The 52,840-nt window shown below is 58.2% G+C and carries 46 protein-coding genes and 5 pseudogenes; 20 read left to right on the top strand and 31 right to left on the bottom strand.

Annotated features, from left to right (window positions below):
- The 4 genes from B9N93_RS24065 to B9N93_RS24050 all read right to left on the bottom strand — a co-directional run.
- On the bottom strand, positions 1–320 hold a 320-nt coding region (locus B9N93_RS24065; RefSeq protein WP_176225433.1), incomplete at its 3' end, for an AAA family ATPase.
- 236 nt (positions 321–556) lie between these two features.
- A complete protein-coding gene (locus tag B9N93_RS27035) occupies positions 557–811 on the bottom strand; it encodes a hypothetical protein (RefSeq protein WP_085216892.1) in 255 nt (84 codons plus the stop codon).
- The gene (locus tag B9N93_RS24055; RefSeq protein WP_176225432.1) at positions 811–1,500 is read right to left on the bottom strand and encodes a DNA-primase RepB domain-containing protein; all 690 of its coding nucleotides are present in this window, start codon (positions 1,498–1,500) and stop codon (positions 811–813) included. Before B9N93_RS24055 ends, B9N93_RS27035 begins: the two co-directional genes overlap by 1 nt.
- Before the next feature lie 40 nt (positions 1,501–1,540).
- On the bottom strand, positions 1,541–2,203 hold the full coding sequence (locus B9N93_RS24050) for a DNA-binding protein (RefSeq protein WP_085216867.1): 663 nt from the start codon (positions 2,201–2,203) through the stop codon (positions 1,541–1,543).
- A 559-nt stretch (positions 2,204–2,762) separates the two neighbouring features.
- Between B9N93_RS24050 and B9N93_RS24045 the strand changes: the two genes are divergently transcribed.
- Positions 2,763–3,020: a hypothetical protein gene (locus B9N93_RS24045; RefSeq protein WP_125469212.1), complete on the top strand. Its 258-nt coding sequence runs from the start codon at positions 2,763–2,765 to the stop codon at positions 3,018–3,020.
- An 88-nt stretch (positions 3,021–3,108) separates the two neighbouring features.
- Here B9N93_RS24045 and B9N93_RS24040 read toward each other — a convergent pair whose 3' ends face one another.
- Together B9N93_RS24040 and B9N93_RS24035 are read right to left on the bottom strand one after the other, a co-directional pair.
- The gene (locus B9N93_RS24040) at positions 3,109–3,423 is read right to left on the bottom strand and encodes a hypothetical protein (protein ID WP_085216865.1); all 315 of its coding nucleotides are present in this window, start codon (positions 3,421–3,423) and stop codon (positions 3,109–3,111) included.
- 241 nt (positions 3,424–3,664) lie between these two features.
- Positions 3,665–3,865 (bottom strand): hypothetical protein, encoded by a 201-nt coding sequence (locus B9N93_RS24035; RefSeq protein ID WP_085216864.1) that lies wholly within the window; start codon positions 3,863–3,865, stop codon positions 3,665–3,667.
- Positions 3,866–4,300: 435 nt separating this feature from the next.
- Between B9N93_RS24035 and B9N93_RS24030 the strand changes: the two genes are divergently transcribed.
- Both B9N93_RS24030 and B9N93_RS24025 read left to right on the top strand, forming a co-directional pair.
- Entirely contained in the window at positions 4,301–4,957 is a 657-nt protein-coding gene (locus tag B9N93_RS24030; RefSeq protein ID WP_085216863.1) for an AAA family ATPase, read from the top strand.
- 14 nt (positions 4,958–4,971) lie between these two features.
- Entirely contained in the window at positions 4,972–5,211 is a 240-nt protein-coding gene (locus B9N93_RS24025) for a hypothetical protein (protein WP_085216862.1), read from the top strand.
- Here the strand turns inward: B9N93_RS24025 and B9N93_RS24020 are convergent, their stop codons facing one another.
- Positions 5,212–6,093: a site-specific integrase gene (locus B9N93_RS24020; protein WP_125469211.1), complete on the bottom strand. Its 882-nt coding sequence runs from the start codon at positions 6,091–6,093 to the stop codon at positions 5,212–5,214.
- Between the two features lie 814 nt (positions 6,094–6,907).
- Here B9N93_RS24020 and B9N93_RS24015 point away from each other — a divergent pair.
- Positions 6,908–7,726, top strand: coding sequence for an ankyrin repeat domain-containing protein (locus B9N93_RS24015; RefSeq protein WP_085216888.1), 819 nt, complete (start codon positions 6,908–6,910; stop codon positions 7,724–7,726).
- Positions 7,727–7,899: 173 nt separating this feature from the next.
- On the opposite strand, the gene B9N93_RS26120 is transcribed toward B9N93_RS24015, so the two are convergent.
- From B9N93_RS26120 to B9N93_RS23995, 5 genes are all read right to left on the bottom strand, one after another.
- The gene (locus B9N93_RS26120; protein WP_217807404.1) at positions 7,900–8,043 is read right to left on the bottom strand and encodes a hypothetical protein; all 144 of its coding nucleotides are present in this window, start codon (positions 8,041–8,043) and stop codon (positions 7,900–7,902) included.
- Positions 8,040–9,608: a DUF2326 domain-containing protein gene (locus tag B9N93_RS24010; RefSeq protein WP_217807403.1), complete on the bottom strand. Its 1,569-nt coding sequence runs from the start codon at positions 9,606–9,608 to the stop codon at positions 8,040–8,042. Before B9N93_RS24010 ends, B9N93_RS26120 begins: the two co-directional genes overlap by 4 nt.
- Positions 9,595–9,864 carry an ABC-three component system middle component 6 gene (locus B9N93_RS24005; protein WP_085216859.1) on the bottom strand — a complete coding sequence of 90 codons (270 nt, stop codon included), beginning with the start codon at positions 9,862–9,864 and terminating at the stop codon, positions 9,595–9,597. The genes B9N93_RS24010 and B9N93_RS24005 overlap by 14 nt, the downstream gene beginning before the upstream one ends.
- The gene (locus B9N93_RS24000) at positions 9,833–10,789 is read right to left on the bottom strand and encodes an ABC-three component system protein (protein ID WP_085216887.1); all 957 of its coding nucleotides are present in this window, start codon (positions 10,787–10,789) and stop codon (positions 9,833–9,835) included. The genes B9N93_RS24005 and B9N93_RS24000 overlap by 32 nt, the downstream gene beginning before the upstream one ends.
- A 141-nt stretch (positions 10,790–10,930) precedes the next feature.
- Complete coding sequence (locus B9N93_RS23995) at positions 10,931–11,563, bottom strand: tyrosine-type recombinase/integrase (protein WP_303246070.1); 633 nt, start codon at positions 11,561–11,563, stop codon at positions 10,931–10,933.
- 239 nt (positions 11,564–11,802) lie between these two features.
- Here B9N93_RS23995 and B9N93_RS26765 point away from each other — a divergent pair, with 239 nt between their 5' ends.
- From B9N93_RS26765 to B9N93_RS23970, 5 genes and pseudogenes are all read left to right on the top strand, one after another.
- Positions 11,803–13,953: a helix-turn-helix domain-containing protein gene (locus tag B9N93_RS26765; RefSeq protein WP_085216893.1), complete on the top strand. Its 2,151-nt coding sequence runs from the start codon at positions 11,803–11,805 to the stop codon at positions 13,951–13,953.
- Positions 13,954–14,355: 402 nt separating this feature from the next.
- Positions 14,356–14,856, top strand: a pseudogene (locus B9N93_RS23985) (transposase); the annotation flags it as partial.
- A 218-nt stretch (positions 14,857–15,074) separates the two neighbouring features.
- Positions 15,075–17,843: a hypothetical protein gene (locus B9N93_RS23980; protein ID WP_125469210.1), complete on the top strand. Its 2,769-nt coding sequence runs from the start codon at positions 15,075–15,077 to the stop codon at positions 17,841–17,843.
- A gap of 73 nt (positions 17,844–17,916) precedes the next feature.
- A complete protein-coding gene (locus B9N93_RS23975; protein ID WP_085216885.1) occupies positions 17,917–19,821 on the top strand; it encodes a P-loop NTPase family protein in 1,905 nt (634 codons plus the stop codon).
- Complete coding sequence (locus B9N93_RS23970; RefSeq protein WP_085216884.1) at positions 19,809–23,390, top strand: DEAD/DEAH box helicase family protein; 3,582 nt, start codon at positions 19,809–19,811, stop codon at positions 23,388–23,390. The genes B9N93_RS23975 and B9N93_RS23970 overlap by 13 nt, the downstream gene beginning before the upstream one ends.
- A gap of 87 nt (positions 23,391–23,477) precedes the next feature.
- Here the strand turns inward: B9N93_RS23970 and B9N93_RS23965 are convergent.
- Positions 23,478–24,433: pseudogene (locus tag B9N93_RS23965) on the bottom strand (IS1595 family transposase).
- Positions 24,434–24,464: 31 nt separating this feature from the next.
- On the opposite strand from B9N93_RS23965, the gene B9N93_RS23960 reads away from it, so the two are divergent.
- Together B9N93_RS23960 and B9N93_RS23955 are read left to right on the top strand one after the other, a co-directional pair.
- Positions 24,465–24,740, top strand: coding sequence for a hypothetical protein (locus B9N93_RS23960; RefSeq protein ID WP_125469209.1), 276 nt, complete (start codon positions 24,465–24,467; stop codon positions 24,738–24,740).
- 13 nt (positions 24,741–24,753) lie between these two features.
- The gene (locus B9N93_RS23955) at positions 24,754–25,248 is read left to right on the top strand and encodes an NAD-binding protein (protein WP_254899542.1); all 495 of its coding nucleotides are present in this window, start codon (positions 24,754–24,756) and stop codon (positions 25,246–25,248) included.
- 762 nt (positions 25,249–26,010) lie between these two features.
- On the opposite strand, the gene B9N93_RS23950 is transcribed toward B9N93_RS23955, so the two are convergent.
- Positions 26,011–26,952: a DNA-binding protein gene (locus tag B9N93_RS23950; RefSeq protein ID WP_176225431.1), complete on the bottom strand. Its 942-nt coding sequence runs from the start codon at positions 26,950–26,952 to the stop codon at positions 26,011–26,013.
- Positions 26,953–27,586: 634 nt separating this feature from the next.
- Here B9N93_RS23950 and B9N93_RS23945 point away from each other — a divergent pair.
- Positions 27,587–28,234: a recombinase family protein gene (locus B9N93_RS23945; protein WP_439897123.1), complete on the top strand. Its 648-nt coding sequence runs from the start codon at positions 27,587–27,589 to the stop codon at positions 28,232–28,234.
- Between the two features lie 47 nt (positions 28,235–28,281).
- On the opposite strand, the gene B9N93_RS23940 is transcribed toward B9N93_RS23945, so the two are convergent.
- Genes B9N93_RS23940 through B9N93_RS23920 form a run of 5 tightly spaced genes read right to left on the bottom strand, consistent with a single transcriptional unit; the run spans position 28,282 to position 36,985 of the window.
- Positions 28,282–29,367, bottom strand: a complete 1,086-nt coding sequence (locus B9N93_RS23940) for a transposase (RefSeq protein WP_085216879.1) — start codon at positions 29,365–29,367, stop codon at positions 28,282–28,284.
- Entirely contained in the window at positions 29,360–32,596 is a 3,237-nt protein-coding gene (locus B9N93_RS23935; protein ID WP_085216878.1) for a type I restriction endonuclease subunit R, read from the bottom strand. The genes B9N93_RS23940 and B9N93_RS23935 overlap by 8 nt, the downstream gene beginning before the upstream one ends.
- Entirely contained in the window at positions 32,593–33,921 is a 1,329-nt protein-coding gene (locus tag B9N93_RS23930) for a restriction endonuclease subunit S (RefSeq protein ID WP_085216877.1), read from the bottom strand. Before B9N93_RS23930 ends, B9N93_RS23935 begins: the two co-directional genes overlap by 4 nt.
- On the bottom strand, positions 33,918–34,970 hold the full coding sequence (locus tag B9N93_RS23925; protein ID WP_085216876.1) for a PDDEXK nuclease domain-containing protein: 1,053 nt from the start codon (positions 34,968–34,970) through the stop codon (positions 33,918–33,920). Before B9N93_RS23925 ends, B9N93_RS23930 begins: the two co-directional genes overlap by 4 nt.
- Entirely contained in the window at positions 34,967–36,985 is a 2,019-nt protein-coding gene (locus B9N93_RS23920) for a type I restriction-modification system subunit M (protein ID WP_085216875.1), read from the bottom strand. Before B9N93_RS23920 ends, B9N93_RS23925 begins: the two co-directional genes overlap by 4 nt.
- A gap of 290 nt (positions 36,986–37,275) precedes the next feature.
- Here B9N93_RS23920 and B9N93_RS23915 point away from each other — a divergent pair, with 290 nt between their 5' ends.
- From B9N93_RS23915 to B9N93_RS27030, 3 genes and pseudogenes are all read left to right on the top strand, one after another.
- Positions 37,276–37,827: a recombinase family protein gene (locus B9N93_RS23915; protein ID WP_085216874.1), complete on the top strand. Its 552-nt coding sequence runs from the start codon at positions 37,276–37,278 to the stop codon at positions 37,825–37,827.
- A pseudogene (locus B9N93_RS26650) lies at positions 37,827–38,330 on the top strand (DUF4158 domain-containing protein); the annotation flags it as partial. The gene B9N93_RS23915 and the pseudogene B9N93_RS26650, both read left to right, overlap by 1 nt.
- A gap of 903 nt (positions 38,331–39,233) precedes the next feature.
- Positions 39,234–39,412, top strand: a pseudogene (locus B9N93_RS27030) (Tn3 family transposase); the annotation flags it as partial.
- Positions 39,413–40,513: 1,101 nt separating this feature from the next.
- Here the strand turns inward: B9N93_RS27030 and tnpC are convergent.
- The 5 genes and pseudogenes from tnpC to B9N93_RS23880 all read right to left on the bottom strand — a co-directional run.
- A pseudogene (tnpC, locus tag B9N93_RS26640) lies at positions 40,514–41,338 on the bottom strand (IS66 family transposase); the annotation flags it as partial.
- An 87-nt stretch (positions 41,339–41,425) separates the two neighbouring features.
- A complete protein-coding gene (gene repC, locus B9N93_RS23895) occupies positions 41,426–42,274 on the bottom strand; it encodes a replication protein C, IncQ-type (RefSeq protein ID WP_085216870.1) in 849 nt (282 codons plus the stop codon).
- Positions 42,267–43,136, bottom strand: coding sequence for a helicase RepA family protein (locus B9N93_RS23890; protein WP_085216869.1), 870 nt, complete (start codon positions 43,134–43,136; stop codon positions 42,267–42,269). Before B9N93_RS23890 ends, repC begins: the two co-directional genes overlap by 8 nt.
- Before the next feature lie 72 nt (positions 43,137–43,208).
- Complete coding sequence (locus tag B9N93_RS23885) at positions 43,209–44,156, bottom strand: DNA-primase RepB domain-containing protein (protein ID WP_176225430.1); 948 nt, start codon at positions 44,154–44,156, stop codon at positions 43,209–43,211.
- 40 nt (positions 44,157–44,196) lie between these two features.
- Positions 44,197–44,859 (bottom strand): DNA-binding protein, encoded by a 663-nt coding sequence (locus B9N93_RS23880; RefSeq protein WP_085216867.1) that lies wholly within the window; start codon positions 44,857–44,859, stop codon positions 44,197–44,199.
- A 602-nt stretch (positions 44,860–45,461) separates the two neighbouring features.
- Here B9N93_RS23880 and B9N93_RS23875 point away from each other — a divergent pair.
- A complete protein-coding gene (locus tag B9N93_RS23875; protein WP_085216866.1) occupies positions 45,462–45,689 on the top strand; it encodes a hypothetical protein in 228 nt (75 codons plus the stop codon).
- 74 nt (positions 45,690–45,763) lie between these two features.
- Here the strand turns inward: B9N93_RS23875 and B9N93_RS23870 are convergent, their stop codons facing one another.
- Positions 45,764–46,078: a hypothetical protein gene (locus B9N93_RS23870; RefSeq protein ID WP_085216865.1), complete on the bottom strand. Its 315-nt coding sequence runs from the start codon at positions 46,076–46,078 to the stop codon at positions 45,764–45,766.
- Positions 46,079–46,321: 243 nt separating this feature from the next.
- Positions 46,322–46,522 (bottom strand): hypothetical protein, encoded by a 201-nt coding sequence (locus B9N93_RS23865; RefSeq protein ID WP_085216864.1) that lies wholly within the window; start codon positions 46,520–46,522, stop codon positions 46,322–46,324.
- Between the two features lie 436 nt (positions 46,523–46,958).
- Here B9N93_RS23865 and B9N93_RS23860 point away from each other — a divergent pair, with 436 nt between their 5' ends.
- Both B9N93_RS23860 and B9N93_RS23855 read left to right on the top strand, forming a co-directional pair.
- Positions 46,959–47,615 (top strand): AAA family ATPase, encoded by a 657-nt coding sequence (locus B9N93_RS23860; RefSeq protein WP_085216863.1) that lies wholly within the window; start codon positions 46,959–46,961, stop codon positions 47,613–47,615.
- A 14-nt stretch (positions 47,616–47,629) separates the two neighbouring features.
- Entirely contained in the window at positions 47,630–47,869 is a 240-nt protein-coding gene (locus B9N93_RS23855) for a hypothetical protein (RefSeq protein WP_085216862.1), read from the top strand.
- Here B9N93_RS23855 and B9N93_RS23850 read toward each other — a convergent pair whose 3' ends face one another.
- Positions 47,870–48,874 (bottom strand): site-specific integrase, encoded by a 1,005-nt coding sequence (locus B9N93_RS23850; protein WP_085216861.1) that lies wholly within the window; start codon positions 48,872–48,874, stop codon positions 47,870–47,872.
- 692 nt (positions 48,875–49,566) lie between these two features.
- On the opposite strand from B9N93_RS23850, the gene B9N93_RS25110 reads away from it, so the two are divergent.
- Complete coding sequence (locus B9N93_RS25110; RefSeq protein WP_125469208.1) at positions 49,567–49,863, top strand: ankyrin repeat domain-containing protein; 297 nt, start codon at positions 49,567–49,569, stop codon at positions 49,861–49,863.
- A gap of 50 nt (positions 49,864–49,913) precedes the next feature.
- Positions 49,914–50,360 (top strand): ankyrin repeat domain-containing protein, encoded by a 447-nt coding sequence (locus B9N93_RS23845; protein WP_254899541.1) that lies wholly within the window; start codon positions 49,914–49,916, stop codon positions 50,358–50,360.
- 198 nt (positions 50,361–50,558) lie between these two features.
- Here the strand turns inward: B9N93_RS23845 and B9N93_RS23840 are convergent, their stop codons facing one another.
- From B9N93_RS23840 to B9N93_RS25880, 4 genes are all read right to left on the bottom strand, one after another.
- Positions 50,559–51,980 (bottom strand): DUF2326 domain-containing protein, encoded by a 1,422-nt coding sequence (locus B9N93_RS23840; protein ID WP_217807402.1) that lies wholly within the window; start codon positions 51,978–51,980, stop codon positions 50,559–50,561.
- A gap of 95 nt (positions 51,981–52,075) precedes the next feature.
- Positions 52,076–52,267 carry a hypothetical protein gene (locus tag B9N93_RS26115; RefSeq protein ID WP_217807401.1) on the bottom strand — a complete coding sequence of 64 codons (192 nt, stop codon included), beginning with the start codon at positions 52,265–52,267 and terminating at the stop codon, positions 52,076–52,078.
- A complete protein-coding gene (locus B9N93_RS23835) occupies positions 52,254–52,523 on the bottom strand; it encodes an ABC-three component system middle component 6 (protein WP_085216859.1) in 270 nt (89 codons plus the stop codon). Before B9N93_RS23835 ends, B9N93_RS26115 begins: the two co-directional genes overlap by 14 nt.
- On the bottom strand, positions 52,492–52,840 hold a 349-nt coding region (locus B9N93_RS25880; RefSeq protein ID WP_217807400.1), incomplete at its 5' end, for an ABC-three component system protein. The genes B9N93_RS23835 and B9N93_RS25880, both read right to left, overlap by 32 nt.

Raw genomic sequence — 52,840 nt, 5'->3', positions numbered from 1 at the left:
ATGTGCCCAATTAGCACAGACATTAAGGATGCATCGTTTTCATCTCCCGCATGAAAGCTGCGAAGGGTATCCAGAAATAAAAGCCGCGAACCGGTCGCAAGGTTCTCAATGGATTCCCGCCACGCTCGACCATTGCCTCCCAACATATCCGGCATGTGCGATGTGAGATCCTCGACCAGGAGATTGCGCACACAACGGCCACGCTGCTCTTCGGTCAGCAACCTACCTATCGCGTGCAGCCTCGAATGCAGGATTTCCGCGTCGTCCTCTGCGGACAAGTACACAACCCGCCCCGTCTGGCATCGCTCAAGACCAAGCAAGTCGGCACCCCGGCGACAACATGCGAGAGCATGAGCGACAAGATGGATTTGCCAAGACCACCAGGACTCACCATGGCCCCCACTTTGCCGGGCAGCAAGCCCGGCAAAACGTATTCACGAATTTTCGGTTTTTCTTCGTAACAGTGTAAAATATCAATTGCCATACTCGGATCCAATCACATCAATGATTATGGCGCGGTCTCGTGCGATGCCCGTCCCACGAGACCACCCCCCAGTTATTCCGCAGTTAATTGCCGTCTGTTTCCTTCCCGCTCCCTTTCTCGTGCACGCTCTTGGGCAAGCCTAAGAAGCTTATGCTTGACCTTTTCGTATTCCACGAAAACCCCGCTCGCCAACATTTCAACCCATATCTCCGCCTTTCCAACCGTCCGTGCCAGATAATCCTCCACATGCCCTTTTTTCCTGTCCTGCAATCCAGTCGAATGCTCCATAATCAATTGCCGGACAATATCGATTCCATACCCATTCATCAAAGCGATAACGGATAACTTCCAATCCGCTTCCGAAGGACTCCTCGCATTTGACGAAAACGCTTTGTACCACTTAGCAAACGATCCATACCCCCCGATGGTAGAGGAATGGATGCCCTGGCTTGCACCATCCGTTCGTTGCTCGCCCTTTCCTTGTCCTCATGCGCCATAACCGCTTCGCCTAAAAGCTTTTCAGCAGACGACGCGACGAAATTGGGTTTCAAGTCGGTGGCGTAAGCAAGCAGCGCCCATGGCTGCCCCCTTGCCGTCGTGTGCTCCGATTTCCGGTTCGTGAAACCCGCCAGCCGACCGAAATGGAGAGCGTGCGCGGAATTGCGGTCGCCGCCGTATTCCTCCGCCAACAGGATGGCCGCTTCAGTCCTTACCCCTTCCTGGACCGATTTCCCCGAATCGAATCCTTGATAATTTTTGGGAGAGGTCTCGACAACAACGATTGGCTCGTAGCCATCCATTTTCATTTGCTCGACGGTGTCATAATCAATATCGTCGATCAAAATAATGCCGGTCTCCGACCCGGGAGCCGGTTTTATGAAAATGTCGTTGCACATCAAGTTCATCCGCTTCAGCCAAGGAACGGATTCGATGACCTTGCTCGGACTCCAAGCGCGTATCATCATCTTCTTTTCGACATAATCCCGGATCCCGATTTCGTATGCATCGCACGACATGGCCGAAACCTGTCGACATACCGCCCTTCTCGTCCGGTCTTCAGCCATTACCTTCAACCCGTTTTTGCATCTCGTGAAGCTGCGCAGCCAGGGTTTCCCGCATTGATTCGGATACCGCCGCCTTCGAACTTTCCTCAAGAATCCGCTTTTCAAGCAAAGTGATTTTCTCTTTTTCTTCGGAACGGGCTTCTCTCTCGACTTCGAGGCGGACGGTAAGCGCCGCTACTTCCCTTTCGGCGGAGGTCCGGAGCTTGCGCTCACCATCAAGGTCGTCTTGTAACCGCTGGACCTCGCGCTCACGCGAATCGGCAACGGCAACGGCTTGATCGCGCTCCCTTTGTAGGTGCGCGACCTGGTCCTGCAATACGGCGACCTTATCCTCCAGCACTTCGGTTTCCGAAGCCATTCGGTCTAGCTCCGACCTTTCTTCAGCCAACTGCTGCTCAAGCTCCGCGCGCGCATTCGTACCGGCCCGCTCCAGCGCCCTGCTCAACTCGAGCAGCAAGGTGTCCGGTATGCGCGTCGATGCAGAAAGGGGCGCGGGATTCGCTTCGCGCCATTTCTTAAGCGCCGAGTGAATCGTCGAATTGGAACCACTTCCAAGAATCGACCTGACCGATTCGAGCGTCGGCTTCCTGCCCGACGCGACAACAGAGTTAGCTGCATCCGCGATTTGATCGTAAGTAAGTCCGGGGCGGGCCATTCTTGATTTCCTCAATGTGCTATTGGCATATATTACATCATACTTTTATTGTATTACGTAAAAATACGATTTGAAAATTGAGACCTATTCCACATTTTTGGAAATTTTGTGGTGCCAGAGTGGGCGTCGGGATGGTATCGGAAAGGCAGCCATGACGACCGAGGTCGGTTGGGAGTGGTAGCTACCGGGGATGACCGGCGGTGGGCGATGGGATGGTTCCAGCGCCGCCGGGCTGGAGCGTCATGCAGGACGGGACAAGTTCCAATCCATGCCGCTGACAAGGTTCGACGGCAATTAAAGATACTATGTTGATGCCTTTAAAGTATCAATATGATATCTATTTGATTCGCCTCCACTGGGATGTGCTCTTAGAGGGTTGTTGAGCGGGGGTACGGCAATTGGCACCTGCTGGTCCGCCGCGAAGTCGGTGCCCGCGAAATCTCCCATTACTGCCTCTCCAACGCCCCCGCCCATACGTCCTGGATCGAACTGGCGGGGGTCCAGGCCCAGGCGTTTCTTCATCGAGCACAGCCTCCGCGAGGCCAAGGGCGAGTGCGGCATGGGCCGATTACCAAGTCCGCCGCTGGATGCCTGGCACCATCACATGGCCTTGGTCATGCTGGGAACCCTGTTCCTCGAGAAGCAGAAGGTCGCGGGCCGCCAGTCGTGGCCGATGCTCTCGTTCAGCGACCTGGTCACGGCGCTCGCCCATCTGCTGCCCGCCCGCCCACTCACCGCCGAAGACCTGGCGACATCATCGCCAAGCGGCATCGGTTGCGGCGGCAAGCCAGCGATTCCCACGCTAGGCGGTCAATGAAAGCCTTGGAATGAATCTGACAAAGTAGAATTAATAGCGCCATCACAAGCTCCACCCACTAGGCCACAAGGATCCTTGCAGCCTGGGTTCAAAGGAAATCCTCAGTGACATCGGTGAAATCCGTGTCGCCCCACATGCGCCGGAAAACCCGCCAACCAGCCTCGGACCATCCCGGGTCCCCAGTCAACACGTATTTCCTACCGGAACGCGTTGTCGCGGTCTTGGTTGCCGAGTCGAACTCCTTGACCGAGGTACTCACCCTGCCTTCGCACACTTCAGGATCGTAGCCGATCAACCTGACTTTACCGGTGGGTAGCCGAACCGCCGACCAGTCTATGAGTTCCACCACGGGTGCCTGGGATATCGGTGGCGCTGTCCAAATCGCTGTTTCGATGCGTTCCATAGGTAAGCTTCCTGGAATCCTGTAATTCAAACCCTGTCTTATTACCAGCGACGCCTGTCCAGGGTTGCAACCGCTGAGCCCCTTGCGCCCAAGATCGGTCAATCCGCGCCTCGCGGACCGCCAGGCACCCATAGGAGGCCGAAAGCTAGCGCCGTTCCTGCACGCAATATAGGGTCAGAGCCACCGCTTCGCGCCACGGGTCATGAGCGTCTTACCCCAAAGGGCCAGGTCCAACGTCTTTTCAGGAATCCGGGCGGCGGTCCAGCCAGCGGTCGATATCCTCGTCCAGCCATACCGGTGAAGTCAAAATCCCCCACAATTGCGAGAAGACATACCATTCGTCATCCGAGATGCCTGGCTCGCCGATCAGCAAATACTTCCGGCCCGACCGCGTCGTGGCGATCCGCGCCGACCGGTCGAAATCGACCTCCGTGGAACTCACTCTGCCTTCCCGCTGGGTGAGGTTGTAGCCGATCAGCTTGGTCTTGCATCACCGGAATCCTCCTCAATGGCGCGACACATGGGGATATTGCAGCCTGTACGACATCAGCCACTCAACCGCCTTCCGGGTCCGCCGCTGACTGGTGAAATACTGTTCCAGCCATGGGTCGCCACATCTCCCGTTATTGGAACTCCTCCTGCCCGATCGAACATATCGCCGGGTGGGTTGGGTGTTTCTGTGACCCGCGCAGCGCTGGCAATGGTCGGTCGGTCTTGGATCTAGGATATGGAACCTCTACGTTCGCCTCTAAAGCCTGGGCCAAACCGAACATCATCACGACAAGTCGGGGAGAACCCGATTTTTTACAATTTGCTTGTTGAAATGAAGGAAAAATGATATTTTTTAATGCTATAAAGATATCAGAGAAATATCAAAATGATTTTAGTCTCCGGCGGAATTAAGGGCGGCTCCGGAAAAACCACGATTGCGACGAACTTGGCAGTGATGCGCGCGGCGCAAGGCCGCGATGTGCTGCTGATCGACGCGGACGACCAGGAAACAGCTACCGATTTCACCGCGCTACGTAGCGAGCGCCTGCCAAGTGGTGCTGGCTATACCAGCATCAAGTTGACGGGCTCTGCGGTGCGCACCGAAACCCTCAAGCTCGCGAGCAAGTACGACGACATCGTCATCGACACTGGTGGACGCGATACCACAAGCCAGCGCGCCGCCCTCGCCGTCGCCGACGTCCTCCTGGTGCCCTTCGTGCCTCGCTCCTTCGATGTGTGGACATTGGAGAAGGTCTCCAGCCTAGTGGGCGAGATGCGGGCCGCGAATCCGAACCTAAAGGCGTACGCCTTTATCAACCGTGCCGACCCCAACGGCAGGGACAATGCCGAGGCGGCGGAAGTAATCCGAGAAACCGAAGTCCTGGCGTTCATCGACACCCCCCTTGGGACGCGGAAGGCGTTCAGCAATGCCGCCGCCCAAGGCCTAGCAGTGATAGAACTCAAACCTCAAGATACAAAAGCCGCCGAGGAAATCTGGGCGCTGTTCAGATATGTATTCGATACCGTAGCAGTATCCGAATAAACCATAGGAGCGATATGGCAATCACCCGGAAACCTAAAGTAAAACCCGAAGCCGTTGATGTCGATGCATTGATTCACAAAGGCGGCAGCGTCGCTGGCGAAACCGGACGCAAGAAGGAAATCACGCCGATCATCCTCCGTGTCCCTTCGGATATCATCGAGCGCGTGGATCTGGCAGTCAAAAACCGACGGGTCAAAACCCCACGGCATACCTGGCTCATCGAAGCTATACTCGAAAAACTGGACCGCGAATAACTACGCAAGTCCAGTATCCAGAGTTTCCTTTTCGGGCATTTTCCCCGGCGACCGGGAATGCCGAACTTCGTGGGTGGAGCCGATTTCAGCAGGAATAACACCGCCCGCTCTACCAATGTTTGAATTTCCATATCGAGAGCGCGTTCTGTCTGACCGATGCCCCAAAGCTTCGCTGACCAGGTCCGCATCCCCCACGACTTTCTTAATGTCGGAAGCAAAAGCGTGGCGGAAACAATATGGCGTGATCGACTTATGCCGCCGCGGAAAAGTCATCCTGCCGTAATATGTGATAGCGGACGTGAAAGAGCTCGGATTCTTAATGGCTACATCAAGCTCCCCGCCCGCCATCTTCACCAGGTCGGACATGTCGGTAACCAGCCCATTCTTGTTCGGCAGGGCGTAACGGATGAACCGCTCGGGCTGGCCACTTTCCTTCCCGATCTTTGCGCCCACGATCTTGAGCGTCAACGTATCCCCCTCGATCCATATCCTCACCCCGTGCTTTAGCTCTTCGGGCCGGCATCCAGACACCGCCGCCGTCAGCGCGGGGACGTAGTTGTCCGATTCAAGCATGCGTTCAAGCATCTTTTCACGCCAGTCGGACGGCAAACCTGTCAGGTCATTACGCTTCGATTTCCTTGGTATCTGGTCAACCACCGGACATGCGCGTCCCATAAACTCCATCCGCTCGGCCAGGTCGAGCAAGTCGGCCAGTCGCGCTCCAACTACAGGATCCCCGGCACCCTCGAATTCCCCAACAACCTTTTGTATGTCCAGCGAAAGCATCGCCCGGATCGCATATTTCCGCTTGTAATAAGTCGATTTTTTCCGGGTACCGAAAATCCTCTCCAGAACCTCCCCTATCGGCAAAGAAGGCTTCACGGTCCGCGAATATTCTTTTAAGTATTGCTGAAATGTGTCTTCAGTAAGCGATTTTGGGGGTTACCAATAAGATATTGATTTGCGCGATAAATCAAGTCCGTTTTGTTAATCGATTCGGTCATGTCTGGTTTCCAAGAAATTTTCAGGTTTTCGATGGGTGGCTTTCGGGCACCTGGGGCCACCTAGCCCCTATTATTCGCTAACTCATAACACCTAAAAATTCCATAGCGAATAATAGGTATCTTAATAAAAACCAAGGATGTCGCATAGGAAAACCAAAAAGTTTTTATTTGATTAACAAAATAAAGAAAAATCGCCGAAAACCATTCGGTCACCTGAAAAACGATCGGATCCAGAATGGATCTAAACGGATCTAGTTGCATCATTTCGACACGAAACCAAAACAACACGAACACGGCACGAATCACCTATGGATCCAATCGAATCCGGTCGGATCTGGAACGAATCGCTTCAAATCAACGCCGACACAGCACGCACCACCTTACAACAGCAAAAATTGGATCCAACTGGATCTGCTTGGATCCGGTCACATCACAAAAGATCACTGAAAAAACGGGGACGTGCCGCCGCAGGTGGCTCAGACCAGACCGCATCCTTGGCGACGAAGTCGGTGCGGTGCGCGGACAGGGATGACGGGGAGTTCCACCGAAGGATCGGGTTTTCCGGGTCGAGAAGGCGAACAAGCCCGGCTCGGTCAGGAATTGGCGCAATTGCAGCAGGCACATCGGATTTTAGGATTTCCTAAAGGGGCGATGTGCTTTAATGAATCAGTAGCACAATTTTTTAAAAAATCATGTCCACTACCTTAGATATATTGGATGATAGCTATTCTGACATGGATCATGCCTGCATGGTTTACTGCGCTATTGAAGAAGGTGATTATGATGCAGTAATGTCGTATATTATAAAATACAATGAAGATTTATATATAGCAGAAAATTTAATATCTTACGCTCTTGGATACAACAAAAGCGAACTTATCCAATTACTACTCGAATTTGGAATGGACGCCAATAAAAGGTATTATGACGGTTCAACCTTGCTGCATGAAGCCGCTCAATGCGGTTCTGAACGCGCCATATTTCCCCTGATCTTTGCCGGCGCGAAACTAGATTCAAAAGATAACCGTGGCTGGACTCCCTTGCATTACGCTACATCCATGAATTTTATCAATACCGAAGTAATCGGCATATTATTGGACTTCGGTGCTAATATTAATTCGGTGGACGACGAGGGCTTTACGCCGATTTATAGGTCGATTGAGTTGATAGGGTTTGGATACCCTGAAACGGGTTTTGGTAATTTCCAATTTTTGCTCAACCGTGGAGCAAATATTCATGCGAGACTGCCGGATGGCGGCACGCTACTGCACGCTGCGGCAAATGCCCTGAATTACAGAGATAAGCGCTATAAAGCAGCAGCACTATCAATATGCAAACTGCTTATCGAGAGTGGATTGAGCATATGCGATATCAGAAACGACGGAGCAACTGTACTAAATGTATGCAAGTCCGCCGCCGCCGTGGCGGCGCTCGAAAAACTCAGCTTCGACAGCACATTCCTCCGCACACCTTCGACTATCCATAAGTTCCCGGTTCACCCGCAACCATGACGAAAACAGAGCAAAGGGACCGGGCTTGGAGGTCGCCACATACGCCTTGTAGCCGGTCGCCCTGGAGACCGCCGTCCAAGAGACGTCGATCTAGGACGGGCTGGCGGCGTCGCTGACAGAGACCCCGATCACCGGCACCGGCGTCACGCTGGTGGATCCCTGGTCGTCGCCACCTATAGCTGGCCGCCAAACTGCATCCCGAGCAGCTTATTCCCCGGGGCGTCCCCGCGCAGCGTGGCGCGGACGGCCTTGTTGAGCGCCTCCATGTGGTCGGGCGCGATATGCTCGCCCATCGCGGCGAAGTTCTCGGTATTCATCGTCGCGATGTATTGCTTCCCCGTGCCGGGCATCGCGCCCATGAGGTACGAGAACCAGGCGGCCCGGGGCGCGGGTCGATATCGGCGAACAGCCTGTTGTCGTGCCAGAGGAACCCCATGGTGTGGTTGGCCCCGTGCATCAGCAACAGCCAGTCGAAGCATAGGATGCGCGCGGCGTTGATCCCGTCCGAGGCGTCGCCCTCAATCTGCACGGTCAGGTCATAGCGGATCTGATTGTCCCCGGTGTTGTTCTCCATGACGATGCCCGCGGGCGTCCTGGGATAGAGCAATTCCGCGAGGCATGAGAATACCTTGTCGGGATTGGCCATGGGGTTGCCGCCAAGGTATTCGGCGGCCGTCCGGTCTTCCTCGACCTTCTTCTCCTTGATGTCCTGTTCCCTTTCCTTGAGGCTGGCCGCGAAGTTCAGGAACTCATTGAGGCGGTGCTGCTCCTCCTGTAGCACCGCCAATTGGTTCGCCAAGGCCGCATATTCGTCAAGCGCGCGCTTCCCCTGCAAGGTCTGGAGCAGCTGGTCCCTCCTGGCCGCGACTTCCCTGGAGGCCGCCTCTATCGAGGCAAGTTCCCCGTGCAAGGCCAGCCGGTCTTGTTCCAGCCTGGCTTTGCGGTTGGCGGCGAGGGAATGGTGGAATCTCTCGACCGCATCGAAGTGCGCGAGCACGTCGGGCTTGAAGACGCTTTGTATGCCCTGGTACAGGGACAACAGGTCGTCGCGGGAGATATCCGGCTGCTGCCTCAGGGCCTTGTCGATCCCCTCAAGCTGGAAATGGATGACCGCCGTTTTCCGTTCATTCTCCCGTATCTGGCTTGTCAGTTCGGATGCCTGTACTTCGATCGCCCGGTAGTTCTCCGCGACCTGGAAACCCTGGAGGTCCGCCTTGATGCGCGGGATTTCCTTTTCCAGCCATTCGGCGCGCACCTTGGGCTGGGCCCCGGCGCGGAACATATCCTTCAAAACCTGATCATGCTGCCAGGTCTTGCTGGTTTGTTTGAGGTTGTCCAACTCCGTCTTATGGCGGCGCTTGCTCTGCGCCAGGGAGCAGTCCACCCCCAACAGATAAAGGCTCCGCAGCTGGGCGTCGAACGGGGTTTCCTTGTTCGTCCTCAGGGGATCGAGGCAATCCTCGCGTTCATGCCGCGCGAACCGGCGGAATAGCGCCCTGAAACTCAGGCCCTCGATGTGCGGGTCAAGCCGGAACGCTCCGCACTCATTGAGCCAGTCACGGAGCGCGTTAAGCCTGATTGGGGCTCCATCCAAAATCAGGGTTTTTCCATCGCCGCTGCGCTCGATAAGGTGTTCCTTTTGATTGAGGCTAAGCCTCAGCCGGAACATCCAATCGGGAACCGCCGCTTTCAGTTTTTTGTCGGCATTGGCCCCCAAACAATGATGGACCAGCCCCAAAGCCAAGGTCTTGCCAACCCCATTACTGCTGCCATCCTTCCTACTGTCCTGCGCCCCGTCCCCGACGATCAGCGTCAATCCCTCCGGATTGAACCGGAGGGTTTTGAAGGATGGTTTGTCGCTGGACAGTTCAATCAGTTTCATGGGTCATCACCAGGCGCACCCGGCCATTCGTGGCCTCCGCCACCTGTCCTATCGCGAACAGAATATCCACGGCCAGCACCAGGTTCGTAAAGGTCGGACGCACGGGCCAACCGGAGTTCTCACGGTCCAGCAGCGCCCATAGCTCATCGATGGTCCGGGGTTCCTCCAATAACTGGCGCAGGAACCCCGCCAGGCCGACGATGGAATCGCAAAAGCGCACATGCTTATGCGGCAGGATTGCTGTCTGGATACTCATAGGCGTCGCAGGTTTCGAAGAATTTGGCGAGGACAATTTGCGCGGCTTCCCGATAGGCCTTCCAACTGTGTGGATGCTGTCGTCCCGCCTCGGGAATAAGCCGATCCAGCATCCAGGCATAACGGATATTGGCCGCGTCAGGATCGGTATCCGGAATTTCTTCTTTACTGGTGGCGTATAGTCCGCTGATTTCCTCGGAGACAGCCTGCTGCAAACCAGGATCACGCCTGGAAAGAAAATCATCGACCAAGCTCGCCTGATAAGAGGATACCCTCAGGTATTCTGAAACCGGTGATGTCAGTCCATTGAAAGCTATTTTTTCGTCGAAATCTGGCGCGTTTGGGTTAATTAGAAGAGGCGGCAATGGCGTTATGTTATCCGCCAAATTCGATAACAACTCGCCGACAGCGCTAGCATCAACAGTACTTAAAGAGCAAGAGGGTATCCCGCCGACGATGATTTGGCGCAGGTCTTCGGGAAGCCCCATGAACATGGATTCCAGGTCGGCGCTTCCAATGGGCCGTGCCTGTGCCAGGTTATGCGTGGTTTTGATTTCTTCCATGGCATGGGCCACCGGGGCAGGGATTCCGACAAACCGATCATTGAGTACAAATGAGTATTTTTTAATTGCTGACCACTTATTCAGAAGTTTATGGAAATCTTTGACGGATTTTTTGGCGGCATCAACCGCATTCAATTCGGTTGTCGGTTTGGGGGCATAAACCTGTAGATAATGCTGGTCATCCTGGACCCACCCATCATTACCGCCATCCCCCCAATTCCCCCATGGTGAAATAGCTTGGAATCCAACCCAACTATGTTGGCACAGGTCATTGACCAACCGCTGGAAGGAATCTCCAGACGCCTCATAAACCTTAACCTTGAACAAAATTCGATACCAATAATTATTATTGTTATTTGCCATTGCCGAGTAGTTCCAAACGCCAGTCGTGACAGATGATTCTATATTAATAATGTCGAGGCATTCTAACCGGCGGCTATCCGATCCCCTTTATCGGCTGTTCCATCGGGAACAACGTATCCCGAATATCCCGCCCCTTCGCGGTCACCGCCATAGCCGCCCGAACCGCGCCGGGTTGGTGGCGGTGTAGCGGACTGTGTGCTGGATGTTGCGGTGTCCCAGATAATCCTGGATCAGCCGGGTGTCCGCGCCCTGGTCGGCGAGCGCGAAGCCGCAGGCGTGGCGCAGCATGTGCGGATGGGCTGACAGGAGCAGTTCCGCCCGCTCGCCGTAGGCGCGGATGAAGCGCCAGGCGGTCTTGCGGCTCAGGGGGCCGCGCCGCTCGCTGACGAAGACGGCGTCGGTTTCCGGACCCATCCGCGCGCGCTCCGCGAGCCACGCCTTGGCCAGCCGCACCTCGTCCACCCGGAGCGGGTGGGTGGTGGACAGCCCGCGCTTGAGCCGGGCGACGTGCAGCACCCGGTTCTCCAGGTCCAGCTGGGACAGCCTCAGGCCGCACGCCTCCGACACCCGCAGGCCGTGGCGGAACATCAGCAGCAGGAAGAACCGGTCCCGGGCTTCATTGCGGCTGCCCTGGGTAGCGGCAATGAGCCGTTGCACCTCGCCCTGGGTCAGGTGGCGGCGGTCGTCTTTGGATGCCTTGTTCATTTTGTCCAATATTTGCGCGTCGAGACAAGCCGCGACCCCGCGTATTTGCTGGGGCGGGCTCCGGAACATTAGACAGAATGATCCCAATTGTCCAGTGGGGCCCCGGGCCGCGCCACACCTTGGGGGGAGGGATCGATGCCGGGCCAGCCATGGGGCCCGCCGGATCCCCGGCATCCCCTGGTTGGCCGTGCCGCCGTACTCCAGTCGCCAGCCATCCATGCGAATTGTTGTAGCAAGATTTCCAAAAATATTTTTGTTTTTTAGAAATCTTGCTATAGTTTCATGGAAACCTTTCCTTGGAGGAACTCATGTCAGAGCAAGAATCCACGATCAATCCGGCGGAACTCGGCCGGTACCTTATGCTGGTCCGCGACCGGGCGGGCTTGAAGCAGGCGGAATTGGCAAGGCGCGTCTCCCTCAGCGCGGCCGTGCTGTCCCGCATCGAGAGCGGGGAGCGTCAGGTGACCTTGCAGGAATTGCAGGACATCCTGGACCAGATCGCCACCCCGGAGGCCGGTGCGCTCTCGGAGGCGCTCCAGCGGGAATGGCGGGTACTGCCGCGTCCCAACCTGGACCATCCGGACCAGGGCTTGTTGTGGGAGGCCGAGCGGGTCGCCCGCGACCTAGCCGAGCTCAGGGACCAGCCCGACACGCCGCAAGCCTTCGAGCGCCGCCTTTCGGAATACATCGAGGAACTGAAGCGCGGCGCCAGCCTCATCCTGAAGCGGGACCACCAGGTGGCGCTGATCGGGAGCATCGGGGTGGGCAAGTCGACGGCGATCTGCCGGATGACCGGGCTGGAGACCCCGAGGGAGGACGGTTCCCCGGCCCCCGTGCTCGAGGTCGGCGGCGGCGGCATCACGATCTGCGAGGTCCACCTCCGCTCGGGGCCGGAGTACGGCGTCATCATCGAGCCGCGCGGCGACGACGAGATCCGGCAGGATGTCGCCGACCTGGCGGAATACATCCTGAAGGGGAGCGCCCAGGCCGAGGACGAGGGTTCCGGGGGGTCCGAGTCCCAGGGGATATCCAAGGAAGTGGCGCGGGCGCTGCGCAACATGGCCGGGCTGGCGCTCAAGCGTTCCAAAGGCCCGGACGGGAAGCGCGCGGTGATTGATCCCGCCAACGACCTGGCCGAGGAGTTCCCCTCGCCGCGGGAGTTCGTGGTCGAGGTGCTCAGCCGCATGGAACTGCACCGCCGCGACCGGCGCGATATCTGGTACGACGAGGCGTCCGGCAAGGCCCCGAGGGCCTGGCTCAAGGATACGTTCTCGGCCATCAACAACGGCCGCCATCCCGAATTCACGCTCCCCAAGCGGATCGAGGTGGTCGTGCCGGACAGCCTGTTCAAGGCCTCCGACCTCACGGTCCGCATCATCGACACCAAGGGGATCGACCGCACCGCGGCCCGCGAGGATATCGAGGTCCACCTCGACGACCCGCATACCCTGGCGGTGCTGTGCTCGACGTTCAACAACGCGCCGGCGGCGGAGGCGAGGCTCCTGCTGGAGCGCGCCAAGGAGGCCGGCGTCCGCGGCCTTGAAACCAACGCGGCCCTGTTGGTGCTGCCCCGCCCCGGCGAGGCGCTCGCCATGAAGGACGACGCGACGGGCTCGCCGGCCGAGGACGCCGAGGAGGGCTACGAGCTCAAGGCCGAGCAGATCGAACTGGCCCTGCAACCGTTGGGCCTGCAAACCCTCGCGGTGGGCTTCTACAACGCCAACGAGGACCTCGCGACCCGCGCCCAGGAGTTCCTGGTCGGGCGCCTGGCCGCCATCCGCGACGCGTTCCGCGCCCGTATCCAGGGCGCGATCGAGGGCGCGCGGGCGCTCCTGGCGAACCACGGCGAGGAACGGGTCCGCGCGGTCCTGCGCGAGGCGGGCAAGAGCCTGAACACCTGGGCCGAGTTGCACGCGGCCGTGCCACCGGTCCATGCCCATGTGCAGGACAGCCTGCTCGAACAAATCCAGATCGCCTACGCGGCGACCGTGCGGGCCTCCATCAACCGCGAGGGGGAGTGGACCAACCTGAGCTATTCCTACCAGATCGGCTACGGGGCGCGGAGGATCGCCGTGCTGGCCCTCCACAAGGCCGTGGAGGCGTTCATCGGCCACTGCAAAATCATGGCGGCAACCCCCGGCTACGCCGAGGCGGCCGACCTGATCACCCAGGCGCAACGGGTGCTGACCGCCGCGTACGAGGAGCTCCTGCGCAAGGCCCAATTGATGGGGCAAACCGTCTTCAAAGCCGCCCTCAAGAGCGATCCCGTGTTTTGGCGGCAGTGCGTGGGCGAGTGGGGCCAGGGTCCCGGCTACAAGGACCGTATCGCCAAGCACAACCGGGACTGGTTCGCCGACGCCGCCCGCGACAGTCTCGAAAAACAGCTGAAGGCGCTGATCGAGCGGGAATGGGCGCGGGCGCTCCATAGCGTGACGGCACTGCTCGAGCCGGGGGCCTGACCCAACCCGCCGGTACCCCGGCCCCCACCCGGCGGCGAACCCGGGAGGCCGGTGCCTCCACCACGCCCACGCGCGGAAACCGGCGCGGGCATGACGGGGAACGCCGTCCACGACACAGCTTCAACATCGAAGGTTTCATGCAACATCGCCGTGCATCGGCTCATTGGCCGCCCCGACCGGCACGGAGACATCGCTGAGTTTCGCCTGGGGAACCGCGTTCCTGCCGCGCATCCGGATCGCCCGCAAAATGGCGGCCCGCGCCTCCGGGTGAGGCTCCCGTTGATAGCGCGGTTATCGAAACGACAGGCCCAGCCGGGAGTGCCCGCTCCTCGGCCAGGCTGTGTGAAAACACCGCGATTGGTAAAATTTGCCCTTCGTAACTTCGAAGCGAGAGAGGGGCAGATGAAGCGATTCGTGGAGGGCGATGACCGGCGGCAGACCACGCTGTTCCCCGAAGCCCTGGATGACTATATCGCCGACGACAACCCCGTCCGCACCGTCGACCTGTTCGTGGACCACCTGGACCTGGGTGCGCTGGGGTTCAAGGTCGTCCCCGCCACCAAGGGCCGCCCCGCCTACCATCCTTCGGTGCTGCTGAAGCTCTACCTCTACGGCTACCTCAACCGCATCCAGTCCAGCCGCCGCCTGGAGGGCAAGGCGCTGAGGAATGTCGAGCTCATGTGGCTGACCGGGCGGTTGGCGCCCGATTTCAAGACCGCCGACTTCCGACGGGACCATGGGCCGGGCCTGCGTGGCGTGTGTCGACAGTTCGTCCTGCTGTGCCGCGAACTGAACCTGTTCAACCAGGCCACCGTGGCCATCGACGGCAGCAAGTTCAAGGCGGTCAACGCGCACGACCGCAACTTCACGCGCAGGAAATTGGAGAAGCACATCCAGCAGATAGTACAAGGAGGTGGTGGCGGCTTTCATCAGCGGCTTCACGGACGGCAAGAAACACCTAAACCATCAATTCAAAACCGCCGTCAATGCGTAAGTTCTAATTCTAAATTTAAAGTAGAATTAACCGACTGGAGGCCCGTCTAGGAGAACAGCAAATATCACTCCCGTAAGGGCGTGAATCAGTTAACTTTTCCATGCATCGGCCCCTACTGGAATATTCCATGAAATTTCTCAGAAATACATTCACGCTTTCCTCTTCGGTCATCGAGATGATTACGGGACATTTGCAGGATGAGGCAAGACACACCCATTTTGGCCTTTATCAACGCAAGTCGGGCAACATCTTTTTGACAGAAGATCAGAAGATCGACCTGGTATCAGGCACGCCTATGGCGGATATCCGGAAGCGCGCATTTATTTTCAATCATGTTCAGGAATTCAAGGCGATCGACGGAACGGTTTTCCAGGCTTTCGTCTACCAGGACGCGGCTCAGGAGTCTGAGTCCGACTTCGACCTTGATGACGTGATCGATCGGATCATGGGGAAGCCGGGTCTGTCCAATCTCAGGAATTCCGGAAACGTCCCTTTCAATGGGTTCGTTTCCGAACTTTTCGCCCGGCGCCAACAATTCATTTTGGATTATGTGCGGTCGATCCGCGAAATCAAATACATCTTCATGTCCTTCCACGATATCCTGGACCACCGGCTGGCCGTGGAGGACGTGCTGCCCAATGGCGTCGGCACGGTGTCGGTATCGCTCGGCACCCCCTTATCGTTGAATGTGGTCGACCCCAAGAATCCGAAGGCTTGCGACAAGAACATTTTGGGTGGGGCTCATTACCGGGCGCTCAGGGAATCGAAGCTGCGCGCGCCGGGATCGGACAAGGAAAGGAACCAGCTATTCTTCCTGCCGCATATCCGCACCTACAACAGCCTGAAGACCCAGGTGGTCACGCTCTTCTATAGCTACCTTGGACGGGTCGTCAGGATCGTCCTGCGCAGGGAATCGCTCGACCGTTCGGAATACAGCTTCGATTTCGCGGTCACGCCGAGGCTCGTCAGGAAGGGGGCGCTGGACGCACCGGACCGGTTCGTCGACGGTAAGGACGCGTTGATCTTCGGTTCGCCCATGATCGTTCCGGAATCCAAGATCGAGAGGTCGGAGATCGAGGACAAGGCGTTGCTCAACAAGCTGGCGTTCGTCTACCAATCGATCACTTTGAGCTACAAGGATTATGCCCTGCCGTATTCGACGGTCATCAAGATGACCGGGGAGGACCTGGCGCAGGTGTCCGGCTTCAAGGTTTCGCACGCCTTCGACGAGGAGTCCGAAGCCTACGATTATTTTTGCGCGAAGATGCCTTCCGACGTCGTGGTGGGCAACATGTTCCCGCTCGATCCTGGCTCTGAGAAGCTCGAGTCGGAAAGCGTCCACCAAACGACCGCCAACAAGGACTACATCAGCGCCTTGATTTACCGGACCCTCCAAGAAAAGGAGGCCGAATACGGCATGGCCCTGGGAACCTGCGAAGGACGCATCCAGCCTACGGGCAAAGCCGTGTTCCCGGCCAAGGCATCGGTCGATCCCAGGAAAATGCACGCCAAGACCGTTTCCCTGGGCAGGAAGCCGAAGGGCATCCGCCACTTCTTCGCTGACGACTACGCGCTGTTCAATTTCAACCTGAGGGAGGCGGACCTGGTCGCGTATTGGGCCAGCCAGCACGGGGTCCGCAACCTGGCGGAACTGCCCAAGGACGCCAGGGGGAGGCTCATGATCAGGAAGGGGGAAGGCATCGCCGCCAGCGGCGACCATACCGCCCTGGAAAACCTGGCCTACATCCTCTACAAGTGCCTGTCCTTGTCCAGCGGGAACATCATCCAGTTCTGCAACCGGGCCGACGACTTGCTGCACGGCAACGATTTCGTCCGCAAGAACGTCGAGGCCCAGCTTCAAAGGAAGCTGCTGTGCGATCTGGAGGACGCCCCTTCCAAGGTAATTGATTACATGGCGACCGATTTCGGGATCGGCGGCCGGAGCAAGGCGATCTTCTTCGACAACCGGCACGCCGATTCGGCGCGCAACGCCCAGCATGGCGTATTCATCGAAGTCATCACGATCGACGAGTTCGCCCGGAACGGTTCCGTGCAGATGTTCGACGCGCTGCATACCGACGAGCGCGGCCTGATGCGGGAATTGGTGAACAAGGATCCGAGGCTCAAGGAGGAGATCCGCGACCTTATCCTGGAGGGCGACGAACAGTCCTACCTTTTCCTGATCTTCGACGGCAACTTCCATTCCTGGAAGCACGCCAAGCAGATCAAGGAAGAGTTGCTCAATTGCCTCGGCGAAATGAACGCAGATCCCGAGAGCGTTGCCCAAAAGGTGATCGTGGCGTTCATCCCCAAGAACATGCGAGTCCAGATCTACTACCCGGACGCGGGCGCGGCTTCGCCGTCCTCTAAGGCCAAACCGAATGGCTTGCTGGTATGCGACGTCTCTCCCACCGAGGCCTATGTGTCCTTCAACGCGAAACGCCAGGACGCGCTCCAGCAGAAGCCCTATGAGGTCAGGCTGCCGGAAGGCGGGGACGTCGGCGGCAACCTGGGCAAAGTGATCAACCTCCTGAGCCTACTCCATGCCAAGGACCTGGTGCTTCCGACCTCGTTCCTGGAAATCAGGGACCACGCGATCATCCACGCCATCGACAAGGTGACCGGGAACGCGGCCCTGGCCGAGAAGTGGATCGTCAAGGAGAACGCGCCGATCATCGACGCAATGGTCAAGATGATCGCGGACGACGGCTATTCCGGGGAGCCCCTGAACGCCGACCAGAAGGAGAGGCGCAACGGCATCCTGAGGCGGTTCCGGGAGGATATCGACGCCCATTACGCCGATCCTTCGCTGAACAACCTGTTCATCACCAGCGTCCGCAATTTCTCAAAGGCGAAACGGCGCAACGGGATGATCAAGTTGAGCCTGTTCATGTGACGGCCCGCCGTGGCGTGGAATGGATAACCCCGCCGTCCCCGCGCGAACGGGGCGGCTTCCCATAGAAAACAAAATGAAGCCGTCCAACCGCAACCAGTCCATCCTCCTGGGCTATGCCGTGCCGGGGTCCGGCAAGACCACCGTGATCAACGAGGTCATCCGGCACTTCCCGGCGCTGCGCGCCTATCCGAGCGCGATCTCGAGCCCCCTGAACATCGCCAGCGTCACCTATACCCGGATATTGACCAACCAAAGCCGCATCGACTTCGTGAGCGGCCTGAACGACTTGAATTGCGGGCATTTCTGCGCCTTCCACACCGTGGACAGCTTCCTACAGCGCCTTGCGAAGCCGTGGCTGGCCGATGGCCAGGAGGCGGTTTCAGACCTGATCGGCAAGGACCCGGAAACGAAGGCCGGGCGGAACCTGGCCAACGTGTTCCTGACCGGATCGCTTTCGCTGGGTGACATGCTCAAGGCATGGAGCCTTGATCCGGGGATCGCCAACACCGCGCAATACGGGATTATGCGCCGTATCGCGGACCCGGTCGTTCCCGACGCCGAACTGATACCCAATTCGCTGTTCCCCGGCGGGGTGATCGACCTGTTGATCCTCGACGAGGCCCAGGACATCACCTTGGCGAAGCTCGCACCCATCCTGTGTCTCTACGCCATCGGCCGGATCCGGCACGTCCTGATCACGGGCGACGACCGCCAGATGGTCTATTCCGGCATGAAGCCGACCACCTGCCCGAGCCTGGCCAAGGGCGATGGGTCCGTGCCGGGAACGAACCGGATCGATATTTCCGGATTCCTGTGGGGCGCCCACCGCGTGTTCCAGGGCAGGGTGGACGAAAGGGCGGTCCAGGCGATCGAGGGGATGGAGCGGCTGGACACGAGCCATCGGTTCAGCCATGGCCTGCTCACCAGGATGAATGCCGCCTACTCCGAATATCACGGGGAACTGCCCGGAAGGAACGGAAAAAGCCCGGCGCTGTTCAATATCGCCGGACTTTACTCGGACGCGATATTCCCCGACCCCATCCGGGGGGCGGACAGGGAAAGGCCGGGGGATTTCTTCGGGATCGTGACCAATATCGCCGATATCGACCGGGACGTGGCGAAGAACACCCACATGGTGCTTGGGGTCCGGAACCTTTACAAGGCCAGCGAGAACGTGCCGAACGGCGACGAGCTCGCCAGGATCGAGGCCGCCTACGGCAAGCGGGTCATCACCCTGTTCCGTCAAGAATTCATCGATTTGTTCTTTACGCGTCTGAATCCCAAAAAGGAGGATGGCCGTCCCCTCCGAGAAGTGTTGCAAAGCCATGAAGTAGGCTTTGCGGCCGAGACGCTCCGCCTCGATACCGGATTGAGTCTCTTCAGAAATTTCGTCGAGCGCCGGGAGGAGATCGACGCGGACTATGGCTATATCCTGGATTGCCATTTCGACCCTGCCTCCGCGAAGCCGGGCGACGACGAGGGGCCGGGCATCCACTTGGCGCGCCTGATCAAGCGGTCGCTTTCCTTGTTCGTCGCCTATTGCGGGGCGTTCGGCTTCGTCGAGGCAAGGGTGCGCGACCGCCATCCCATCGCGAGACGGCTCGACACCTATTGCCAGGGAGTCATCCGCGACTACGCGGGGATGGTCGCGGCCAGGACCGACGCCGAGTTGGCCGAGTTCCTCGCCACCGCCACGGGGCGCTGCGTATCCTCGTTCGAGGAGCTCGATCACTTTTTCGGGATGAACCTCAATCACTGGTTCTATGAGGGGCTGTGCGGGTCGAACGGGTTCCTGTACTACACGAGCATCCATAAATCGAAGGGGCTGACATTGGAGGGATACGCCTTGATCGCGACGGGCAAGGTCCGGGAGAGCGGCAGGCCCGTCCACAAGTGCCATCCTTTCAGCGGGACCATCGACCTCCTGTATGTCGCCCTGACCCGGAGCCGCCGAGGAGGCTATTTATGGATAAGATGAGCGCGGTCAAGGTGGTTTCCTCGAGGATGGGGACCTACCTCGAGAACTATCTCAACTACAAGGAGAAGCTCAAATTTGCCGCCGACGCGGTGCCCACGCGCGCGCGGGATGTCGCCTTCCTCAATGCCTGCCTGGACAACCTTTTCCACCATTACTTCGACAACCGGCTGGAGATGGGCATCGCCCCCGTCGCCGTCGCGGACAAGCGGGGCGCGGGAAGGCTGGCCGAGGAGGATTTCAAGCTCATCCTCAAGCGGCGGTTCGGCGGTTCCGTAACCACGGTCCGACACCTGTTCAAGGAGGACGACGCGCCTGGGGAAAGCTCTCTGGAATCCGCCCTGCTGGATGGCCGGGAAGGTTTCTCGATCGTGTTCTACGAGCCGGAAGGGGACATGGCGAGGACCTATCCGTTCATGTCCCCAAAGGTCGATACCGGCGACGGCGCGGCCATCGTCGAGGTCTCGGGGACATGCATCCCCGACATGGTGATCCGGGCCGGCAGCGAAATCTACCTCTTCGACTGCAAGTATATGGAGCCCAAGTCCTGTGACCAGGACGCGTCGGCGGGTGCCCTCTTCCAGTACCGCGTGCAGCTATACATCTACGCTCAGGTGCTGGGCGACATGGTCCGGCGCCGGGGCGGCGCGGCGCGCCTGGGAAGGGGGGTCAGGATCGACGCCATCCACCAGGCGCTGCTCTACCTGACGCCGGGCCTACTCCGCGACCCCGAACAGGTCCTGAGGCGGATCGAGAAGATCGCGGTCGGCGCGGGCGGGACGGTGAGTTGCCAGGGGGTCTTCCATTACCTCAACACCCTGGACATCGAGCGGGAGGAAATCACGGACGCGTTGCTGGCGTTCGTTTCGGATTACGCCGACGGGAAATACCGGGGGGGCGCCAACGGCCTTTCACATTGCGACCCCTTGAGGAACGGGGTCGGGGAAGCCGCAGGCAAGCTGTCCATGCGCTCCGTGCTCCCGATGACGCGTTTGGAATACCTTGAATCGACTCTGGTGCATAGCTGCCAGAGGTGCGCGATGCCGATGTGCGGCTTGAAGAACTACCTGGTCCATAGCCGTCTACCATTGAGGAGGGACAACGCCGCGCTGGAGGAGAATCTCGTGGAGCGCTTCGACGCCGGCCGCGAAGAGGCCAAGGCCCTTCCCGGAATCCGGGAGAGGTCCACGCAGATACTGTCCAGGCTCCTCATGGTCGAATACCTGCCCAGCGTCGATATCTCCATCGGCGACGCCGGCTACCTCCAGGACGTCAAGTACGTGGTGAAGTCGTCTTCCAGCGCGGTGGCGGGCGAGGTCAAGCCGCTCGATCCGCCCCTCGGGGACGCGCTCACCCCGTTGCAGGTGGTTTTCGACCGCGAGGTCGTCGCCCGGCTGGACGATATCCCTCCACTCACGGTTATCCAAAGCCCGACCAACTCCGGCAAGATGATCGCGGCCATGCTGTTCGTCAACGCCTTGCTAGAGGGGTTGGACCATGGGCATGTGATCGTGATGGTCCCCAAGAAAACCCTGGCCGGCCATACCCGGAAGGAGTTCGTCCGCTTCTTCTCCGACCGGAATATCCTGGACGATTCGACGCCGGAGGGCGGGGCCCGCAACGAGAAGTTCTATCGTGCCCACCGGATCGTCCACCTGTCCGCCGACAACATCCGGATATACCATGGCGATACGGCGGTAGGTTTCGAAGCGCCCAAGGTCGGCGTTGTTATCTCGACCTACGAATACGCCCAGGAAATCCTCTACCACCGGGAGCGGGGGGCAGCGCGGCTGCGGGGCCTGGTCTGCGACGAAATCCATTCCCGCTTGATGGGCGTGCATGGGGACAACATGGTCGAGCGCAAATACCTGCCCTACCACGAGTTCGCGACTTTCCTGGAATACGGGCGGCGCAGAATACGTGTCCTGTGGATGACGGGGACCATGCCCACCTATTGGCAGGACAAGATTCGGGGGATCGTCGGTTGCAACAAGGTGGTATCGGGATTCACCGCCAACAACGTCAAGATCGAGGACCGCCGCGAAATCGTCCCCAGGGATGCTTGCGTCGAGCGAGTCGTTGAATGCATTGAATATAACCGGGAGGACAGGACGCTTTCGCTCCGGAACGAGGGCGATAGGGTCCGGCGGCATTTCAAGGAGGAGTTCGGGGCTTGCGGCAGGACCCGGCTTCTCCCGATCTTTTGTTTCAGCAAATCCATGGCGGAACAAATCTCGATGGAATTAAAGGCCCATTTCGCGGGGCTTGGTTATCGGGAAATGGAACGTAACATCCATGTGTACGCCGCCACAAAATATGTGGGGGAAAAGGAGGTTATCGAGCAAGCGGTGCAGAACGCTTCCAAGCGGGGACCGGTGATCCTGATTACGACCAATGTGATCGCGGAGGGAATCCGCCTGGATACCCACCTGGGGTTGCTGGTGCGCGCCTACAATGAGGATCGGAGTACTTTCTTCTACGACGATCACACCATGCGGCAGATGGCGTCCAGGATCGCGCGTGGATTCAGCGAGGGAAGGAAAATCCCAGGTTACTTTAAGGTATTCACCACTTCAACCTTCAAGGAGGACGCGTTCGACCAGGCCGACGAAATCCAGCGGTTCATGCTCAGGAACACCCGATTCGCGCCCAAGGAGGAGGGGCTAACCGTCCGGGACGGCTACGCCATGGTCCAGAACTACTTCCCGGAGAGGCTACTCCCTGAAAGGGAGTTCCTGCTGTACGAGGAAGTGCTCCGGGACAAGCGCTACATCGACCAAAGGGGCTCCATCACCGACGAGGGAGAAATGTACCTGAGCTTCGGGCAATGGTACCGGCCCGCCGGTGAACTGGACGAGGCGCTCCTGGCCGAGAACCTGGCGCTCAATGTCTGGTTCGCGCCCTACCTCCACAGCGAGGAATTTCTCGACAACTTCACCGCCGCCAATCAACAAGAAATCTGGGGATTCTATGGCAGGAAGAACTGGCATGCGCCGGTGATCCTGCCCCTGGCCATGGCGCTAGACGACAGGAAACGCCCGTCGTATCTCCACGCGGCCGCACGGATTCTGGCCATATGGATTCATGGGGAAACAGAGGAATCCCTAGATGCTTTGGATACGTTGGTCGAGGGGATATACGTGCGGTATGGGCAGGAAATTTGGCGCAACATCGGGTTCAGGTTCAAAGGTGTGGGTGGCCAACACAAGATCCGTCTGATGCTATATGTGGTCGCTTATCGCTTGATCTTCCTGAGCTATCGGCCCAACCGAGATTCCAGGCAGGACAGGATCAGGTATCAGGACGTGATCCTTGATTCCAATTATTCGATCCTCCATAGCCCTGAACGCACCAAGCCGAAATTGACCAGATATTACGAGTTGATGCTTAGAGAGAGGTTGGCGAATCTTTCAGAAAACGAAGCCAAGACCACTAGGCGCGACATTTTGAAAAAAATACAAGAAGGCTATGAGAGCATCAGGGCCGGATTTTATATTGGAAGAGAGGGGGAAATCAGGGACCGCATCTTGACTAGGAGGGTCGATATTGCAGGCCTGCTTGAGCCGTTGTGAGTACATATAATTAATGGCGTTTGGATGTGGCAATGGATCCGACCGGAATTCTGTTATTTGTTTCACCAAGCGAATAGTTCTTCCTGATTAGCAAGATTCTTCAGCCCGACGGAGCCAAGGGGCCGGACGCGGGTCGATGGCGAGGGCGGCAGCGAGGAGGCGCATGGGGAGCATCTCGAGATGGAAGCGCCGATTGAAGCGATAAACGAACGCGGCCAAGTAGCGCGTGCCGGATTTGGCGAAGTCGAACGCATGGTAGGCACCGCCGAAGCCGGTCTTGAGGTTGCCCAGCACCGTGTTGATCCAACTGAACTGCGGCAGATCCTTGGGCTTGCGGGTGCCGACGACGACGGGCTGGTGCAGGCATCCGGCGTCGGCCACTCCGGCGAAACACGCCAGGCCGTCGGAAACCACCCGGCAACCGGGGTTGAGGTCGGCCTTGGCCCAGTCGGCGATGGCCTTGCGCGTAAAACCGGGAACCGGTGCCATCTTGACGTATATCGGATGTCCCTCGGCGTTGAGCGAAACCGCCGCGACGAAGGGCACCTTGTTTTCGGAGTCGCACCCTACCTTGCCGCCGGGCAGTTCGCCGCCAAGATAGGCGTCGTCCACTTGGGCCGGGCCGTCCAGCCGGTACCGGGCGTCGCGCTCGGCCATGGCCTGCATCAGCTTGTGCTGGATCAACCAGGCCGTGGGGTAGCTGACGCCCAGTGGCCGCTTCAGGGCCAGGGCGGATAAGCCGGTCTTGGCCTGTGGCCCACCAGGTAGATCGCCGGGAACCAGATCGTCAGCGGGAGGCGGGTGCTTTGGAACAGGGTGCCCGCGATCAGCGAGGTTTGCAGCTAGCAGTCCCGGCATTGGCAAGTCTTGTGGACGCCGACATGAAGCACGGAATGCTCCGCTTGGCCGCAACGGGGACAGCGGAAGCCCTCGGGCCAGCGCGCTTTTTCTAGCGCGGCCTCGCATTGCGCCTCACTGCCGAACTGTTCAAGAAATGCAGGCAACGACAGGCCCGGTTGGAATTGGATGCGGTTCATCGCCATGGGTAGGTTCCTCCTTGGGAGGGCGACCAGTATGCGCCTTCCCATCAGGAAAACCTGGATTTTGCCGGGCTGGCTGAAGAAGGTTTCTAATCAGGTCTTCCGTTGGTCGGTGCCGGGTTCGGTACAGATCGGCCTATTGCTCTCGCAGGGTTCCGAATTCGCCTTCGTGATCGTGGGCCTGCCGGCCGTGGGAATCGCGCTGGGCGACAGCCCGACGGCGGTTTTGATCGCCGGGGTCGCCCTCAGCCTAGCGCTGACGCCGATGCTGGCCTCAGGCACCGGCTTGCCCCCAGCCCCGAGGAACTAACCCGAGGGAAACCCTGGCCCCGGTCGTCGTAGTCGCCATGGGGGAGGTGGGGCGCACAGTCGCCGACGGCCTCGAAGCGCATGGCATCGACTACGAGGCGGTCGAGTTCGATCCCGACCGGTTCGCTGCCGCCACCGCCAACGGTTATCCGGTGGCGTTCGGCGGCCCCGCCGATCCCCACTTCATCGAGACCCTGCGCATGGCGGAGCGCGCGGCGGTCGTCGTGGCCTTGGCGCGTTACGAGGTCTCGGCGGCGCTCACCCCCTTGATCCGCCAGCGCTATCCGAACGTGACCCGTTTCATCGCGATCGACGCCGGAGAGGAACGCCAGCGCTACGAGGCCCTCGGGGTGCGGGTAGCCGTCAACCACAGCGTGCCCCGGGGCCTGGACCTGGCCGCAGCGGTCCTCGCGTCCCGGGGCGTGGACGAGGCAAGGATCGGCGTCTGGATGCGGCGCCAGCAGGAGCGGATGCTGTCCGGCGTCGCGGCCCTCAAGGCGGTGGCCTGAGGAATGGCATCCCCATGCCCGTGTAAGTCACCGGGGTGGGGGGCGTTCGAAGGGGCGCGAAGGGGCTGTTCAGGAAATCGGGTAACCACGCCTGACTCGGGTCAAGACAACCGATTCCTCATTTTATGGGGACGCCAAGCCATCGGCGGCGAGTGTCGGCTTTCGGGAGGCGCATCCGAAAGTGGCTATTCGAGAAACTTCTTGGCAGAAGTTGAACGGCGGCTTTGGCCGAACTTCGGTCTCATCATGCCTTTATTGCAGGGGACAGTGTATTGAGCCCTGAACCCGTTGGTCCCATCCACTGCGAGAAAGATGAGCCCAATCAGGCTTTATTCAGCACGTAGGTACCGGAAGCCGTGCTGGACCAGTAGACCTTGAGCCGGTAGCGCCGGACACGGCGGTCCAGGACACCCCGATCAGGGTCAAGCTGGCCGCGTCGGTCGCGGCGAGGCCGCTCACATGGGAGGGTAGCAAGCCGGTGGACGCATCGCTGGGGAACAGGACCACCGGTCGTAGGTGCAGAGAGACTTGGTCACCATCTTATAGAAGTTGGTGATGCCGGTAGCGCAGACCAGGGGGCGGGTCACTGCGTCGAGGATCAGCTAGCGCTGTAGCTGATCTTGAAATCAACCTGCGTCGATTGGCAGTGCCATCAAATAGATATCATATTAGTATTATAATGATATAAATAGCGGAGGATGCCGACACCAGGAAGACCTGTACCCGTGGACAATTACCCGAGGGGTACAGGCATCCTGGATGTCAGTGATTGACCGGCGCGGTATCCGCCGCGCTGAGAACGCCATCCGCACCGGAATCCGCAGGACCGGCGGCGCGTTCAAACATCGCCAGCCTGCCACGCAACTCGGCAGCCTCTCGAATCGCCTCCTTCGTCTCGGCGCGAGACGCTTCAAGCTCCGCAGCGGTGGTATCCAATCGCTTTTGAACCTGCTCCGCCGCGCGCTCCAACTTCGCAACCGCATCCTCGGCCTTTTTCGCCGTCTTCCGTTCCCGCTCCTTGCAGGAAGACAAATCGCGCTCAGCGGTTTCCAATCGCAATTGCGCCGTTTGCTCCGCAAGCCTGGCGGACTGCTCAGCCTTGCGGGCCTCCCGTTCCTGTTGCTCAAACCGGTTCGCCCGCTCCTCGGCGGAGGCAACGGCGGCCTTCTCGTGTTCAAGGGCGCCCATCAAATCCACGATCCGCGCCCTGGATTCATTGAGCGCCGCTTGCGCAACGCGCGACTGCTCCAATGCGTCGGACAACTCCCCGGTCAACCGGTCGATCTGGGCCGCCGCCAACTTTGCGGACTTTTCGTGCTCGGCGATGACGGACCTCGCGCGATCGAGTTCCCCCGCAATCTCGTCTGCGAGATCCGCCGCCTCCCGCCGTTCACGCTCCAAATCTTGCCTGACCTGCTCCAGATTTTCCCTTTCTGAGCGCAAGCGCGTGTCGGCGACCTCCATCGCCGCAGACCAGAGTTCCCGCGCAACCTCCTGCATACGATCCTGGATCGCTGTGGGTGCCGGTTCGCTGACAGTTTGTGTAACCGCTTGCCGCTTGGCTTTCCATTCCGCCATACCTTCAGAAATGGTGGTGTAACTGCCTCCCCCCAACGCTTTGCGTACCGCTGCAAGCGTCGCATTCCCACCATTGGCAACAATTTGGTCGGCAGCCTCAAAAATCTGGTCCCTGGTAATCGCCATAAAAAACCTCATCAGGCAATGTTGTATTTATATGTAAAATACTACAATTTACAATTAAATACAACAAAACCCGTATCCTTGTCAAAAAAATTTTTCGGGGACCACATCTGTAGTTGATCCCCAAAGCCACAGGACATGGAACGATGCGAATGATCGTGTCCTACGCTACGCCCAGCTTCGTTTTTGACGGCAAGAAGGTCGGTGATCGCCCTCAAGGATCACATCGACAAGGCGGGGGAAGAGACGAGCCCGGTCTGACATAATCGTTAACAGGAGGACGTTGATCGATGCTCGGCATCAGAAAGATATCATATTAATATTATAATGATATGAGAAATGGGGCATCCGGCATGAGGATGCCCAGAACGCTGGCACGTCCCAGGACAGGGTTAAGTCGCGGACAGTGTTGCGTAATGCAATAATTATATGTTGTATCATTGTATTTATTATTACATAATACAACAAATACTCCCCCTCTACCCGATCCCTCTGCCGACGGGTGGTCGTTGCAAGTTCCCAGCATCGCTGCTCAGAATCGTGCAACAGCATGGTGCGCACACGGCTACCCTCCCATCCGCAGAATAAACGACCGTTTTCTTTACGTTCGGTACGTCCCTAAAAAAACTCCCGATTTTTGAAGTTTTATGTAAATTTATTGCGTATACTTAACTACGTAAAGATAAGGTACGTTTATATGCGAATAGGCTACGCCCGGGTTTCGACCCAGGACCAGAGTCCGGAGCTCCAGTTGGATGCTTTGGCCTCCGCCGGGTGCGAGCAGGTTTTCCATGAAAAAGCGTCTGGCAAGGACCGGGAGCGCCCTGAGCTAGAAACCTGCCTAAAGGTTCTGAGGAAGGGCGACACGATGGTGGTTTGGCGACTGGACCGCCTGGGCCGCTCGCTCAAGGATTTGGTTGAAATCGTGCATGGGCTCGAAGAGCGGAGGATCGGATTCCAGTCCCTAACGGAAAGCATCGATACCACCAGCGCGGGCGGCAAATTGATCTTCCATATCTTCGCCTCGCTGGCCGAATTCGAAAGAACCTTGATCCGTGAAAGGACCGTGGCCGGCCTAGCGGCGGCAAGGGCCAGGGGCCGGAGGGGTGGCAGGAAAATCAAGATGGACAAATCGGATGTGCGCAAGGCCGCCGCCATGCTGCGCGATCCGTTGATGACAAAAACCGAGGTGGCGCAGCATTTTGGGGTGTCGCGGGTGACCCTGAACGCGGCGCTGGAAAGAGAAGGCTATCCGCAAAATCCAGCGGTGCCGAACCCGCAATGAAATTATTTTGATATCTGATAGATATCAAAAATATTCCGATATTATATCTAAAAGATACCGCATGTAACCAGCGTTGGAATATGAGGACCATATTCCAGCGGCTCAATTGACCCGGTTCCGGTTCCTACCTTCCTTGCTTCGCCTGCGTACAAGACTTTTGCCCGGATGATTTCAAAGCTATATCCCATGCCGCCGGGCAGTTTCTCCAGCCCAGCCTGGCATTCGGCGTAAGCCGTCGGCGCGGGCGAGTCCCAATAAGCGAAGACGGCTTCGCGCTGGCCCCTTGCCGTCCTGACCAGTTGGCAGAACTCCCCGGACTGGTCGCCAGGCAGAGAACGTTCCCACGCCTTGAATGCGCGCAGGGCAACCGCCTTGTCCTGTATCCGGTAGAGGTCGAAGAAGGCATCCACCCACCTGGACCGATCATGGACCGCTCCCGCGACCATCCGGGCGAGGTGGACAGGATCAAGGACCCGGCGGGCGCGGGGAAGCAAAGCGAGAAATGCGCGGTGTGCGGGGCGCAGGGATCCCGTATGCACCCACTCGACCTTTCGCCCATCCGCAAGCCCCTGGAAAAACGGGTCCAGGTGCTTGGAGGAACGGGACTCCAGGATTTCGCAGATCGTGCTCGTCGCCAAGTTCGTGACGACGCAGCGCGGAGACCCCGCGAGGCCGATTTCATGGATACCCATGATGACCGGGGTTTCATAGCGCACCGTGCGCGCCAGAGCATCGATATGGTCCTGGGCGATGGACTTGATGGTGTTGACCGACAAGCCGGTTTCATCGGCCAAGGCATGGAAGGTGGACGTGAGGGAACGTTCCCGAATGGAGGCGACAAGGCGCCGGCTCGCCCGGCGTCGTTCGTCGATGAAGGCCAGTTCCGGCACCTGCATCCTGCCGCACGCGCCACAGCGATAGCGGGGGCGCGAAACCTCCACTTTCACCGGCTGCCCCTCCATTGGTAGATCCGCGAACAGGTTGGAACGACGGCCATGCCGTTGCAGCGGTATGGCGCACATCGGGCACACGGGCAGGGTGCCTTCGAGCGCCTCGGCGATCACGAGGATGCCCCGGTCCGACGCGCGGATATCGACCGGCTCGATGCCCGGTAGGTTGAGCAGGTCAAGCACCGAAAGCGTCCAGGTCGATGCTGCGCCCGTCGCGGATCAATTCATAGATCATGTCGGTCAAGGCTTGCATCGCTTGGCTATCCGACTTCAGGACCAAGGTGGCGAGCTTCTGGTGGGAACTCATCGCCCTGACCACGCCCTGCTGGACTGCGCCGGGCAAATTCCCTTTCATGATTTGCTCCCGGTTGTTGTTGTTCTCGATCTGGGCCATCACGACTTGGTTTTCCCGCGCGATGGACACGATGTGGTTCACGAAGGTCGCCTGGTCGCGAAGGGGCGTGGTCTCGCCGAACAACCGGTTCAGGCGGTCGATGATTTCCCGGAGAAAATAGGGGTCGTCGGCGGTGCCGTTGCCGCCCCCCGGACCCACCGGTTTCAGCACCGGCGTTTCCTCGTCCTCCCCGGGTTGGTCCTCCAATGCCTTGATGTCGAACCCGGTCAGGACCAGGCCCTTCAGATCGACGTTTTCCTGGGCTTCCCCGTTGAGGCGCTTCTGGAGCAATTTGGCGAACGCGGCGAAGTTTTCTAGCTCCGGGTCGCCGAAGTCGATCAGCTGCGCGGCATAGCCATAGGTGCGGCAGAAACGCCCGAGTCCCGCTTTGAAAGCCATGAGCGCCTTGATTTGTCCCGCGTAATCCTTGCGCTGATGGTCCGCCGATTTCATGGCATCTTCGTTGCCCTGGGCGTGGGCTTTTTGGAACGCCGCTTCCCAGGTCGCCACGGCTTCGCGGAGCATTTTCAGGCGTTGATTGAAGATGCGGGTGGCATGGTCGGTGGCGCCGTACAACTCCTTGTGCTGGGGCTCCTGGGCGTGGGTGATGTCGCGGAGGGTCTTGAAGCGCGCGGTTTTGAACTTTTCCAGGTCCGCGTCGGTGTACATCCCCTGTCCGTCCAGTTGCTCCTTGATCTCGTAGACCACGTTGGGATCCTGGATATCCTCGATCCGCGCGCCCTCGTCGTATAGCGCGAAGGCCCGGCGGACGTTGGCCGGATCGTTGACGAAATCGATGATGTAGACCTCGTCCTTGCCGGGCGCGATCCGGTTGAGACGGGAGAACGTCTGGACGATCTCGACGTCGTTGGCGATCTTCTTATCGACGTACATCGCCACCAGCTTGGGCTGGTCGAAGCCGGTCTGGAACTTGTCTGCCACCAACATCACCCGGTATTCAGGGCGGTCGAAGGCGATGCGCAAGTCCTGGCCACCCACCCCTGGGTTCATACCTGCTTCGGTGAACTCTTCCGCCTCATCGACTAGGAACAGGTCGTCCTGAAGCAACGGGTCATCGTTGTGCGCGACATCCTTCCCTGTGAGCTTGCCGGAGAAGGCCACCAGGGAACGGATGCCGAGGTATTCAGGGTGCTTCTCGATGTAGCGGTCGAAGCCCTTCTTATAGCGGACCGCCGCCGCGCGCGAATTGGTCACCACCATCGCCTTGGCCTTCCCGTCGAGGCGGTGGGCAACGTTCTTGCTGAAGTGTTCGATGATGAACTGGACCTTCTGGGTGACGTTGGTCGGATGCAGGGTCATCCACTTCGCCAGGGCGCGCTTGGCGTGCTTGCCGCTGACCCGCTTGCTGTCTTCGGACTGCTTGGCGAGATTGAACGCCGTCTTGTAGGGCACGTAGCCGAGCAGAACGTCCAGGATGAACCGCTCCTCGATGGCCTGGCGCATCGAATAGCGATGGAACGGGATCGGCAAGTTCTCTTTGGACGCCGGTTGGGCCGGGTCGGCGGGACGACCGAACAGCATCAAGGTGGAATGCTTGGGCGTGCCGGTGAAGGCGAAATAGCTGACATTGCTGGGGCGGGCGCGGGACTTTTGCAGCGCTTCCAAAATCTCCTCGACGGTCATCGCGTCCATCTTGCCCTGGCCGCTCATCGAAAGCGCGGTCTGGAGCTTGGCAGCGGTGGCGCCGGTCTGGGAGGCATGCGCTTCGTCGATGATGACCGCGAAGTTCTTATCTTTCAGAGATTCCTCGGTGACGATGGCCTCCATCGCATAGGGGAAGGTCTGGATGGTCACAACGATGATGGGCGAGCCGCCGGATAACGCTTGAGCCAGTTGCTTGCTTTTCGATTGGGAGGCCTTCTGCCGGTCGATGGCGGCGATGACGCCGAACTGGTGATCGATCTGCTTGACCGCGTCTTGCAACTGCCCATCCAACACGGTGCGGTCGGTGACGATGATGACGCTGTTGAAGATCGCCGCACCGTTGTCCCGCCGTAGCTTGACGAGGTCGTGGGCGGTCCAGGAAATCGTACTGGTCTTGCCGGAACCCGCGCTGTGGTCGGCGAGGTAGGTCATGCCGGGACCGTTGTCGCGGGCATCCTGGATCATGGCATTGACCGCCGACCATTGATGGAAGCGCGGGAAGATCAGGGTTTCCCGCGTCGACCAATTGCCCTTGAGGTCGACCACGTTCTTCTTCTCGACGTAGACGAAGCTATGGAAGATGCGGAGCCAGGCATCCCGTTGGCAGACCTGTTCCCAGAAATAGGCCACGGGATATTCGCCGTCCTCGCGTTCCGGATTCCCGGCGTGGCCTTGGTTGCCTTGGTTGAAGGGCAAGAAGAAGGTGTTCTCGCCATCGAGCTTGGTGGCCATCTGGATTTCGGAATCCGACATCGCGAAATGGACGATGGCCCCGCGCTTGAAGGTGAGCAGCGGTTCCCGGCGCTTGAGCTTGGCATCGTAGGGCAACCGGTCGGTGCGGTATTGCTCTATGGCCGCTTCGGCGGACTGGGTGAAGTCGGTCTTGAGTTCCACGGTGGCGACCGGGATGCCGTTGATGAACAGCACGAGGTCTATCGCCAGCTTGCGGACCGGATGGTATTGCAACTGGGGAACCACCCGCAGGCGGTTCGCGGCGTAGCGCTTGAGTATCCCGGCGTTGCGCTGGTCTTCCGGGGCGGCTTCCGAGAGGTCAATATGGCCGCAACCGGCGATGGAGAAGCCGCGGCGCAACACATGAATGGTGCCGTGTTGGTCCAACGCCTTGCCCAGGCGGGCCATGAACGTCTCGGAGGCTTTGCCGGGGTGGTCCTTCTGGAGCTTTTCCCATTTATCGGGCTGGGTGGCTTCCAGCCAGGCCACTAAATCTTCCGGGTAAAGGGCGCGTTCGGTGTCGTAATCCAGGGTATTGCCGACTAGCCAGCCTTGGGCTTTCAGCCGGGAAACCACGTAGGCTTCAAAATTATTTTCCCGGTGCGCGGTGTCGCCGTTCATATGGTTTCCCCCCGGAGGTCGATTTGGCCAGTGACGGCGGCGGTGATCAGGGCGGCGCGGCGTTCTTTTAGGAGGTCGATGCTGTGTTGGGTTTTCCCTGCCAAAGCATCCAAGCGCTTAGATTCCTTTGCAATATTGCTCAGGATTTGGGCCTGTTCTTCAAGCGGGGGTAAGCAAATTTTCAAGTCACGGAAATAATCCCAGTAAAGGCGCATTCTGAAATCTGCGATTCCTCGTGAAAATCGACGCATCTCCTCGATTGCCATGGACGTGCGCAATAGGTTTTCAACGAATCCAGTATGTAGGGAAATTATTGGTTCAGCGACGACATAAGCCGGACTAACAAGACCATCTACAGTTACGGCACCGAAAGCGCCTTGCCAAGCACGCATCATGTTATAAGCAAGATCATTTGGCACGACCCGCTTATATTTTGTTCTATCTTCGATTTTATATACCTGCCGCTCCCGATCCTCAGGAGCTAACTCTTCGTCGGTAATACCATCATGAATTGAAATGGATAGTACCGGCAAGGATGGGTCGCCAAGACGTACAGCCTCGCGAAAAAGCATTGCCATGCGACGAACTTCCCAATGCCCTGGAATATCGCCAATCCACTCAACCCCGGAATCCTTCATCTTCGCGTGGGGATCAAGCCCCTTGGTGACGGCGTGGGTGATGAGGGCTTGGCGCTTTTCCTTCAGGAGTTCGATGAAGCGGGTTTTCTTGGCGATGAGGGAATCAATACGGGTGGTTTCGCGGTCAAGCTGGTCAGCAATTTCGGCCCGATGCTCAACAGGGGGCAAGCAAACCCTGATATCCCCAATGGCATCTTGACCAAGACCATAACGCGTAATGCCAGGGGCCTCGACGAAGAAATGGGCCTTTGTAGGGTGAGCTTGTAGAACCCTATGCAGGTAACGCGCGGTATTTAAGTCATCGGTCCTGATTAAAGTAAGGTGATAACCGCAAACTACGCCGTGAATATCCTCGGAAACAATCGATGGAATACCTATATCAGCAGGGTCTTCAGAATCCTTTGTAATGATCACATCCCCTTTTTTAAGCGAGAATTGCGCGATCTCGGAAGGGCTGGCGGTAGCTTGCATAAAGCCCAAGTTCGCCCTAATGAACTCGTTATAGTAAACGTCGGTGTAATTGCAAAGTTTGACGGTTTCCTGGTCGTCATAGGATTTTTTATCGACGTTGCTGTTCGTAAATACTGCTATATGGCGTAATCGCCGAACTTCCCAATCCGCCGGAACTTTCCCAATCCATTCCGCTCCGGAATCTTTATATTCGGGATAAGGCTTGTAATGGCTCATTCCACACCCCCTTCCAATGCGGCCAAACCCTCGCCGCGTTCCCGCGCATGGACCATCGCCCGGTGCAGGCGCTCGCGTAGTACCGCGACCGGCGGTAACTGGACCAGATATTCCGCCACCCGGATGGATTTCTCGTCGAGTTGCAAAAGCTCCACCTGCTCCGAATCCGCCTCGGCGCACAGAATCAGGCCAATGGGCGCTTCCTCACCGGGAGCGCGTTCATGCTTGTCCAGCCAGCGCAGATAAAGCTCCATCTGGCCGGTATGCTCGGGACGGAACGATTCCAGCTTGAGTTCAACGGCGACCAACCGACGCAAATAGCGGTGATAAAACAGGAGGTCCAGGTGAAAATCGTCCCGCCCCACGCTCATGCGCTTCTGCCGGGCCACGAAACAAAAGCCGCCGCCCATTTCCAACAGGAAGGATTCCATCTCGCGCAGGATCGCGGCTTCCAAGTCCTTCTCGCTCCAAGTCCCGGCAAGCCCCAGGAAATCGAGCAGGTAAGGATCGCGGAACACCAAGTCCGGGGTCATGCGCCCCTCGTTCAGGCTGGCGAGTTCCTGACGGATCACCGCCTCGCTGTTCTTGGAAAGCGCCGTCCGCTCGAACAACATGCCGTCGATCTTTTTACGCAGCGTGCGGACGGTCCAGCGTTCCGCGCGGCACATTTCGGCGTAGAACTCGCGGGCTAACGGGTCCTTGATCGGCAGCAAAATTAGGAAATGGCTCCAGGTCAATTCTTGCAACAGCGTCGCAAGAATCCGTTCATCCTGAAATTGCTCGGCAAAACGGACCATACGGGTCAGCGCCGAATAGCTGAAGCCCTTGCCATATTCGCGCTCCAATTCAGCCGCCAGCGATTCAAGCACCCGGCGACCATACTCAGCCCGGCCCTCGGTCAGGTTCTCGGTCAGCAGACGCCTGCCGATACGCCAATAGGTCAGTGTCAAAGCGCCATTGGCCGCCCGCGCCACCTGCTGCCGCGCGGTTTCGATCAGGCCGCGAATTTCGCCCAACAGGACTTCCGCATTCACGATAGGCTGGCTCATTCCGTCACCTCGCCCAGCAAAGCCGCAATCTCGGCTTCCACCTGCTTCAACTCGGCATCGATATCGTGCAGCTTGCGGGGCGGTACGTACTCATAGAAGAAGCGGTTGAAATTGATCTCGTAGCCCACCCGGCCTATCTGCTTGTCCCCATCGTCACGGAAATCCTCGTCGATGTAGGCATCCGGCAGGTGCGGCAACACCTCGCGGGCGAGATAGTCCCGGATATCCTCGGTGAGCGGCACGTTCTCATAATCGGAAAGCTCGGGATCGGGAACGATCCCACCCTCGGAATCCGTGACCGGCTCACCTTCCGGGTCGCGCACGCCCAAGGCGCTGGTCAACGCTTTCACGAAAGCCTTGCTTACCTTGCCGATGCCTATGGAAGACTTGGTCACCGCTCCCGCCAGGGTTTCCGCCCAGGCGCATGGATGGATCGTGTCCATGAACGGGGTCAACACAGCTTCCCAGGCTTCCCGCTGTTCTTCGGTCAGCTTGCCCCAAGCCTTTTCCGCCCTGAGGTTCGCCAAAGTTTCATGGGTGACATGCAAGGACATCCGTAGCGGACGCAATACCTTGATCCGCCGATAGCCGAAGGTCTGGTAATCCAGTATCCGGCTAATGCCGCCATCCTGGGCGGCTGCATAAACCGCGACGATCTCCTTCAACTGCTCGTCGCCGATGACGCGCCGCTTGTTGCCTTCGTTCTTGATCGAGGTCCAAAGGCCGGTCGCGTTGATCAACTGCACTTTGCCGCGCCGATGCTCCGGCTTCTTGCTGGAGAGAATCCAAAGATAGGTACCGATCCCGGTTCGGAAGAAGATTTCCGTGGGCAAGGCGACGATAGCTTCAACCAGATCGTTTTCCAGCAACCAGCGACGGATTTCCGATTCCCCGGACCCCGCGCCGCCGTTGAACAGCGGCGAGCCGGACAGCACGATGGCCCCGCGTCCACCGCCGTTTTCGGGCAATTCGAGCTTGCTGGCGAGATGCAGCAAGAACAGCATCGAACCGTCGTTGATGCGCGGCAGGCCCGGCCCGAAACGGCCATCGAAGCCCTTTTCCTTATGCTCCGTGGTGACTGCCTGCTGGTCGTTCTCCCATTTTTTTCCGAAAGGCGGATTGGATAGGCAGTAATGGAAGCGCTCCCCGGCGAAACGGTCGTTCGACAGCGTACTACCCAGCTTGATGTTCTTGGAAAGGTCGCGTCCAGGATCGGATTCAAGGGTGCGCAGCAACATACTGGTCAGGCAGACCGCATGCGTTTCGGGTTCCAACTCCTGCCCATGGGGGACCAGGACCGGCGGCACTTTGAAGCGGTCGCCGTACTCGGCCACATGGTTCATCGCGTCGGTGAGGAAGCCGCCGGTGCCACAGGTCGGATCGTAAAGGGTGCGGATCAAGCCGGGGTTGGATTCGAAGAGGGCATCGTCGGGGTCCAGCAGCAAAGCCGTGGCCAAATGGACCACGTCGCGGGGCGTCATGAAGTCCTCGGCCCCTTCGTTGACCTCGGCACCGAACCGGCGGATCAGATGCTCGTAGAGGTTGCTCATGACCCGGTCGGGCACCACTTCCGGGTGCAGGTCTATGCATGCGAAGTTCTTGCATATCTTGAACAGCAATCCCGCCTTGTCGAGGCGGATCACGGTGTTGATGAAGTCGAACTGCTCGAAGATGACCCGGGCGTTATCGGAAAAATGGGCGACGTAGTCTTGGAGGTTCTGGCGGGTCTTGTTGCTGCCCAGGTTGTCCAGCGCGTATCCGGAAGTGTTGTAGAACGGGTAGCGGGTGGTTTGGCGCAGTATCAGATCGAGATCGATCCCTGAATCCTTGAAGGAGGCGTAGGCCTCGCCCACCTCCTTGCGCGTCGACTCCAACACGCACTCCAAACGCCGTAGCAGCGTGAACGGCAAGATGACCTTACCGAAGTCAGTATGCTTGAAGTTCCCCCATAAATCCTCGGCGTTCTTCCAGATGAAGTCCGCCAACGATGCCGCCGAGCCTGCCAATTCCGCCATTCTTAATCCTCAACCGGGTTTTGCACGGAATCAGCTTATCACACACAACCGCAAATCTACCAAAAACTGCACAGATCATGGTTTTTGTGGATTCTCACTCTGGCGACATAGAACGTTTTCCAGAAAGGTAGGGAGAAGCCATGAAACCCCAGCAAGGCGCTCCAGATCACCCAGGACTCGGGGGTTGAGTAGCAACGGAACCGAAAACCTTGGTAAGGATTGAGGCCCTTGATTCCGGCGGCTTCGGCGGCATGTTTCCCATTGGGGTTAACCCTTCCGGAACGAACGCCATGAGACGTTTCCTATGTTCCAATAGGGTTGTCCCCGCCTATTCGATACGCTATATGGCGCTGCGGGCCGCCGGCTGCGAGGTGGTCCGGGCCGAAAAGGCCAGCGGTGCCCGGCGCGAAGGCCGGACGGAACTGGAACTCCTCCTGACCTTCCTCCGTCCCGGCGACACGCTGGTGGTGACCCGCATCGACCGCCTGGCCCGGAGCCTCAAGGACCTGCAAGATATCGTGGCCGACCTGAAGCGGCGCGGCATCGCCCTGAAGGCCACCGAACAGCCCATCGACACCGGCCACGCGGCCGGCAAGGCCTTCCTCGACATGCTCGGCGTGTTCGCCGAGTTCGAAACCAACCTCCGCCGCGAACGCCAGAGGGAAGGCATCGCCCTCGCCAAGCGCCGCGGGGCCTACCGGGGCCGGAAGCCCTCGGTCGACCGGGCGGAGATCCGGCGCCTGCGGACCGAGGAAGGCCTGGGCGCCACGGAAATCGCCCGCCGCCTCGGGGTGAGCCGGGCCTCGGTCTATCGCGCGCTGGCCGCCCCGGACCGGCGCTGATGCCGGTTGGGTTCCTTTCCGATGAGCAGGCGCAACGCTACGGCCGGTATTCCGGCGACCCCTCCCCGGAGCAGCTGGCCCGGTATTTCCATCTTGACGACACCGACCGCGCCTTCGTGGGGTCCCGGCGCGGCGAACACATGCGCCTGGGCTGCGCGGTGCAACTGGGCACCGTGCGGTTCCTCGGGACGTTCCTGGAAGACCCGTGCGAGGTGCCGGCCGTGGCCGTCCGCTTCGTGGCGGCCCAATTGGGCCTTGATGGCCAAGCCTCCCTGGACGGGTACCGGACCAGTCCGTGGCGGTGGAGGCATCCCGTGGAAATCCGCGTGCAGTACGGCTATCGGGACTTCTCCGAGGGGCCGGTGCGGTTCCGCCTGCACCGGTGGCTGTATGCGCTGTGCTGGACCGGCCCGGACCGGCCCGGCGCCTTGTTCGACCGGGCCACGGCATGGCTGGTCTCGTCCAAGGTCGTCCTACCCGGTGCCAGCACCCTGGAACGGGTCATCGCCCGGGTCCGTGGCCGGGCGAACCGGCGATTCTGGCGATTCTGGCGGTGCCTGGCGGAGCCGCTGGACCCGGAGCAGAAACAGCGGTTGGAAGCCCTCCTGGTGCCTGCCGACGGCGCCCGCCAGAGCGCTTTGGACCGGTTGCGCACGGGGCCGACCCGCGCCAGCATCCCCGGACTCGTCCGCGCGGCCGACCGCCTGGAAGAGGTGCGCCGGCTGGCGGACGGGCTACCCGCCACGGACCACCTGCCCCAAACCCGGGTGCTGGCCCTGGCCCGCTTCGCCGGCTCCGCCAGGGCGCATGGCGCGCCTGCCGGAGGACCGGCGGCTGGCGGTCCTTTTAGCCTTCGTCCGCACCTTCCCCCTCCAATTCGTGCCGCCCTCTTGGAAGCGTCGGGTCCAACCCCTGGAGGCCGTGGACCGCCGCGCCTGGACCCTCTGCCTGGCCGACCGGCTGCGCCAGGCCCTCCGGTGCCGGGATATCTTCGCCGCCCCCAGCCTCCGCTACGCGGATTCCCGGATCGGCCTCCTGGAAGGACCACGCGGCCGACGGTGTGCCGGACCCTGGGCCATTCCCCGGTGGCCGCCGAAGCGGTGGGCGGCCTGACGGCGCGGCTCGACCAGGCCTATCGCGCCGTGGCGGCCCACCTGCCGCGCAACGGCAGCGTGCGCTTCGAACCGGAAGGCGACGGCGAGGCCCTGGTCCTGACCGGCTTGGACCGGCTGGAGGAGCCTGCGACCCTCGTCGCCCTGCGCGAGGCCGTGGCCGCCCGGCTCCCACGGGTCGAGCTCCCGGAAAAGCGTGTCCCACTACGTACGGCGTTCCCTACGCCGCACGACCGCACTCGCGGGACGGTTATTGCCTTCGGCGCCCTGGCCGTCCCCGTCACCCGCGTCCGCCGTTGGCAAGGCTTCGCGGTACACGACGAGGATTTGGCCAGGCTATCGCCGCTGGGCTCCGGGCATATCAACATGCTGGGCCGCTACAGCTTCAACTTGCCCGATTGCCCGACGGGGTCGCCCGTGGACACCTGCGGCCCCTGCGCGACCCCGCCAACGCGGTACCCGAGATGGAGTGATCCGCTTACCAAGGTTTTCGGTTCCGTTGCTACTCAACCCCCGACAAGCGGAACGGCTCCAGCCCTTCCACCCCCCACCCTGCCAAGACGCACTGTTGCCCCTGTTCACCAGCATCGAGCCGAACTCCGACTCTACAGATCAGGAGTCCTGAAAACGGGTCTGGCCCAGCAATTAATCCATAAATATGGTGTGGTATTTACCGGGATAACGCCGACAGAGTCCAGTACCTGAGTGGATTGGCACACTGATGCATGAGCGTCCTTATGCACCCAAGATGCCTAGGACACGCAAAACGACCCCAGCTTACCCACACAAACCCGAGACCTGGATGCGTTGTTCCCCTCTCTATTGCCCCATCGACCAATACGTAATTGACGCCAATCGCACCCGTGGACGGGATGCGGCACTTCCCTTTTCCGCCGAGAGTTCCCACAACGACAACGCTCTCCGGCCCCGTCTTTTTCCTTTTCCGCCCCGCAGGGAGGGGCGGCGGTGTGTGGCGAACGCCTCGGTTTGTGGAAACGTCGAATCTTTGCCGGTTTCCTTTCGCCGCCACAGAAGCTCAGTAACCCAGGGGGTGTGCTGTTGAAACCAAGACAGTGGTAGCAGCAAGCTCAGTGGGAGGTCGGCTGCGCCTCCCACCGAGCGGCTGGATATTTCTGGAGAAATATCTTGGACGCTTTTTTTTTAAGTCACTGATTTCAATGGATTAAAAAAACTGCGGAATCGGAAAGTTACCGGGATAACGTCGACAATTTACCGGGATAACGTCGACAATTTACCGGGATAACGTCGACAGCCCAGGCGTGGCAAGGGTTCCAGCGGGTCGAGAAGAGGCAAAAAACGGGTCGCGTCCCGTCGTAAACCATAAATTTTATATAGTATTTGCCGGGATAACGCCGACGGAGTCCGGACAAACTCATGCGTTTAGGATTTCCCGCCGACTCAGGAACGTCGAATCTTCGCGGCTTTCCTTAGAAACGTATTGGGGCCGGTGGGCAGACGGAAGTTGGTCTGAAATTGAAGCGGATGGGCATGGCTCGGCGCTTGAAGATACGCCGCTAGGTCATAGAAAAACCATGGAGAAAAGCCCCGGTCAGCTAGGCTGGGTGGGTGGGCAGGCGGTCCATGACGTCCTTGAGGTAGGCGTAGGGATCGTGGCCGTTGAGCTTGGCGGACTGGATCAGGCTCATGAGCGCGGCGGCGCGCTGGCCCGCGCGCAGATTCCGGCGAACAGCCAGTAACGGCGACCCAGGGCGACAGGCGGATTCGATTCTCCAGCCAATTATTGTCCACGGGCACGCCCGGGTCCTTGAGGAAACGGGTGAGCGAAGCCCAACGCTTGTGGGAATAGTCGATGGCCGAGCCGTCGGGCACCTGGCTCCGCTTCCCGGTCAGCCAGGCGTGCATAGCCGCGACCAGGGGGCGGGCCTGCTCCTGCCGGAGCCGTGACCCGGCTTCGGGATCGAGGTCGGCGACCTCGCGCTCGACGCGGTAGAGCTTCTGGAAGAACCCGAGCGCCCCGGTGGCGACCGGGCTTTGGTGCTGGACGTGGATCTCGTGGAACTTGCGGCGGGCGTGGGCCAAGCAGCCGGCCTCGGCGCCTTGTAGCCCGCGTAGTCGTCGCAGACCAGGGTGCCGCGCCAGTCGCCGAGGAAGTCGCGGGCGTTCTGCCCGGCGCGGGTCTCGGCGAAGTCGTAGAGGACGGCCCGGAGGTAGGCGCGGTGGGTCTTGCCGGAGTCGGGCTTCAGCATGGCGACCGGGGTCTCGTCGGCGTGCAGCACGGGCTGCCCGAGTACTTCCGCCTTGAGGGCCTCGGCCAGGGGGTGCAGCGCTACCCCGCACTGGCCGATCCACTGGGCCAGGGTCGAGCGCGGGATCGAAAGGCCCGCCTGTTCGAAGATAGCCTCCTGCCGGTAGAGGGGGGTTGTAGGTGCCGAAGTCCACCGTCCGGCGGGAACCCCAGGCCTAGGGAATCCTGGACCAGGGGTGATAAATCGCCTGCCCGATTCTTATGGAGAGACCTTGGCAACTGGTGGTCTACCGATTTTGAATTTCCCGCGAACAGTTTCTGTGGCTGTCCACCCAAGGCTTTCGATTTCTTTCATCGCTTTGCGAACAGTTGCCATACGGTCACGCATTGCACTGGCACCCGCCTCTTCGGGCCATACATACTCAGATAATGTTTCAATCCTAATATCCGACTTATGCATTTTTCCGGGATCAATGAAGCCACATAACCTTTGATGAATCAGCCGCGCTGAATCGCTCGATAATGCCCTAGTCTCGGAAAGCTCAATCCTTGCATAAGGCCTTAATCCAATCACTGCCCCCGTAATTCTTGGGTTTAAAGCTATTAAAAGCTTACCATCTGTTTCATCGGTCAAATAGCTTAATAGATGAAAACCGCATTCTTTTTTTCCTTTCCTGATAAAAATAGAAACTGCGGATAATCTACGAATGCTATCCATGACGGAAGCACGGCTCTTTTTATCATCAGAGCTATATCCAATTTCATGCATCAGTTTCCACAGGCTAGACTTAACGACCCTGGCATCATCCTTAATAGCCTCAAACCTTGGATCCAAAAACAGGCTTAGTTGCTTTCCTAAATCGCTTTTGGGGTTATCCAGGTCAAGAAGCAAATCCGAGGGTCCAGCCATGGCAACGATACCTTGCAAAAGCCTAAGCTCGGGTGCGCCGAGCGGCTCAAAACCAGCAAAATGAATCCATTCATCTTTTCCGTATTCATATCTAACGTCGAGTTTTTGTTTTTTATAATCCCCCCTCTTCAATCCGCGAAAAAGGCCTGGTGCAAGACAGTGAGCGGGGTCGTGACGCGCGTGGGTTAGATCATACATTGACGTCCCCACGCTTCCGGTTTTCTCTCTCTTTTTTAACGCCAACGCTGAGGTTAACAGATTCAAAGATTCCTTCATTTCCACGTCTGAACCACTTATCATTAATGGGTCCACCATAGTTATGTTTTGAAATCCCAAAGCGAACGTAATAATGCCTATTCTCGACACCGATGGGTTTCTCCGAGGTTTCAAGACAAAACCGCTTTGCTTCGTTTTCTGACATCGCCACGAGGTAACTTTGCCACCTGATATTATCCGTCAGTACGCTTGAACCTCGGGATGCTTGTTGCGCGTCACCCTGCCCGCTCGTCGACATCCACTTGCTCGTATGGTGCAGGAAAATGATCGCACAACCGGTCCTGGAAGCAATTCCTCTCATGTGCCCAATTAGCACAGACATTAAGGATGCATCGTTTTCATCTCCCGCATGAAAGCTGCGAAGGGTATCCAGAAATAAAAGCCGCGAACCGGTCGCAAGGTTCTCAATGGATTCCCGCCACGCTCGACCATTGCCTCCCAACATATCCGGCATGTGCGATGTGAGATCCTCGACCAGGAGATTGCGCACACAACGGCCACGCTGCTCTTCGGTCAGCAACCTACCTATCGCGTGCAGCCTCGAATGCAGGATTTCCGCGTCGTCCTCTGCGGACAAGTACACAACCCGCCCCGTCTGGCATCGCTCAAGACCAAGCAAGTCGGCACCCCCGGCGACAACATGCGAGAGCATGAGCGACAAGATGGATTTGCCAAGACCACCAGGACTCACCATGGCCCCCACTTTGCCGGGCAGCAAGCCCGGCAAAACGTATTCACGAATTTTCGGTTTTTCTTCGTAACAGTGTAAAATATCAATTGCCATACTCGGATCCAATCACATCAATGATTATGGCGCGGTCTCGTGCGATGCCCGTCCCACGAGACCACCCCCCAGTTATTCCGCAGTTAATTGCCGTCTGTTTCCTTCCCGCTCCCTTTCTCGTGCACGCTCTTGGGCAAGCCTAAGAAGCTTATGCTTGACCTTTTCGTATTCCACGAAAACCCCGCTCGCCAACATTTCAACCCATATCTCCGCCTTTCCAACCGTCCGTGCCAGATAATCCTCCACATGCCCTTTTTTCCTGTCCTGCAATCCAGTCGAATGCTCCATAATCAATTGCCGGACAATATCGATTCCATACCCATTCATCAAAGCGATAACGGATAACTTCCAATCCGCTTCCGAAGGACTCCTCGCATTTGACGAAAACGCTTTGTACCACTTAGCAAACGATCCATACCCCTCCGATGGTAGAGGAATGGATGCCCTGGCTTGCACCATCCGTTCGTTGCTCGCCCTTTCCTTGTCCTCATGCGCCATAACCGCTTCGCCTAAAAGCTTTTCAGCAGACGACGCGACGAAATTGGGTTTCAAGTCGGTGGCGTAAGCAAGCAGCGCCCATGGCTGCCCCCTTGCCGTCGTGTGCTCCGATTTCCGGTTCGTGAAACCCGCCAGCCGACCGAAATGGAGAGCGTGCGCGGAATTGCGGTCGCCGCCGTATTCCTCCGCCAACAGGATGGCCGCTTCAGTCCTTACCCCTTCCTGGACCGATTTCCCAAGCCGAATCCATGCTTGATAATTTTTGGGAGAGGTCTCGACAACAACGATTGGCTCGTAGCCATCCATTTTCATTTGCTCGACGGTGTCATAATCAATATCGTCGATCAAAATAATGCCGGTCTCCGACCCGGGAGCCGGTTTTATGAAAATGTCGTTGCACATCAAGTTCATCCGCTTCAGCCAAGGAACGGATTCGATGACCTTGCTCGGACTCCAAGCGCGTATCATCATCTTCTTTTCGACATAATCCCGGATCCCGATTTCGTATGCATCGCACGACATGGCCGAAACCTGTCGACATACCGCCCTTCTCGTCCGGTCTTCAGCCATTACCTTCAACCCGTTTTTGCATCTCGTGAAGCTGCGCAGCCAGGGTTTCCCGCATTGATTCGGATACCGCCGCCTTCGAACTTTCCTCAAGAATCCGCTTTTCAAGCAAAGTGATTTTCTCTTTTTCTTCGGAACGGGCTTCTCTCTCGACTTCGAGGCGGACGGTAAGCGCCGCTACTTCCCTTTCGGCGGAGGTCCGGAGCTTGCGCTCACCATCAAGGTCGTCTTGTAACCGCTGGACCTCGCGCTCACGCGAATCGGCAACGGCAACGGCTTGATCGCGCTCCCTTTGTAGGTGCGCGACCTGGTCCTGCAATACGGCGACCTTATCCTCCAGCACTTCGGTTTCCGAAGCCATTCGGTCTAGCTCCGACCTTTCTTCAGCCAACTGCTGCTCAAGCTCCGCGCGCGCATTCGTACCGGCCCGCTCCAGCGCCCTGCTCAACTCGAGCAGCAAGGTGTCCGGTATGCGCGTCGATGCAGAAAGGGGCGCGGGATTCGCTTCGCGCCATTTCTTAAGCGCCGAGTGAATCGTCGAATTGGAACCACTTCCAAGAATCGACCTGACCGATTCGAGCGTCGGCTTCCTGCCCGACGCGACAACAGAGTTAGCTGCATCCGCGATTTGATCGTAAGTAAGTCCGGGGCGGGCCATTCTTGATTTCCTCAATGTGCTATTGGCATATATTACATCATACTTTTATTGTATTACGTAAAAATACGATTTGAAAATTGAGACCTATTCCACATTTTTGGAAATTTTGTGGTGCCAGAGTGGGCGTCGGGATGGTATCGGAAAGGCAGCCATGACGACCGAGGTCGGTTGGAGTGGTAGCTACCGGGGATGACCGGCGGTGGGCGATGGGATGGTTCCAGCGCCGCCGGGCTGGAGCGGTCATGCAGGACGGGACAAGTTCCAATCCATGCCGCTGACAAGGTTCGACGGCAATTAAAGATACTATGTTGATGCCTTTAAAGTATCAATATGATATCTATTTGATTCGCCTCCACTGGGATGTGCTCTTAGAGGGTTGTTGAGCGGGGGTACGGCAATTGGCACCTGCTGGTCCGCCGCGAAGTCGGTGCCCGCGAAATCTCCCATTACTGCCTCTCCAACGCCCCCGCCCATACGTCCTGGATCGAACTGGCGGGGGTCCAGGCCCAGCGTTTCTTCATCGAGCACAGCCTCCGCGAGGCCAAGGGCGAGTGCGGCATGGCCGATTACCAAGTCCGCCGCTGGATGCCTGGCACCATCACATGGCCTTGGTCATGCTGGGAACCCTGTTCCTCGAGAAGCAGAAGGTCGCGGGCCGCCAGTCGTGGCCGATGCTCTCGTTCAGCGACCTGGTCACGGCGCTCGCCCATCTGCTGCCCCGCCGCCCACTCACCGCCGAAGACCTGGCCGACATCATCGCCAAGCGGCATCGGTTGCGGCGGCAAGCCAGCGATTCCCACGCTAGGCGGTCAATGAAAGCCTTGGAATGAATCTGACAAAGTAGAATTAATAGCGCCATCACAAGCTCCACCCACTAGGCCACAAGGATCCTTGCAGCCTGGGTTCAAAGGAAATCCTCAGTGACATCGGTGAAATCCGTGTCGCCCCACATGCGCCGGAAAACCCGCCAACCAGCCTCGGACCATCCCGGGTCCCCAGTCAACACGTATTTCCTACCGGAACGCGTTGTCGCGGTCTTGGTTGCCGAGTCGAACTCCTTGACCGAGGTACTCACCCTGCCTTCGCACACTTCAGGATCGTAGCCGATCAACCTGACTTTACCGGTGGGTAGCCGAACCGCCGACCAGTCTATGAGTTCCACCACGGGTGCCTGGGATATCGGTGGCGCTGTCCAAATCGCTGTTTCGATGCGTTCCATAGGTAAGCTTCCTGGAATCCTGTAATTCAAACCCTGTCTTATTACCAGCGACGCCTGTCCAGGGTTGCCAACCGCTGAGCCCCTTGCGCCCAAGATCGGTCAATCCCGCGCCTCGCGGACCGCCAGGCACCCATAGGAGGCCGAAAGCTAGCGCCGTTCCTGCACGCAATATAGGGTCAGAGCCACCGCTTCGCGCCACGGGTCATGAGCGTCTTACCCCAAAGGGCCAGGTCCAACGTCTTTTCAGGAATCCGGGCGGCGGTCCAGCCAGCGGTCGATATCCTCGTCCAGCCATACCGGTGAAGTCAAAATCCCCCACAATTGCGAGAAGACATACCATTCGTCATCCGAGATGCCTGGCTCGCCGATCAGCAAATACTTCCGGCCCGACCGCGTCGTGGCGATCCGCGCCGACCGGTCGAAATCGACCTCCGTGGAACTCACTCTGCCTTCCCGCTGGGTGAGGTTGTAGCCGATCAGCTTGGTCTTGCATCACCGGAATCCTCCTCAATGGCGCGACACATGGGGATATTGCAGCCTGTACGACATCAGCCACTCAACCGCCTTCCGGGTCCGCCGCTGACTGGTGAAATACTGTTCCAGCCATGGGTCGCCACATCTCCCGTTATTGGAACTCCTCCTGCCCGATCGAACATATCGCCGGGTGGGTTGGGTGTTTCTGTGACCCGCGCAGCGCTGGCAATGGTCGGTCGGTCTTGGATCTAGGATATGGAACCTCTACGTTCGCCTCTAAAGCCTGGGCCAAACCGAACATCATCACGACAAGTCGGGGAGAACCCGATTTTTTACAATTTGCTTGTTGAAATGAAGGAAAAATGATATTTTTTTAATGCTATAAAGATATCAGAGAAATATCAAAATGATTTTAGTCTCCGGCGGAATTAAGGGCGGCTCCGGAAAAACCACGATTGCGACGAACTTGGCAGTGATGCGCGCGGCGCAAGGCCGCGATGTGCTGCTGATCGACGCGGACGACCAGGAAACAGCTACCGATTTCACCGCGCTACGTAGCGAGCGCCTGCCAAGTGGTGCTGGCTATACCAGCATCAAGTTGACGGGCTCTGCGGTGCGCACCGAAACCCTCAAGCTCGCGAGCAAGTACGACGACATCGTCATCGACACTGGTGGACGCGATACCACAAGCCAGCGCGCCGCCCTCGCCGTCGCCGACGTCCTCCTGGTGCCCTTCGTGCCTCGCTCCTTCGATGTGTGGACATTGGAGAAGGTCTCCAGCCTAGTGGGCGAGATGCGGGCCGCGAATCCGAACCTAAAGGCGTACGCCTTTATCAACCGTGCCGACCCCAACGGCAGGGACAATGCCGAGGCGGCGGAAGTAATCCGAGAAACCGAAGTCCTGGCGTTCATCGACACCCCCCTTGGGACGCGGAAGGCGTTCAGCAATGCCGCCGCCCAAGGCCTAGCAGTGATAGAACTCAAACCTCAAGATACAAAAGCCGCCGAGGAAATCTGGGCGCTGTTCAGATATGTATTCGATACCGTAGCAGTATCCGAATAAACCATAGGAGCGATATGGCAATCACCCGGAAACCTAAAGTAAAACCCGAAGCCGTTGATGTCGATGCATTGATTCACAAAGGCGGCAGCGTCGCTGGCGAAACCGGACGCAAGAAGGAAATCACGCCGATCATCCTCCGTGTCCCTTCGGATATCATCGAGCGCGTGGATCTGGCAGTCAAAAACCGACGGGTCAAAACCCCACGGCATACCTGGCTCATCGAAGCTATACTCGAAAAACTGGACCGCGAATAACTACGCAAGTCCAGTATCCAGAGTTTCCTTTTCGGGCATTTTCCCCGGCGACCGGGAATGCCGAACTTCGTGGGTGGAGCCGATTTCAGCAGGAATAACACCGCCCGCTCTACCAATGTTTGAATTTCCATATCGAGAGCGCGTTCTGTCTGACCGATGCCCCAAAGCTTCGCTGACCAGGTCCGCATCCCCCACGACTTTCTTAATGTCGGAAGCAAAAGCGTGGCGGAAACAATATGGCGTGATCGACTTATGCCGCCGCGGAAAAGTCATCCTGCCGTAATATGTGATAGCGGACGTGAAAGAGCTCGGATTCTTAATGGCTACATCAAGCTCCCCGCCCGCCATCTTCACCAGGTCGGACATGTCGGTAACCAGCCCATTCTTGTTCGGCAGGGCGTAACGGATGAACCGCTCGGGCTGGCCACTTTCCTTCCCGATCTTTGCGCCCACGATCTTGAGCGTCAACGTATCCCCCTCGATCCATATCCTCACCCCGTGCTTTAGCTCTTCGGGCCGGCATCCAGACACCGCCGCCGTCAGCGCGGGGACGTAGTTGTCCGATTCAAGCATGCGTTCAAGCATCTTTTCACGCCAGTCGGACGGCAAACCTGTCAGGTCATTACGCTTCGATTTCCTTGGTATCTGGTCAACCACCGGACATGCGCGTCCCATAAACTCCATCCGCTCGGCCAGGTCGAGCAAGTCGGCCAGTCGCGCTCCAACTACAGGATCCCCGGCACCCTCGAATTCCCCAACAACCTTTTGTATGTCCAGCGAAAGCATCGCCCGGATCGCATATTTCCGCTTGTAATAAGTCGATTTTTTCCGGGTACCGAAAATCCTCTCCAGAACCTCCCCTATCGGCAAAGAAGGCTTCACGGTCCGCGAATATTCTTTTAAGTATTGCTGAAATGTGTCTTCAGTAAGCGATTTTGGGGGGTTACCAATAAGATATTGATTTGCGCGATAAATCAAGTCCGTTTTGTTAATCGATTCGGTCATGTCTGGTTTCCAAGAAATTTTCAGGTTTTCGATGGGTGGCTTTCGGGCACCTGGGGCCACCTAGCCCCTATTATTCGCTAACTCATAACACCTAAAAATTCCATAGCGAATAATAGGTATCTTAATAAAAACCAAGGATGTCGCATAGGAAAACCAAAAAGTTTTTATTTGATTAACAAAATAAAGAAAAATCGCCGAAAACCATTCGGTCACCTGAAAAACGATCGGATCCAGAATGGATCTAAACGGATCTAGTTGCATCATTTCGACACGAAACCAAAACAACACGAACACGGCACGAATCACCTATGGATCCAATCGAATCCGGTCGGATCTGGAACGAATCGCTTCAAATCAACGCCGACACAGCACGCACCACCTTACAACAGCAAAAATTGGATCCAACTGGATCTGCTTGGATCCGGTCACATCACAAAAGATCACTGAAAAAACGGGGACGTGCCGCCGCAGGTGGCTCAGACCAGACCGCATCCTTGGCGACGAAGTCGGTGCGGTGCGCGGACAGGGATGACGGGGAGTTCCACCGAAGGATCGGGTTTTCCGGGTCGAGAAGGCGAACAAGCCCGGCTCGGTCAGGAATTGGCGCAATTGCAGCAGGCACATCGGATTTTAGGATTTCCTAAAGGGGCGATGTGCTTTAATGAATCAGTAGCACAATTTTTTAAAAAATCATGTCCACTACCTTAGATATATTGGATGATAGCTATTCTGACATGGATCATGCCTGCATGGTTTACTGCGCTATTGAAGAAGGTGATTATGATGCAGTAATGTCGTATATTATAAAATACAATGAAGATTTATATATAGCAGAAAATTTAATATCTTACGCTCTTGGATACAACAAAAGCGAACTTATCCAATTACTACTCGAATTTGGAATGGACGCCAATAAAAGGTATTATGACGGTTCAACCTTGCTGCATGAAGCCGCTCAATGCGGTTCTGAACGCGCCATATTTCCCTGATCTTTGCCGGCGCGAAACTAGATTCAAAAGATAACCGTGGCTGGACTCCCTTGCATTACGCTACATCCATGAATTTTATCAATACCGAAGTAATCGGCATATTATTGGACTTCGGTGCTAATATTAATTCGGTGGACGACGAGGGCTTTACGCCGATTTATAGGTCGATTGAGTTGATAGGGTTTGGATACCCTGAAACGGGTTTTGGTAATTTCCAATTTTTGCTCAACCGTGGAGCAAATATTCATGCGAGACTGCCGGATGGCGGCACGCTACTGCACGCTGCGGCAAATGCCCTGAATTACAGAGATAAGCGCTATAAAGCAGCAGCACTATCAATATGCAAACTGCTTATCGAGAGTGGATTGAGCATATGCGATATCAGAAACGACGGAGCAACTGTACTAAATGTATGCAAGTCCGCCGCCGCCGTGGCGGCGCTCGAAAAAACTCAGCTTCGACAGCACATTCCTCCGCACACCTTCGACTATCCATAAGTTCCCGGTTCACCCGCAACCATGACGAAAACAGAGCAAAGGGACCGGGCTTGGAGGTCGCCACATACGCCTTGTAGCCGGTCGCCCTGGAGACCGCCGTCCAAGAGACGTCGATCTAGGACGGGCTGGCGGCGTCGCTGACAGAGACCCCGATCACCGGCACCGGCGTCACGCTGGTGGATCCCTGGTCGTCGCCACCTATAGCTGGCCGCCAAACTGCATCCCGAGCAGCTTATTCCCCGGGGCGTCCCCGCGCAGCGTGGCGCGGACGGCCTTGTTGAGCGCCTCCATGTGGTCGGGCGCGATATGCTCGCCCATCGCGGCGAAGTTCTCGGTATTCATCGTCGCGATGTATTGCTTCCCCGTGCCGGGCATCGCGCCCATGAGGTACGAGAACCAGGCGGCCCGGGGGCGCGGGTCGATATCGGCGAACAGCCTGTTGTCGTGCCAGAGGAACCCCATGGTGTGGTTGGCCCCGTGCATCAGCAACAGCCAGTCGAAGCATAGGATGCGCGCGGCGTTGATCCCGTCCGAGGCGTCGCCCTCAATCTGCACGGTCAGGTCATAGCGGATCTGATTGTCCCCGGTGTTGTTCTCCATGACGATGCCCGCGGGCGTCCTGGGATAGAGCAATTCCGCGAGGCATGAGAATACCTTGTCGGGATTGGCCATGGGGTTGCCGCCAAGGTATTCGGCGGCCGTCCGGTCTTCCTCGACCTTCTTCTCCTTGATGTCCTGTTCCCTTTCCTTGAGGCTGGCCGCGAAGTTCAGGAACTCATTGAGGCGGTGCTGCTCCTCCTGTAGCACCGCCAATTGGTTCGCCAAGGCCGCATATTCGTCAAGCGCGCGCTTCCCCTGCAAGGTCTGGAGCAGCTGGTCCCTCCTGGCCGCGACTTCCCTGGAGGCCGCCTCTATCGAGGCAAGTTCCCCGTGCAAGGCCAGCCGGTCTTGTTCCAGCCTGGCTTTGCGGTTGGCGGCGAGGGAATGGTGGAATCTCTCGACCGCATCGAAGTGCGCGAGCACGTCGGGCTTGAAGACGCTTTGTATGCCCTGGTACAGGGACAACAGGTCGTCGCGGGAGATATCCGGCTGCTGCCTCAGGGCCTTGTCGATCCCCTCAAGCTGGAAATGGATGACCGCCGTTTTCCGTTCATTCTCCCGTATCTGGCTTGTCAGTTCGGATGCCTGTACTTCGATCGCCCGGTAGTTCTCCGCGACCTGGAAACCCTGGAGGTCCGCCTTGATGCGCGGGATTTCCTTTTCCAGCCATTCGGCGCGCACCTTGGGCTGGGCCCCGGCGCGGAACATATCCTTCAAAACCTGATCATGCTGCCAGGTCTTGCTGGTTTGTTTGAGGTTGTCCAACTCCGTCTTATGGCGGCGCTTGCTCTGCGCCAGGGAGCAGTCCACCCCCAACAGATAAAGGCTCCGCAGCTGGGCGTCGAACGGGGTTTCCTTGTTCGTCCTCAGGGGATCGAGGCAATCCTCGCGTTCATGCCGCGCGAACCGGCGGAATAGCGCCCTGAAACTCAGGCCCTCGATGTGCGGGTCAAGCCGGAACGCTCCGCACTCATTGAGCCAGTCACGGAGCGCGTTAAGCCTGATTGGGGCTCCATCCAAAATCAGGGTTTTTCCATCGCCGCTGCGCTCGATAAGGTGTTCCTTTTGATTGAGGCTAAGCCTCAGCCGGAACATCCAATCGGGAACCGCCGCTTTCAGTTTTTTGTCGGCATTGGCCCCCAAACAATGATGGACCAGCCCCAAAGCCAAGGTCTTGCCAACCCCATTACTGCTGCCATCCTTCCTACTGTCCTGCGCCCGTCCCCGACGATCAGCGTCAATCCCTCCGGATTGAACCGGAGGGTTTTGAAGGATGGTTTGTCGCTGGACAGTTCAATCAGTTTCATGGGTCATCACCAGGCGCACCCGGCCATTCGTGGCCTCCGCCACCTGTCCTATCGCGAACAGAATATCCACGGCCAGCACCAGGTTCGTAAAGGTCGGACGCACGGGCCAACCGGAGTTCTCACGGTCCAGCAGCGCCCATAGCTCATCGATGGTCCGGGGTTCCTCCAATAACTGGCGCAGGAACCCCGCCAGGCCGACGATGGAATCGCAAAAGCGCACATGCTTATGCGGCAGGATTGCTGTCTGGATACTCATAGGCGTCGCAGGTTTCGAAGAATTTGGCGAGGACAATTTGCGCGGCTTCCCGATAGGCCTTCCAACTGTGTGGATGCTGTCGTCCCGCCTCGGGAATAAGCCGATCCAGCATCCAGGCATAACGGATATTGGCCGCGTCAGGATCGGTATCCGGAATTTCTTCTTTACTGGTGGCGTATAGTCCGCTGATTTCCTCGGAGACAGCCTGCTGCAAACCAGGATCACGCCTGGAAAGAAAATCATCGACCAAGCTCGCCTGATAAGAGGATACCCTCAGGTATTCTGAAACCGGTGATGTCAGTCCATTGAAAGCTATT

It is taken from the genome of Methylomagnum ishizawai, assembly GCF_900155475.1.
GTDB lineage: Bacteria > Pseudomonadota > Gammaproteobacteria > Methylococcales > Methylococcaceae > Methylomagnum > Methylomagnum ishizawai_A.
This window is presented reverse-complemented; position numbering and strand designations above follow the sequence as displayed.

What these genes read in the sequence shown, in the direction of transcription:
- B9N93_RS27035 (WP_085216892.1), bottom strand. Translation starts at nt 811, where the DNA reads ATGAATGGGTATGGAATCGATATTGTCCGGCAATTGATTATGGAGCAT.
- B9N93_RS24055 (WP_176225432.1), bottom strand. Translation starts at nt 1,500, where the DNA reads ATGTCGTGCGATGCATACGAAATCGGGATCCGGGATTATGTCGAAAAG.
- B9N93_RS24050 (WP_085216867.1), bottom strand. Translation starts at nt 2,203, where the DNA reads ATGGCCCGCCCCGGACTTACTTACGATCAAATCGCGGATGCAGCTAAC.
- B9N93_RS24045 (WP_125469212.1), top strand. Translation starts at nt 2,763, where the DNA reads ATGGGCCGATTACCAAGTCCGCCGCTGGATGCCTGGCACCATCACATG.
- B9N93_RS24040 (WP_085216865.1), bottom strand. Translation starts at nt 3,423, where the DNA reads ATGGAACGCATCGAAACAGCGATTTGGACAGCGCCACCGATATCCCAG.
- B9N93_RS24030 (WP_085216863.1), top strand. Translation starts at nt 4,301, where the DNA reads ATGATTTTAGTCTCCGGCGGAATTAAGGGCGGCTCCGGAAAAACCACG.
- B9N93_RS24025 (WP_085216862.1), top strand. Translation starts at nt 4,972, where the DNA reads ATGGCAATCACCCGGAAACCTAAAGTAAAACCCGAAGCCGTTGATGTC.
- B9N93_RS24015 (WP_085216888.1), top strand. Translation starts at nt 6,908, where the DNA reads ATGTCCACTACCTTAGATATATTGGATGATAGCTATTCTGACATGGAT.
- B9N93_RS26120 (WP_217807404.1), bottom strand. Translation starts at nt 8,043, where the DNA reads ATGAATACCGAGAACTTCGCCGCGATGGGCGAGCATATCGCGCCCGAC.
- B9N93_RS24010 (WP_217807403.1), bottom strand. Translation starts at nt 9,608, where the DNA reads ATGAAACTGATTGAACTGTCCAGCGACAAACCATCCTTCAAAACCCTC.
- B9N93_RS24005 (WP_085216859.1), bottom strand. Translation starts at nt 9,864, where the DNA reads ATGAGTATCCAGACAGCAATCCTGCCGCATAAGCATGTGCGCTTTTGC.
- B9N93_RS24000 (WP_085216887.1), bottom strand. Translation starts at nt 10,789, where the DNA reads ATGGCAAATAACAATAATAATTATTGGTATCGAATTTTGTTCAAGGTT.
- B9N93_RS23995 (WP_303246070.1), bottom strand. Translation starts at nt 11,563, where the DNA reads ATGTTCCGGAGCCCGCCCCAGCAAATACGCGGGGTCGCGGCTTGTCTC.
- B9N93_RS26765 (WP_085216893.1), top strand. Translation starts at nt 11,803, where the DNA reads ATGTCAGAGCAAGAATCCACGATCAATCCGGCGGAACTCGGCCGGTAC.
- B9N93_RS23980 (WP_125469210.1), top strand. Translation starts at nt 15,075, where the DNA reads ATGAAATTTCTCAGAAATACATTCACGCTTTCCTCTTCGGTCATCGAG.
- B9N93_RS23975 (WP_085216885.1), top strand. Translation starts at nt 17,917, where the DNA reads ATGAAGCCGTCCAACCGCAACCAGTCCATCCTCCTGGGCTATGCCGTG.
- B9N93_RS23970 (WP_085216884.1), top strand. Translation starts at nt 19,809, where the DNA reads ATGGATAAGATGAGCGCGGTCAAGGTGGTTTCCTCGAGGATGGGGACC.
- B9N93_RS23960 (WP_125469209.1), top strand. Translation starts at nt 24,465, where the DNA reads ATGCGCCTTCCCATCAGGAAAACCTGGATTTTGCCGGGCTGGCTGAAG.
- B9N93_RS23950 (WP_176225431.1), bottom strand. Translation starts at nt 26,952, where the DNA reads ATGGCGATTACCAGGGACCAGATTTTTGAGGCTGCCGACCAAATTGTT.
- B9N93_RS23935 (WP_085216878.1), bottom strand. Translation starts at nt 32,596, where the DNA reads ATGAACGGCGACACCGCGCACCGGGAAAATAATTTTGAAGCCTACGTG.
- B9N93_RS23930 (WP_085216877.1), bottom strand. Translation starts at nt 33,921, where the DNA reads ATGAGCCATTACAAGCCTTATCCCGAATATAAAGATTCCGGAGCGGAA.
- B9N93_RS23925 (WP_085216876.1), bottom strand. Translation starts at nt 34,970, where the DNA reads ATGAGCCAGCCTATCGTGAATGCGGAAGTCCTGTTGGGCGAAATTCGC.
- B9N93_RS23920 (WP_085216875.1), bottom strand. Translation starts at nt 36,985, where the DNA reads ATGGCGGAATTGGCAGGCTCGGCGGCATCGTTGGCGGACTTCATCTGG.
- B9N93_RS23915 (WP_085216874.1), top strand. Translation starts at nt 37,276, where the DNA reads ATGAGACGTTTCCTATGTTCCAATAGGGTTGTCCCCGCCTATTCGATA.
- repC (WP_085216870.1), bottom strand. Translation starts at nt 42,274, where the DNA reads ATGTATGATCTAACCCACGCGCGTCACGACCCCGCTCACTGTCTTGCA.
- B9N93_RS23890 (WP_085216869.1), bottom strand. Translation starts at nt 43,136, where the DNA reads ATGGCAATTGATATTTTACACTGTTACGAAGAAAAACCGAAAATTCGT.
- B9N93_RS23885 (WP_176225430.1), bottom strand. Translation starts at nt 44,156, where the DNA reads ATGTCGTGCGATGCATACGAAATCGGGATCCGGGATTATGTCGAAAAG.
- B9N93_RS23880 (WP_085216867.1), bottom strand. Translation starts at nt 44,859, where the DNA reads ATGGCCCGCCCCGGACTTACTTACGATCAAATCGCGGATGCAGCTAAC.
- B9N93_RS23875 (WP_085216866.1), top strand. Translation starts at nt 45,462, where the DNA reads ATGGCCTTGGTCATGCTGGGAACCCTGTTCCTCGAGAAGCAGAAGGTC.
- B9N93_RS23870 (WP_085216865.1), bottom strand. Translation starts at nt 46,078, where the DNA reads ATGGAACGCATCGAAACAGCGATTTGGACAGCGCCACCGATATCCCAG.
- B9N93_RS23860 (WP_085216863.1), top strand. Translation starts at nt 46,959, where the DNA reads ATGATTTTAGTCTCCGGCGGAATTAAGGGCGGCTCCGGAAAAACCACG.
- B9N93_RS23855 (WP_085216862.1), top strand. Translation starts at nt 47,630, where the DNA reads ATGGCAATCACCCGGAAACCTAAAGTAAAACCCGAAGCCGTTGATGTC.
- B9N93_RS23850 (WP_085216861.1), bottom strand. Translation starts at nt 48,874, where the DNA reads ATGACCGAATCGATTAACAAAACGGACTTGATTTATCGCGCAAATCAA.
- B9N93_RS25110 (WP_125469208.1), top strand. Translation starts at nt 49,567, where the DNA reads ATGTCCACTACCTTAGATATATTGGATGATAGCTATTCTGACATGGAT.
- B9N93_RS26115 (WP_217807401.1), bottom strand. Translation starts at nt 52,267, where the DNA reads ATGAAACTGATTGAACTGTCCAGCGACAAACCATCCTTCAAAACCCTC.
- B9N93_RS23835 (WP_085216859.1), bottom strand. Translation starts at nt 52,523, where the DNA reads ATGAGTATCCAGACAGCAATCCTGCCGCATAAGCATGTGCGCTTTTGC.